47 protein-coding genes and 1 pseudogene (1 of these 48 cut by a window edge) are annotated in these 57,671 nt (G+C 56.5%); 34 read left to right on the forward strand and 14 right to left on the reverse strand.

Annotation, left to right across the window (positions count from 1 at the left end; genetic code table 11):
• From NO900_RS13505 to NO900_RS13555, 11 genes are all read left to right on the forward strand, one after another.
• A protein-coding gene (locus tag NO900_RS13505; RefSeq protein WP_256409740.1) for an ABC transporter ATP-binding protein crosses the window boundary here: on the forward strand, positions 1-452 show its 3' portion. 679 nt of this gene lie to the left of the window's left edge; the window shows 452 of its 1,131 coding nt (coding positions 680-1,131); its start codon lies beyond the left edge, outside the window; its stop codon occupies positions 450-452.
• Positions 449-1,504, forward strand: coding sequence for an ABC transporter ATP-binding protein (locus tag NO900_RS13510; RefSeq protein WP_256409741.1), 1,056 nt, complete (start codon positions 449-451; stop codon positions 1,502-1,504). Before NO900_RS13505 ends, NO900_RS13510 begins: the two co-directional genes overlap by 4 nt.
• Positions 1,505-1,506: 2 nt before the next feature.
• Positions 1,507-1,893, forward strand: a complete 387-nt coding sequence (locus tag NO900_RS13515; RefSeq protein WP_256409742.1) for a hypothetical protein — start codon at positions 1,507-1,509, stop codon at positions 1,891-1,893.
• The gene (locus tag NO900_RS13520; RefSeq protein ID WP_256409743.1) at positions 1,890-2,978 is read left to right on the forward strand and encodes an S-methyl thiohydantoin desulfurase family protein; all 1,089 of its coding nucleotides are present in this window, start codon (positions 1,890-1,892) and stop codon (positions 2,976-2,978) included. Before NO900_RS13515 ends, NO900_RS13520 begins: the two co-directional genes overlap by 4 nt.
• Before the next feature lie 2 nt (positions 2,979-2,980).
• The gene (locus tag NO900_RS13525; RefSeq protein ID WP_256409744.1) at positions 2,981-3,898 is read left to right on the forward strand and encodes a DUF1177 domain-containing protein; all 918 of its coding nucleotides are present in this window, start codon (positions 2,981-2,983) and stop codon (positions 3,896-3,898) included.
• Positions 3,895-4,554: an AroM family protein gene (locus tag NO900_RS13530; protein WP_256409745.1), complete on the forward strand. Its 660-nt coding sequence runs from the start codon at positions 3,895-3,897 to the stop codon at positions 4,552-4,554. Before NO900_RS13525 ends, NO900_RS13530 begins: the two co-directional genes overlap by 4 nt.
• On the forward strand, positions 4,554-5,501 hold the full coding sequence (locus NO900_RS13535; protein ID WP_256409746.1) for an aminopeptidase: 948 nt from the start codon (positions 4,554-4,556) through the stop codon (positions 5,499-5,501). Before NO900_RS13530 ends, NO900_RS13535 begins: the two co-directional genes overlap by 1 nt.
• 18 nt (positions 5,502-5,519) lie before the next feature.
• Positions 5,520-6,395, forward strand: a complete 876-nt coding sequence (locus NO900_RS13540) for a nitroreductase family protein (RefSeq protein ID WP_256409747.1) — start codon at positions 5,520-5,522, stop codon at positions 6,393-6,395.
• Positions 6,392-7,075, forward strand: coding sequence for an aspartate/glutamate racemase family protein (locus tag NO900_RS13545; protein WP_256409748.1), 684 nt, complete (start codon positions 6,392-6,394; stop codon positions 7,073-7,075). Before NO900_RS13540 ends, NO900_RS13545 begins: the two co-directional genes overlap by 4 nt.
• A complete protein-coding gene (locus tag NO900_RS13550) occupies positions 7,072-8,139 on the forward strand; it encodes a succinylglutamate desuccinylase/aspartoacylase family protein (RefSeq protein ID WP_256409749.1) in 1,068 nt (355 codons plus the stop codon). The genes NO900_RS13545 and NO900_RS13550 overlap by 4 nt, the downstream gene beginning before the upstream one ends.
• Positions 8,140-8,280: 141 nt before the next feature.
• Positions 8,281-8,823, forward strand: coding sequence for an Lrp/AsnC family transcriptional regulator (locus NO900_RS13555; protein WP_256409750.1), 543 nt, complete (start codon positions 8,281-8,283; stop codon positions 8,821-8,823).
• A 503-nt stretch (positions 8,824-9,326) separates the two neighbouring features.
• Here the strand turns inward: NO900_RS13555 and NO900_RS13560 are convergent.
• Complete coding sequence (locus tag NO900_RS13560) at positions 9,327-9,464, reverse strand: hypothetical protein (protein ID WP_256409751.1); 138 nt, start codon at positions 9,462-9,464, stop codon at positions 9,327-9,329.
• 343 nt (positions 9,465-9,807) lie between these two features.
• Between NO900_RS13560 and NO900_RS13565 the strand changes: the two genes are divergently transcribed.
• Positions 9,808-10,272: a hypothetical protein gene (locus NO900_RS13565; protein WP_256409752.1), complete on the forward strand. Its 465-nt coding sequence runs from the start codon at positions 9,808-9,810 to the stop codon at positions 10,270-10,272.
• A 5-nt stretch (positions 10,273-10,277) separates the two neighbouring features.
• On the opposite strand, the gene NO900_RS13570 is transcribed toward NO900_RS13565, so the two are convergent.
• From NO900_RS13570 to NO900_RS13580, 3 genes and pseudogenes are all read right to left on the reverse strand, one after another.
• The gene (locus NO900_RS13570) at positions 10,278-11,492 is read right to left on the reverse strand and encodes a hypothetical protein (protein WP_256409753.1); all 1,215 of its coding nucleotides are present in this window, start codon (positions 11,490-11,492) and stop codon (positions 10,278-10,280) included.
• A 580-nt stretch (positions 11,493-12,072) separates the two neighbouring features.
• Positions 12,073-12,819 (reverse strand): hypothetical protein, encoded by a 747-nt coding sequence (locus NO900_RS13575; RefSeq protein WP_256409755.1) that lies wholly within the window; start codon positions 12,817-12,819, stop codon positions 12,073-12,075.
• Positions 12,816-16,967, reverse strand: a pseudogene (locus NO900_RS13580) (Eco57I restriction-modification methylase domain-containing protein). The gene NO900_RS13575 and the pseudogene NO900_RS13580 overlap by 4 nt, the downstream one beginning before the upstream one ends.
• A 158-nt stretch (positions 16,968-17,125) precedes the next feature.
• On the opposite strand from NO900_RS13580, the gene NO900_RS13590 reads away from it, so the two are divergent.
• Both NO900_RS13590 and NO900_RS13595 read left to right on the forward strand, forming a co-directional pair.
• Complete coding sequence (locus NO900_RS13590; protein ID WP_256409758.1) at positions 17,126-17,938, forward strand: uracil-DNA glycosylase family protein; 813 nt, start codon at positions 17,126-17,128, stop codon at positions 17,936-17,938.
• A 1,254-nt stretch (positions 17,939-19,192) separates the two neighbouring features.
• Positions 19,193-20,995: a sensor histidine kinase gene (locus tag NO900_RS13595; RefSeq protein WP_256409759.1), complete on the forward strand. Its 1,803-nt coding sequence runs from the start codon at positions 19,193-19,195 to the stop codon at positions 20,993-20,995.
• 127 nt (positions 20,996-21,122) lie between these two features.
• On the opposite strand, the gene NO900_RS17700 is transcribed toward NO900_RS13595, so the two are convergent.
• Both NO900_RS17700 and NO900_RS13600 read right to left on the reverse strand, forming a co-directional pair.
• Complete coding sequence (locus NO900_RS17700; RefSeq protein WP_465261794.1) at positions 21,123-21,290, reverse strand: DUF7987 family protein; 168 nt, start codon at positions 21,288-21,290, stop codon at positions 21,123-21,125.
• 360 nt (positions 21,291-21,650) lie between these two features.
• Positions 21,651-21,857 (reverse strand): hypothetical protein, encoded by a 207-nt coding sequence (locus NO900_RS13600; RefSeq protein WP_256409760.1) that lies wholly within the window; start codon positions 21,855-21,857, stop codon positions 21,651-21,653.
• 169 nt (positions 21,858-22,026) lie between these two features.
• On the opposite strand from NO900_RS13600, the gene NO900_RS17705 reads away from it, so the two are divergent.
• The 5 genes from NO900_RS17705 (at position 22,027) to NO900_RS13620 (ending at position 30,563) form a co-directional block, all read left to right on the forward strand.
• Entirely contained in the window at positions 22,027-22,356 is a 330-nt protein-coding gene (locus NO900_RS17705; protein WP_465261795.1) for a DUF8153 family protein, read from the forward strand.
• Between the two features lie 933 nt (positions 22,357-23,289).
• Positions 23,290-25,875 (forward strand): PD-(D/E)XK nuclease family protein, encoded by a 2,586-nt coding sequence (locus NO900_RS13605; protein ID WP_256409761.1) that lies wholly within the window; start codon positions 23,290-23,292, stop codon positions 25,873-25,875.
• On the forward strand, positions 25,872-28,721 hold the full coding sequence (locus NO900_RS13610) for a UvrD-helicase domain-containing protein (protein WP_256409762.1): 2,850 nt from the start codon (positions 25,872-25,874) through the stop codon (positions 28,719-28,721). Before NO900_RS13605 ends, NO900_RS13610 begins: the two co-directional genes overlap by 4 nt.
• A 115-nt stretch (positions 28,722-28,836) precedes the next feature.
• Positions 28,837-30,267 carry a lamin tail domain-containing protein gene (locus tag NO900_RS13615; RefSeq protein WP_256409763.1) on the forward strand — a complete coding sequence of 477 codons (1,431 nt, stop codon included), beginning with the start codon at positions 28,837-28,839 and terminating at the stop codon, positions 30,265-30,267.
• Positions 30,264-30,563: a DUF3006 family protein gene (locus tag NO900_RS13620; protein ID WP_256409764.1), complete on the forward strand. Its 300-nt coding sequence runs from the start codon at positions 30,264-30,266 to the stop codon at positions 30,561-30,563. The genes NO900_RS13615 and NO900_RS13620 overlap by 4 nt, the downstream gene beginning before the upstream one ends.
• A 1-nt stretch (position 30,564) precedes the next feature.
• On the opposite strand, the gene NO900_RS13625 is transcribed toward NO900_RS13620, so the two are convergent.
• On the reverse strand, positions 30,565-31,449 hold the full coding sequence (locus NO900_RS13625; protein WP_256409765.1) for a hypothetical protein: 885 nt from the start codon (positions 31,447-31,449) through the stop codon (positions 30,565-30,567).
• A gap of 264 nt (positions 31,450-31,713) precedes the next feature.
• On the opposite strand from NO900_RS13625, the gene NO900_RS13630 reads away from it, so the two are divergent.
• From NO900_RS13630 to NO900_RS13670, 9 genes are all read left to right on the forward strand, one after another.
• Positions 31,714-31,866: a DUF7837 family putative zinc-binding protein gene (locus NO900_RS13630; RefSeq protein WP_256409766.1), complete on the forward strand. Its 153-nt coding sequence runs from the start codon at positions 31,714-31,716 to the stop codon at positions 31,864-31,866.
• A 214-nt stretch (positions 31,867-32,080) separates the two neighbouring features.
• Positions 32,081-33,325 (forward strand): RNA-guided endonuclease InsQ/TnpB family protein, encoded by a 1,245-nt coding sequence (locus NO900_RS13635; protein WP_256409767.1) that lies wholly within the window; start codon positions 32,081-32,083, stop codon positions 33,323-33,325.
• A gap of 113 nt (positions 33,326-33,438) precedes the next feature.
• Entirely contained in the window at positions 33,439-33,783 is a 345-nt protein-coding gene (locus tag NO900_RS13640) for a TRAM domain-containing protein (RefSeq protein WP_256409840.1), read from the forward strand.
• Positions 33,784-33,854: 71 nt separating this feature from the next.
• Positions 33,855-34,136, forward strand: a complete 282-nt coding sequence (locus NO900_RS13645) for a helix-turn-helix transcriptional regulator (protein ID WP_256409768.1) — start codon at positions 33,855-33,857, stop codon at positions 34,134-34,136.
• Between the two features lie 524 nt (positions 34,137-34,660).
• Entirely contained in the window at positions 34,661-35,479 is an 819-nt protein-coding gene (locus NO900_RS13650) for a ParA family protein (RefSeq protein WP_256409769.1), read from the forward strand.
• A complete protein-coding gene (locus NO900_RS13655) occupies positions 35,476-35,877 on the forward strand; it encodes a DUF8160 family protein (RefSeq protein WP_256409770.1) in 402 nt (133 codons plus the stop codon). Before NO900_RS13650 ends, NO900_RS13655 begins: the two co-directional genes overlap by 4 nt.
• A 106-nt stretch (positions 35,878-35,983) precedes the next feature.
• Positions 35,984-36,352: a UPF0175 family protein gene (locus NO900_RS13660; protein ID WP_256409771.1), complete on the forward strand. Its 369-nt coding sequence runs from the start codon at positions 35,984-35,986 to the stop codon at positions 36,350-36,352.
• Complete coding sequence (locus NO900_RS13665) at positions 36,349-36,855, forward strand: PIN domain-containing protein (RefSeq protein ID WP_256409772.1); 507 nt, start codon at positions 36,349-36,351, stop codon at positions 36,853-36,855. Before NO900_RS13660 ends, NO900_RS13665 begins: the two co-directional genes overlap by 4 nt.
• A gap of 296 nt (positions 36,856-37,151) precedes the next feature.
• The gene (locus tag NO900_RS13670; protein WP_256409773.1) at positions 37,152-37,637 is read left to right on the forward strand and encodes an Lrp/AsnC family transcriptional regulator; all 486 of its coding nucleotides are present in this window, start codon (positions 37,152-37,154) and stop codon (positions 37,635-37,637) included.
• Here the strand turns inward: NO900_RS13670 and NO900_RS13675 are convergent.
• The gene (locus tag NO900_RS13675) at positions 37,634-38,650 is read right to left on the reverse strand and encodes an amidohydrolase family protein (RefSeq protein ID WP_256409774.1); all 1,017 of its coding nucleotides are present in this window, start codon (positions 38,648-38,650) and stop codon (positions 37,634-37,636) included. The two genes, NO900_RS13670 and NO900_RS13675, sit on opposite strands and share 4 nt — an antisense overlap.
• Positions 38,651-38,797: 147 nt before the next feature.
• Between NO900_RS13675 and NO900_RS13680 the strand changes: the two genes are divergently transcribed.
• The 5 genes from NO900_RS13680 to NO900_RS13700 all read left to right on the forward strand — a co-directional run bounded on the left by NO900_RS13680 (position 38,798) and on the right by NO900_RS13700 (position 48,424).
• On the forward strand, positions 38,798-39,478 hold the full coding sequence (locus tag NO900_RS13680; protein ID WP_256409775.1) for a carbonic anhydrase: 681 nt from the start codon (positions 38,798-38,800) through the stop codon (positions 39,476-39,478).
• Between the two features lie 189 nt (positions 39,479-39,667).
• Positions 39,668-41,155, forward strand: a complete 1,488-nt coding sequence (locus NO900_RS13685) for a proton-conducting transporter transmembrane domain-containing protein (RefSeq protein ID WP_256409776.1) — start codon at positions 39,668-39,670, stop codon at positions 41,153-41,155.
• Positions 41,145-43,550 (forward strand): DUF2309 domain-containing protein, encoded by a 2,406-nt coding sequence (locus tag NO900_RS13690; protein ID WP_256409777.1) that lies wholly within the window; start codon positions 41,145-41,147, stop codon positions 43,548-43,550. The genes NO900_RS13685 and NO900_RS13690 overlap by 11 nt, the downstream gene beginning before the upstream one ends.
• A 412-nt stretch (positions 43,551-43,962) precedes the next feature.
• Entirely contained in the window at positions 43,963-47,307 is a 3,345-nt protein-coding gene (locus NO900_RS13695; protein ID WP_256409778.1) for a PAS domain-containing protein, read from the forward strand.
• A gap of 217 nt (positions 47,308-47,524) precedes the next feature.
• A complete protein-coding gene (locus NO900_RS13700) occupies positions 47,525-48,424 on the forward strand; it encodes a DUF7504 family protein (RefSeq protein WP_256409779.1) in 900 nt (299 codons plus the stop codon).
• 133 nt (positions 48,425-48,557) lie between these two features.
• Here NO900_RS13700 and NO900_RS13705 read toward each other — a convergent pair whose 3' ends face one another.
• The 6 genes from NO900_RS13705 to NO900_RS13725 all read right to left on the reverse strand — a co-directional run bounded on the left by NO900_RS13705 (position 48,558) and on the right by NO900_RS13725 (position 56,127).
• Positions 48,558-51,221, reverse strand: a complete 2,664-nt coding sequence (locus NO900_RS13705) for a sensor histidine kinase (protein WP_256409780.1) — start codon at positions 51,219-51,221, stop codon at positions 48,558-48,560.
• 382 nt (positions 51,222-51,603) lie between these two features.
• The gene (locus tag NO900_RS13710; RefSeq protein ID WP_173228524.1) at positions 51,604-52,149 is read right to left on the reverse strand and encodes a HalOD1 output domain-containing protein; all 546 of its coding nucleotides are present in this window, start codon (positions 52,147-52,149) and stop codon (positions 51,604-51,606) included.
• Between the two features lie 450 nt (positions 52,150-52,599).
• Positions 52,600-53,634: a transcription initiation factor IIB gene (locus tag NO900_RS13715; protein WP_256409781.1), complete on the reverse strand. Its 1,035-nt coding sequence runs from the start codon at positions 53,632-53,634 to the stop codon at positions 52,600-52,602.
• 446 nt (positions 53,635-54,080) lie between these two features.
• Entirely contained in the window at positions 54,081-54,221 is a 141-nt protein-coding gene (locus NO900_RS17625; protein ID WP_425492674.1) for a DUF7563 family protein, read from the reverse strand.
• Positions 54,222-54,225: 4 nt separating this feature from the next.
• Entirely contained in the window at positions 54,226-55,656 is a 1,431-nt protein-coding gene (gene sufB, locus NO900_RS13720) for a Fe-S cluster assembly protein SufB (protein ID WP_256409782.1), read from the reverse strand.
• A 174-nt stretch (positions 55,657-55,830) separates the two neighbouring features.
• A complete protein-coding gene (locus NO900_RS13725; RefSeq protein ID WP_256409783.1) occupies positions 55,831-56,127 on the reverse strand; it encodes a DUF8152 family protein in 297 nt (98 codons plus the stop codon).
• Between the two features lie 182 nt (positions 56,128-56,309).
• Here NO900_RS13725 and NO900_RS13730 point away from each other — a divergent pair, with 182 nt between their 5' ends.
• Positions 56,310-57,107 (forward strand): sulfite exporter TauE/SafE family protein, encoded by a 798-nt coding sequence (locus NO900_RS13730; RefSeq protein ID WP_256409784.1) that lies wholly within the window; start codon positions 56,310-56,312, stop codon positions 57,105-57,107.
• The last annotated feature ends 564 nt before the right edge of the window (positions 57,108-57,671 follow it).

The raw sequence follows: 57,671 nt of genomic DNA on the forward strand, positions 1-57,671 counted from the left end.
CTCACGACCTCGGCGTCGCTCGTGAGGTGAGCGAATTCATCAATGTTATGTATGCTGGCGAGATCATCGAGCAGGCTCCGACAGCCGAACTGTTCGCCGATCCGGAGCACCCCTACACTCGAGGGTTACTCGAGAGTATACCGACACTCTCGAGTGGGATCGGTGGAGGTATTGAAGGTCACCTTCCAGATTACACGGATCCGCCGGCAGCCTGCCGATTCGCGGAGCGATGTCCCCACGCTGAGTCTAAGTGCAGCGAGGTAGTGCCATATCCGCGGAAGACAGCCGATGACCACACGGTTGCCTGTCACCTCTTTGACGGGGAGGCCGCCCACGACCGCCATCAGAAGCTTGCTCAGGAGAGGGTCGACATTGGATCGCCCCCTTGGCGGGAGGGCTCGGAGACTGAGACTGGGTCCGACGTAGTGGCTGATGGAGGGGCTAGCAAATGAGTCTCACTGACAACGCCGACGAGATAGTAACCCGAGGGGCTCGCAAAGAAGCAGACTCCATGGTCCAAGTCGAGGGACTGAAGAAGCACTTCCCTATCCATGAAGGGATCCTACGGAAGAGGGCTGGGGAAGTCCGAGCGGTCGACGGAGTGAGCTTCTCGATCGGTGAGGGGCAGACCTTCGGACTGGTTGGAGAGTCTGGGTCAGGGAAGACGACTATGGGCCGGGCGATGCTGCGGCTGACTGAACCCACGGCGGGTACTGTCAGGATTGATGGTCAGAACGTCGTCGATCTTTCCGAGGACGAACTCAAGCGGTTCCGACAGAACATGCAAATCGTCCACCAAGATCCCACGTCGAGTCTTAATCCTCGCCACCGTGTGAAGACGATTATCGAGGCACCATTGAAGATCCATGACTACGGTGATGCTAAAGAGCGCATCGAGCGCATCGAGGAGCTGCTGGACATGGTCGACCTACCGCGGGAATACATGTACCGCCACCCTGGGCAGCTCTCAGGCGGACAGAAACAGCGGGTCGGTATTGCCCGAGCAGTAGCACTGAATCCGAAGTTCGTCGTGCTAGACGAGCCAACAAGTGCGCTCGACGTGAGCGTGCAGGCCCGCATCGTCAACATACTCCAGCGAATCCAAAAAGAGTATGGGATCACCTATCTGTTCATCACTCACGACCTTTCGCTGTTGCGCAACGTCGCCGACCGCATCGGAGTGATGTACCTAGGCCGGCTTGTTGAGGTCGGTGATGTTCAGTCCGTCTTCAGGACGCCAGAACATCCCTACAGCCGGGCGCTGTTATCGGCCATATCGACGGTGAGTGATGCCGACAAGCAAGCCAAGCCTGAACAACAGAAACTTGAGGGCGAGATCCCGGACCCTCGGGAGAAGCCCAGCGGCTGTGCCTTCCGCTCGCGGTGCCCCCGTGCGTTCGATGCCTGCTCAGGTGAAGAACCCTCGATGTACGAACTGGGAGACGACCAGGAAGCACGGTGCTACCTGCACGATGACCGCTACCGGGAAGAGCCCGATTGGTGACCATGTCTGAGGATTCCTCTCGAATCAAGACACTTCGACGGGCTCGCCAGCGGCAACCCTGGACAGTCGAGCTGCTTATTGAATCGGCGGCTGATCCGATGAAATTCAAGGAACGTACACCGGCCTGTGCAGCCTGTCCGCAGCCCTGCGAGGCCGACGAGGTGTGTGCGACGGCAGTAGGAAAGGCAGGTAACCTCTTCGAGTCGATGGGCCGCGACCAGGCGTATTACTTGGTGGAGAACGGCATGAAGCGATTGCGAACACGAGACGACGCCACGCTCCGGACCGTTGAGCGTGAGCGGCCAAACACGTTCCTAGCGCTTGATAACGAGCGCATCGGCGAGACGGCATCGAAAAACAAGCAACCGACAAAATCCAACGACAAATGAACGACAATAATCACACAGAGATCACCGATGAGTGGGTTGAACACGTAGCGGTCGGCGGGGCGATCCTCGGCGGCGGGGGCGGTGGCTCGCTCGATGAAGGTATCGAGTTCGGCGAATTGGCGGTCGAGTATGGCAGCCCGACACTACGTCCAATATCCGAATTGGACCCCTCCGAGGTAGTTTTGACTGTCAGCGGTGTCGGCGCCCCAGCGGCGACTGACAGCCACGTCAAGCCGGCTGACTACGTGCAGGCTGTCGAGTTGGTGATGAACCGGATCGCCGAGCGTGGTCGATCAGTCGGCGCGCTAATGACCAACGAAATGGGTGGGTTCGCTAGCGTCAACGGATTGCTGCAGTCGGCCGTGACTGGGCTCCCACTAGTGGATGCGGCGTGTAACGGCCGCGCACATCCAACAGGGCCAATGGGGTCGATCGGACTGTCAAGCGACGAGACTGTGTTACAGGCCGGTGTCGGGGGCGAGCCCGACACTGGACGGCGCCACGAACTGGTCGTGGAGGCCCACCTTTCGTCCGCAGCGGACACAATCCGTCAAATAGCTGAGGCGGCCGGAGGCCTAGTTGCGGTCGCGCGTAATCCCGTCCCGGCGGAGTACGCCGAGTCTAATGCTGCGCTCTCGGTGTACGACCAGGCAAAAACGCTCGGTCAGGCAGTTCAGACAGCACGTGACGGCGAGACCGCCGCTGCAGAGGTAGCGTCACTGCTGGACGGCGAAGTAGCAATCACTGGGACCGTTGACTCACGGGAACTGGAGACAGCTGGCGGATTCGACATCGGGACTGTCGTCGTCGACGACCACGAGCTCACATTCTGGAACGAGTATATGACCTTCAGCCGTGATGGTGAGCGGCTCGCAACGTTCCCCGACCTGATCACAACGCTGGACACAGACACCGGCGAGCCGATATCGACTGCCGAAATTGCAGAAGGCCAGTCAGTCACAGTTGTACTGGCGCCGGCATCGTCGCTGGCACTCGGCGCTGGAATGGACGACCCTGGGTTGTTCGAACCCGTCGAAGAGGCTGTCGGGCAACCGGTCGTCGAACACGCGTTCCCGGAGGTGTAACCATGTTTGAGCGAATACAGCGCGCCTACGATGTGCTTGACCACCCCGATGCGGACGGCGAGGCCGTCTGCTCGGAATTAAAAGGGACCGGTGTCGATGTGGATGTGACGACCATCGAGGGCAAAGAAGGAACAACTGACTTCGTAAAAATAGTTGTCCCGGGTGAGGATCCAGACGCAAACACGCTCGGTGTCATCGGGAGGCTGGGTGGCGCGGGAGCCCGTCCCGAGGAGATCGGAATGGTATCGGACGCCGACGGTGCGATCGTCGCGCTTGCGACGGCGTTTCAGCTCGCGGAGATGCATGCCCGCGGTGATGTGCTTGCAGGTGACGTACGCATCGCGACCCACGTCTGTCCGGATGCTCCAACCCAGGCTCACGATCCGGTTCCGTTCATGGGGAGCCCCGTAGATATGGCCACAATGAATGAACACGAGGTTGATGGCGAAATGGATGCGGTGCTATCAGTCGACGCCACGAAAGGTAACCGGGTCCACTGCGAACGCGGGTTCGCGCTAACTCCGACAATTAAACAAGGGTGGATCCTCCGTCCGAGCGAGACTCTTCTCGACGCCCAAGAGCGGGTTACGGGTGAGCCCCCGAGGACGCTCACGCTGACGGCCCAAGATATCACACCCTATGGGAATGATGTCCACCATATCAACAGCATCCTCCAGCCTGCAACCGCAACAGACGCGCCAGTGGTGGGCGTTGCCACGACAAGCGTGAATCCAGTTCCCGGTTCTGGCACCGGAGCAAACTATCTCCCTGAGATCGCCGAAGCCACCGGATTCGTCGTCGAGACGGCGAAAGACTTCACGCGCGGACGTGCCTCATTCTACGATGAGGCAGAGTTCGACCGCCTGAAGTCGCTATACGGCTCAATGGACCATCTTCAGACAATGGGTGAGAGCCGATGACAAAGCTTGGACTGCTCACTATTGGCCAGGCGCCTCGGGATGACATCACTCCCGACATCAAGGCCCAACTCCCCGAGCACGTCGAGGTTATCGAAGCGGGCGCGCTTGACCGGTTCGACTCCGCTAAAGAGATCGAGGAGGCGGCAGGAGCCCACGATGGCGAGCCGGTATTTGTCACGAAACTCCGAGACGGCTCGTCGGTCACCATCGACCGGGCTGCAACAATCGGATTGATGCAAGAGCGGATTCAGGAGCTCGCGGCGGATGTCTCCACTATCGGGGTCCTCTGTACGGGAGCATTCCCTACATTCAACGTTGACGTCCCGGTACTGGAGCCCAGCAAGCTGCTACACGCCTGGACGTCTGGCATCGTCGATGACGGTACGGTCGGCGTACTCGTGCCCGAGCCCGAACAAGTACTCCAGACCCGCAAGAAGTGGGCGGAATTTGACCTGGTCACCGCTTCCGGGTCGCCTTACGTTGATGAGGATGAGGTCAGTCCCGCTGCCGAGGCGCTAGGAACCGATGTCGATCTCGTCGTGATGGACTGTATGGGATACACTCCTGAAATGAAGGATCAGGTCCGGACGACGACTGGTGCGGGGGTCTTACTCGGCCGGTCAGTACTCTGGAAGACTTCCACGGAGGTGCTGTGATGGCGGACCTTCGAGCAGTCGCACGGCGAGTTCTCTCAGAGAATATGGGAGCTGTTGCTGATGAGTCGTTGGTGGTCGTGACTGACACCGACAAGCGAGAGATTGGACGAGCACTATTCGAAGCCGGCGCTGACCTTGATCTCGAAGTCGGAATTATTGAGACGCCGCCGATGGAACGTAGCGGGATGGAACCCCCGGCGTTCGTCGCCGCGGCCATGCGGGAGGCCGATATTGTAGTGGCACCAACGAGCGCGTCACTAACTCATACGCGTGCTCGAGAGGCTGCGACGGAGACAGGCGCTCGCGTCGCCACAATGCCGGGCATCACCGAGCGTATGTTCGGCGAGGGTGCAATTACCGCCGACTATGATGAGGTCGAGCGGCTGACAGCCGCGCTCGCCGACCGGCTGACTGCAGCTGATGAAGCCCGTATCGAGACCGGTAAAGAGGTACTGAAAATGTCGTTGACTGACCGCAAGGGAATTCCCAGTGACGGTCTGATCCGCAAACCGGGTGAGTCAGGAAATCTCCCCTCCGGTGAAGGGTATATTGCCCCAGTTGAGGATACTGCAGAGGGCGCTATCGCGTTTGACGGCGGCCTCGTCGGTGTCGGTGCGCTCGACGAACCTGTTATTGTCCGGATTGAGTCGGGATCGGTTACATCTGTTGAGGGGCCGTCGGCCGAACAGTTTCTTGAGGCAACCGCCGGAGACGACTGCGCTCGCCAGGTCGGCGAACTCGGTCTCGGGACGAACCCAGCTGCGGAGATCATCGGGACTGTCCTTGAGGATGAAAAAGTCTATGGGACATGTCACGTAGCATTCGGGGACAACCACGGGTTTGGAGGGACGATCGAGTGTGATTCCCATGTCGACGGGATTGCACTAGAACCCGACGTTTACCTCGACGACGAACTCGTTGTTACCGGTGGTGAGGTGGTTGTGTGACCGACTGTGAGGTAACAGATGACCGATAGCGATAGTGACAGTAGATACACTGACCGCCCAGCGCTACACGGAGAGGAATCACAGGTGACAGACCTGACGCGGTGGCTTGCAGGGCGGGCGACAGTCCGTGATTTTGACCCTAGTGCAGAGATTCCAGACGAGGAGGTCCGCGAAATGGTTGACGCCGGGCGGAAGGCCCCAACCAGCGGGACGGTACAGATGTACAGCTTCGTGTGGATCCGCGAGCAATCACTGCGTGAGCGCATCCATGAGTTGTGCGACCGCGGAAGCAAGCAGATTGAGGAAGCGAGCCACTTCCTGCTGGTATGCATTGACCTGCGGCGGGTCCGGCTGCTGTTGGAACACCGTGACCGCGAGTTCCGCATCGTACCTGGGATGGGGATGCTTGAGGGAGCAATCGACGCCTCACTGGCGGCGATGACAACGATGACAGCCGCCGAGAGCCAAGGATACGGAATCTGTCCAATCGGGAACATCCTGAATGGTCTCCCCCAAGCTGCGGCAGCTGTCGACCTCCCGTCGGGTGTCCTCCCAATCTACGGGCTCTGTATTGGCGTCCCAGCCCACGGTGAGGCCAAAGAGAACGCCCCGCGGCTCCCGCTCGAGGCAGTTCTTCACGAGGGAGAGTATCAAGATCCTCCACCAGAACTACTTGAAGCCTCCCACGACGCGATGGACGAAATGTACGGTGACAGTGTCTACGGAGACTCCGATCGAGAGTGGTACGGGACTCTCGAGCGCTACTGGGGGCCTGACGGTTTCATGAATCGTCGCGAAGAGACGTTGTTTGCCGCCCTGCGCCAGCAGGGCTTCTTCGCGGCCCGCGGCATAGACGAACCGGCAGAAAAGAACGAAGATACTGCAGATACATGACCAAACAAAATCAAATCGAGATGGGTGTCCTCCGCGTGCTGACGCTGGAGGACCCTGAAGACGTATCGCTACATGGACGCGTGATCGAACAGCAGTTCCCCCATATCTCGACGACATCACGGTGTATTCCTGACCATCCGGAAGGGATTCCGTCTGTCGAGGCTGAAGAGGAGGCGCTACCATACATCAAGGGACTAGGACGGGAAATGGCGACTGACGTCGACGTGCTAACGATCAGCTGCGCGCTCGACCCTGCAGTGTCAACACTCGATAATGAGGTGGACGTGCCAGTTGTCGGTGCGGGCGCCAGCGTTGCGGCGATTGCGATTGCCCGGGGTGAAACTGTCGGGACGCTCGGCCTTGAGAGCGGGACACCTCCGATAGTTCGCAATCTACTGGGTGACCGTTTAGGGGCCACCGAGACTGTTGAAGGCGCGGAAACAACCAACTATCTCACGACCAAGGAAGGGCAGACAGAGATCCGGACAGCGATTAAGCGGCTAGCCGACGCCGGTTGCGACGTAGTCGCGCCCAGCTGCACCGGGCTGACGACCTCAGGCGTGCTGGGTGACATCGGGTCGTCCTTCGAAATTCCAGTTGTCGACCCCGTACTCGCGATGGCTGCGGTCGGTACCACGACGGTGCTGCCAATCACGACAGCCTCGGAGGTAGAAGCATGAGCGATGCCGTCAAGGTCGGCGACGTCAGCGCGGAACCAGGGACCCGCGAGCAGGGGTACATCGAAGGTGTCGAGCTAACGACTGGCGACAGTATCAACATCCCTGTGGTTGTTCTTAATGGTTCCAAAGAGGGACCGACTGCGCTCTTGTTCTCGACCCAGCACGGCAAGGAACTCCAGGGAACAGCTGTCACTCACGAAATGATCCACGAGCGGCTCTCGCCAGACGAGGTAGCAGGTACGGTGATCGCCATCCCCGTTGCTAACCCGCTGGCATTTATGCATGCGACCTACCGGTCGTGGATCGACAATCGAGATGTCGGCTATGTCAACGTCGAGAATACAGAAGGTAACACCACTGAACGCCTCGCTAGCGCTATCTGGGAGAACGCTTGGAGTAAGGCCGATATCGTCGTGAACTATCACTGTAACGACCACCCAGATTCACTGTATTTCCAGATCATCGAGCCGACCGAAGAGACGGAGGCTGACGTTGAGCGGGCTGCCGAGGCGTTCGGTATCACGACGGTTCGAAAGGACAATATTGTCGAATCTGGTCCCGGACCGATTGGTGCTGACCGTGTCCCGACATTAAGTAATAAAGGTGCAGCAGAGGGCATCCCCGAGCTCATGGTGGAGTTCATCAACGGCCGGTATCTTGACGAGACGAGCCTCCGGGTTGGGGTGGATGGCACCCTCAATGTGCTGCGGGAGTTTGACCTCCTAGAAGGGGAACCCTCGGAAGGCCCTCAAGAGGATATCACGCTGGTTCCGTGTCAGTACACTGGTGGCCATGGTGTCAATCGTGCCCACGGAATGGTCCGCAATGACAGCGGCGGAATCCTTTATCCGCGCCAACCGACGGGAGAGTTTGTCGCCGAAGGAGAGACCGTCGCCGACATCGTTGATCTCCACGGTAACCACGTGGAGTCAGTCAAAATGCCTGTTGACGGCTACCTCTGGGCGTACGCCGGCTCCCAACAGTTCGCCACGTCAGGTGGAATGCAGACCATCGAATCTGGCGGAAAAGTTGTTTACGCGTTTACACACGAGGAGAATGTGTAGCCGTACCACTCATAGAACATACAGCCGACAGATCATTAGTGTCTGGCAGAAAGCCAGTAGAACAATCAGTGTCTAAGACGGAGTAACTTTTTGTCAAGTTGCTGTAAGAAAGCTATTAATTGAGGCTAAAGAATACAAGGTATGGATATTGAAATGCCGGAACCAAAGGAGTGGATTGAGGACCCCCAAGTCGTCGAACTGCTGGAAGAGACGATGGATCACAAGGATTATTTGATTTTTCGTGAGCTGAATGAGGACGGCCGGCTATCGGACACAGAGCTGGCTGAGCGAGTTGGTCTCTCTCGGACTGCTGCACGACGGCGGCGGAAAAACCTCCAAGATGATGGGATCCTCGAGATCTTCGCATTGCTTGTATTCAAGAAGGCTGACTATACCTACGCGGAAGTTCACATCTCCTACTCGACGGATGTCAGCCAAAGGCAGATAGAAGAGTTCATTAAGGGCTTTCTCAACGATGGTCTTGTCTACGAGGTGGCCGAAGTGGTCGGCGAACATGATCTTATGATCCGTGTCTGGGAATCCTCGCTTAATGAGCTCAACGCTCATGTACGGGAATATCTCCAGAACAATGATGTTGTCGACTCTTATACACTTGTCCCAATTACAAACTCCTACAAGATGTTCCACCGAGATTTCTACTCGAACGGTGTCGACGACGAATAACACAATATCGGTGACGCACCATACCGCGTTGGGTCGAGAATAAGTGTGAAGTGGTTACTGATGTGATTTGGGAAATAATTGGTACAAATATCGGCGTAAACGAACACTATTGACCGGTTCGCTCTGTTGGAATTGGAAACAACCTTGTCCGGAGTTCGCGCTCTGTATTTAGCATAGCCTCTCCAAACTATCAGCATCTGAGGATATCAACAGAGCTGCCACGGTCGATGTTGGCTGTGACGAGTGTTCTAGAGGTATCGATAAAGAGCAAGACAGCTGATCACCTGCCGATATCGGGTGGCTATAGTAGCTGCTCAACACCGTCGTAATTCCTCATGTAACTCTTGCTTCCCGGTGTTATCTATATGTCACATAAGGAGTTGATATCGGACGTCGTGCGAACGAAACCGAAAACGCCCGTTGCGGGTTTGTCGTGCTACCGAGTGGGAGGAATTAGCGCAATAATCACGACCACAGATGCTACTCGATAGTTGCTTCTTCCATTATCTCAATCTCCTCGTCAGTGAGTCCGTACAACTCGTAGCGATCTCGTCGATCAGGTCGTCTATCTTTGTGATCTTCTTGTCAAACTCCTCGGCAAGCTCGACCGTCTGGAGGTAGTTCTCTATGTTGCCGGCCACGTCGTCGACATCGGAAACTTGCCCGCCTTCAGCCGGTCGACGAGCGAATTCATCTAAGTTGCCGTCTCGCGGACGTTCACGAATCCGGTAGCTTCGTCAGCGAAACCATGATCGCACTGCTCGTCGCCGCCGCCTCCGGTTATCAGGTGCTTCGGTAAGTGGAAGATAGGTATTCGTAGACCGTGTTTTGGTGGTCAGTTAGTAAAACCCGCTCTCCAAGGTCTCTAATGGATATAATTCGGGTATTGTATCTATCTTCTTTATACCTCCCTTCTGCGAACAAGAAACAGTTACCGTTGCGGTCGGGATTTACGTTCTTCCCCTGAGAGACGTTTATCAAGCCATGAGCGGGCAACTCGATACCGATCCGGCGGTCGCCAGACGAGAGCCACATGAGGAACCCGTCACCAATTACGATTCGAAGAGCGTGATACTACGGGCCGAACGCCACGATCGGATCAGAGTCGAGAACACCGTAACGAATATCTCGCCGGGTCAGTCGATTCCCGACGATCTAACGGTGGTGAAGCGGACGTCGACGTATTTCGGCCCGAAATTAGTCATGGAATCGGCGGGTTCGAACTATCTACTCACGGCACCGGGGCCCGACTCACAGCTGGTCCTCTGGCACACGAGCGAAGGCCCTGACGGATTCAGAAACGAGTGGGCAAAGTTGGCCGAAGTAACTGTGGCGTTCGAAGAGGACCAACCACAGTACGATCTCTGTCCCGTCTGTGGCGAGCTGATGAAAACGCTTGAACACGAGCGCGAAGCCGCCTTCGGCTCGTGTCTGGACACCGACTCCTAAACCGCTTAGAAGTCGTCGAGACCGGACTGTTCCAAGCCCGAATCGAAGTCGCCTCGGATCCGTTGGAACGAAGCCGTGGTCGACGGCGTCACGCCCTTTTTCTCAGCGAGGTATTCCACCAGATTGCCGTCCTCGATTTCGGGGTGGAGTTCGCCGGCTGCTAGGGCCTTTTGTTCGGCGTTGACGACCTTCTGAAGCCGGTTCAGTGTGTTCTTCGGAGACCGTCGACAGCGCTCAACCACGTGTTCGGCATCGAGCGACGAATCTTCGGGGAACACTTCGGAGAGTTCGTCAAGCGGAATGTCGCGGTAGATCCACCCGTCTTTATCGAACAGTTTGAACGTGATCGTGTCCTCACCGGATTTGGCTTCGGCGTCCTCATATGCCGACGGAGGCATCCGAGGACTCACGTGTGAGCCGCCGATGATGTCGAGGCCCATTCCCAGACCGGCGAAGTCCGCCGCCGGGCGACCTCCAAGACTGTCGTCCCGATCGCCCGGATCAAGGTTGATCCCGTAGAAGAGGACGCTCTCCTCGATGCCCCTTCGTGCGATCGAGTTCATCATCGGACGGACGATGTCGACCTTCGCGTTCGCAGTGATCCGCGTCCGGTCGAAGTTGAGGCAGAACGCACGCACCTGCTCTCGCCCGTACACATCCATCAACTCCGTCGTGTATTCGTGGCCGAGGATCGGAACAACGCCCATCACGGGCATTTTCGGAGCGGCTCGGTCGGCCACGTCCAAGAACGTCTTGACGCTCTCGAGATAGGACCGGAAGGCCGGATCTGAAACCCCGTTTTCGGAGTCGACAGTCCGAGCCAACTCCGGCATCAGAGGCACCGTCATCACATCGGAGAAGGAGGCGATAACATCGCACAGGTACTCGGCTTCGCTCTCCGAGATCGGCGTGGTCAGATCGTAAGAGATGAACGCGATCGTCAGTTCATCTTCTCGTGTCTTGTTGTAACCTCTCTGGAGACTCTTGACGATCGCGTCTTCACCTCCTCGAAGGGCCTGCGTGAGGGTCTGCCCGTTGACCGAGCGGTGAAGCTCGTTCACACCCCGAGCGTTCTCCTGAACGGACTCGTGTTCGCGGGTCTTTTTGATGTCGATAGCAACCGTGGGAGTGTCGACGGTTACCTCTCCAACCTCTACTCGGCGTAGAGGGGCGAGGATGTCGTCGCCGAACGACTCCGTTTTGACTTTGATCTGGCTCACTTATCGAGGCGAGTGAGTTCCACGGAGGTGCGTTCCCAGATCACCTGATGGAATCGTGGCCCTACTTAACGGCTGTCGGAACGTGTTCATTTTCGCCGGCCTACTGAACACTAAGTGTCGTCCGATCCACCTCTCGGACGCGAAGCGGGTAGGACAGCAGGCGCGACAGAGAGTCGTGGCCGGTGGTGCGGCCGTGACCGACTCAGCGCCACACGTTCTTTCGTGATACATTACGTGTGTAATTCTGGACACGTGCGGGATATGGATAAGGGTTCGGGGGCCGGAGTGAAAGTGAACTAAACAGCGCCAACATCGATTCTTTCTCCCGATTTCGAGTTGGTGAGACGGGGTGTTGAGACTCCATTTCGGAAGTTACAGACACCCGGATATCACACAGGCTGCTCGACGACCTTGATCTACTCGTCGAGTTCTTCCGGCGCGCTCGACCGTCCGGAGGTAGTTCTCTAGGTCGCCGGCCACGTCGTCGACGTCGGGCAACTCGATCGCCTTCAGCCGGTCAACCCGCGAGTTTGTTTTTGTTACCGCCTCACGGAAGTTCGCGAAGCTGATCTTGTCTTGGTCAGTTTTCCCCGAACACCGATTTGACGTATTTCGGTAGGTTGGTCGCAGCGAAGGCGGGCACAAACTCCTCGGCTAAGAGTTCACGCTCGTCTGACGCTCCCGACGAGAAGTCCCCCTCAATTACATCTCTACGGCTCGCGACCTTTCTGATGACAGGGGATATATCGATCTTGGGATTGTGACTCATCGCTTCGCCCGTATGAATGTCTTTCATCCACAGTGTCCATCGGAATCCGTCAGTTCCGATTCCCACTAGGTACCGCTGCTTGGTATCGCGAAGGTACTTACAGAACGCGTCCTCTTCCAGATACTCTCGAATATCCTCACTCGCGTGTGTTTTCGCACCAGTCATTCGCTCCCGGTTTACCGCCTTCGCCTCAACGATACACACGATAGCCGGGTCGATGTTTTTCAGTAGATAGTCGGGCTGTTTCGGCTCGACTTTCCGATACGTTATTGGCTGGCGGATGAAGTGCGGCCCAGTTCCGTCGTATTCCGCTGAGGAGGAACTTAGGTATCCAAGTCCGTGGAGAACGGGTCCAATGAGATACTGCTCTGTGAAGACTTCTGGTGCCTGTTCAACGCGTGCTCCTGAGAACTTCTTCGGACTACGAAAGAGTTCACTGAGCTGCCCAGCCTCTCCGAGCTCTCGGAACTTCTGTGGGAACACCTCTAACTGTCTCCTGACCTTCCCCGCGATCTCGTCGTCCTCGGTTAGGGAGGCCAGAGACTGGTTTTCGCTCACTCTTTTACAGCCTCCTCAACGATCTCGATCTCCTCGTCGGTGAGTCCGTATAGTTCGTACACAATCTCGTCGATAAGCTCGTCCGTCTGCTCGATCTTCGCATCGAGCTCCTCGGTGCGCTCCTTCGTCTGTAGGTAGTTCTCCAAGTCGTCGGCCACGTCGTTGACGTCGGGCAGTTCGATCGCCTTCAGTCGGTCTATCAGCGAGTTCGTCTTCGTCGCCGTCTCGCGGAAGTTCGCGAAGCCCCCCGCCTCGTCGACGGCGACCGGAACAAAGTGCTCGATCAGGTCCGCCTCCCGCTCCGTGAGGTCCGTGATCCGGAACGCCGGCAGGGACTCCGTCTCCGTGTAGCCCCACTGGTCCGTCTCGTGCGCGTCCTCGTCGTCGGGCTTGTAGCGAGCGGTTGCCTCTATGAGAACGGTGTTGGGGGACTCGCGATCGACGCGGGCGGTGCCGATGCGGAGGTTCTCGAGATCTTCGCTTGTTTTCGATACTGCGGTTCTACTGGAACTATTTGTTGGTTGAATTAGACCGTAGTCTTGGATGCTCTTGTTGAACTCAGGGGATCCTAGATGTTGAATCAAATCTGTATTCAGGTCTCTCCTGTTCCGCTTATACGATTTTATTAGTTGTGCCAGCGCTGACAGTTTCACATACGGATGAGACGACTCCTCAATATCGCGAATACTTGAGATAGAGTGCTCTTCATTTACAATATCATCCTCATCTAGTTTTTTGACGGGTAGTTGGCGAATATCTTCAGGATAAACATCAGTATATGATCCCTGGAGAGTACCCGTTGCTAAGAATTTAGAGAAATAATATCCGACGACTGATGAGTTGGCTAGCGCATTAAGAAACCGCACGTTGTACTGTTCCGCATATTCGTACTGTTCGTGATCTGATGGCCCCCTGTGAGATTCCATCTCTTCTGACCATGGGACCGCATGTGCAGCCCTCTGTGCAGTATAATATGAATCATAGTCATAACATGAAACAAGACGGTTATTAGAATCACTAATCCTCCGGAAGATCACCTTTCTATTCTCAAATAATTCTGGGTATTTCGGGCGATGGAAGTGCTGTCTTTTTGAGTCGTAGTCGATGTACTTCCCATCCCACTGAAGAGAATATCGCTGAATGTTTTTACCTTCCAGATACGGCTTAAATCCCGGCCCTTCCTGAGTATCAGACAGTATATCTTCTTTGTTAAAGTCTAATTCACTATCTGCTGCACTATGCGCGACAATTCCCGGATTGACACAACATATCGAGCCTAATGAGGTAGAAATATTATCCAACTTATCTTTTAGCTCCATGTCTTCTGGGGAGATATCTAGTCTAAATGAAGTATTGTTGTAGGTCAAGAAGATCTCTTGATCAATATTGAACTCACTATTGAATACTGGCTGATTGTATCGAACGATTTCAGTAGTACCAGTCGAGGGTTCTTTACAAGCTACGTAAATAACACATTGACGGTCAACCGACTTGAAGACAGAATATTCTCCAAAGTCAACGAGTGCGTGAATATTTGTTTCTCTGACCAAGTGATTCCGGATATCTCTTGCGTATTTTTCTGTTTTGACAGAGCTGGGAAGAATATATGAATGATATCCCCCATGCCGCGTCAATTCTAGAGCCTTGTAACTAAATATCACATACAGATCCCAATGGCCTACCGTGGGCTCCGGATATAGCTCCTCATACGTTCTTGGCGTAATTGGACTATTCTCGGTCAATTCCCAGTTCGAAACATACGGCGGATTTCCGACAACCGCGTCAAACCCGGCCTCTGCCATCTTCTCGCCTTCCGAATCGAAGAACACCTCGGGGAACTCCAGTTCCCAGTGGAAGAAGTCCTGTTCGTCTGCCGTTGCCTGTGCCGCCGTGAACCAGTCTTCCTCGCGAATCTCGGCCCAATCGTCCTCGTCCTCGATCGCACCGGCCATCTGCTCGTACGAGCCCTCAGGCACGTCACAGCCGAACTCCTCGGCGGTGTGGACGTTCGCCAGCTCGAAGAGGCGCGTGTAGAGGGGGTCGTCGCGGATCTCGTCGTACAGCTCCTCCATCGACTTCACATCCTCCAGCGTCTCGTTGTCGTACGCGAGCAGATCCGCCATCAACTCCATCACGTGTTCGAGCGTGTCTTGCCGGACGCGCGCAAACGCCTGCGTCAGCGTGAGCTGGCCACTATCATCATCGTCGCCGCCGTCCTCGGAGAGCACCTCCGTGATGTCGCTGCCGACGAGCGAGTTGCCCGTCTTCAGGTGGTGATCGAGAAACGCCAATGGCTGGTCTGCCGCCAACGTTTCCAGCCACATCGACAGCTTCGACAACTCGACCGCCATCCCGTTCAGATCGACCCCGTAGATGCACTCTTTCGAAATCTCTCGTCGGATATACTGCTCGTCGTACGACTGGATCTCCTGCTCGCGAACGACCTCCATCACCTGCTCGGTGAGGTAGCCGGTTGCCTTCGTCAGGAAGTGGCCTGAGCCCATCGCGGGATCGAGGATTGTGAGGTCCTTCACCTCCTGCCAGAACTCCGCGAAGTACTCTCTATCACTCGGTTCGAGCCCCTGCTCGCGGAGCTTCTCGTCGATCTCGTCGATCAGCGGATCCACCGTCTCCTCAACGATGTAGGTGACCACGTAGTCCGGCGTGTAGTACGCCCCTGTCGCCTTACGCTCGCCTTCGTCGTTGACGACGTATAGCCCACCTTCCTCGACGATCTCGACCGCTTCTGCGGCCGTGACCTCGGAGGCGGGCTTCCACACCTGTCCGCCGTCCTCTGAGACTGCTGCAACGCCCTCCGCGTCCGCGATCCGGAACTCGTGTTCGAGCAGCCCCTCGTAGATCGAGCCAAGGTGTCGCGTGTCCAGATCGGCGTAGTCCGCCGGCACGTGCTCGCCCTCGTCGTTCTCGGTCGTCGACAGCCAGTAGATGACCTCGGCGATGTACGGGTCCTTCACCTCGTACTCATTAAGGAATGCGTGGTCCTCGCGACTGAACAGTCCCCCATTGTACGGCGGAATGTCGAGCGAGTCCTCGCCTTCGTCGATCAGCTCGAACAGCTCTGAGAGCCGCCCCCAAATGGACGATGAGAACCGGCTGTACTCCTCGGTGAACGCCTCGCCAGACTCCACGTCCATATCCTCGACGTCGTCGAGAATCTCCTCACGCTTCGATTCGAGGCTGAAGTACTCGTGGTACTCCTCGCTCGCGTCCGGGTCATCAGGGTCGATCAGGCCACGCGACTCCGCGTACAGCACGAACATCAGCCGATAGAGGAGAACCAGCGACTGCTCTTTCAGTTCGTCGCGATTGATGTCGCCGTCGTCGCCCACGTCGAGGTCGTTCGACTCGACGAATCCCTTCCCGAGCACTCGCAGTGCCCGGAATACGTTGTCCTGAAGATCTTCGCCAAGTTCCTGTGCAGCTGTCTCCGATTCGGTCCAGACGTCGTCGAGGAACGAACTCCCTGCGTGCTCGACGAACGCCTCTGGTCGGAAGAACGCGAAAAAGTACTTGAACGCCTCCAGATCCCCGCTCTCTAGAATCTCCGGCAGATCGACTTCGTAGTAGGTCTGTGTCTCTTAGTCTTTGGTCCCGTAGAGCCGCCATTTCTTTCCGTCGGTGAGCACACCCCACTTCAGATCGCTCGGCGTCCGTTCGAGGTAGTACTTGATCTGATGTGAGGCGTCACGGTAGGAGCGCTGCTCGGCGAATCGTTGCTCGAAGTCTGCGTCCCACTGTTTGGCTTCGAGGATCGCCGACGCCCGTGAGAACAGCCCTTCATGATCGCCGTCGCGGGCGCGCTTCGCCCCCTCTCGACGCACATCGTCGTTCTCGAAGAGCAGCCGGTCAACGTAGCCCCCGCCGTCCGGGAGCGTCACCTCGGAACTCGTACCATGCCCGAGGATGTCGACCACCTCGGCGATCCACGTGTCGATCAGTTCGTCTTCGTTGTAGGAGGGTAAGAGGGCGCCCTCCTTGTTCCAGAGATCACGGATCTGCTCGAAGGCTTTCTCGGCTTCCTCGTCACAGTCCCACGCGTCTAAATCTCCGACGCGCTCGTCGAGATAGTAGCCAGAGAAGAGGTTGGAGTTCCGGTAGGGACCACTCCCGAGCGTCGCTTGGCTCATTGAATATCAAACCCACACGTCAGCGCGATTAAATAGATGACGGAGCGATTACCAACGCTGGATCGTTCTGATGGAGAGCGAAGGTGATGGTATTCAGATCGTTTACGACTCAGTTCACCCGAAGTATCAATTAGTCCGCTAGAGACCATTCGATACAAATGGACGAAACGACCGCTCGTAAACTCCTCTCGGAGATCGACGAGCCAACGGAGCCGACGCTCCGAGAGCTACAGCAGACGGCCACCCGTAGCGTCGAGACGGTCTTCTCGGACGCTGGTTTTCCTACCCGAGAGGAGGTCAGCCGGCGGCTCTCATACACGTTCTACTACGACTGGGAGACTGACGATCCGGACATCGTCCTCCTCGTTCAGGATCCCGGGAACCTCCACGAACGTCACCTGTCAGAATTGCGTCCGCAGAACCCACTCGCCGGCGAATGTTCGGCTCGCGATCAGATCGGCGTCTACCGCGAGTTTGTCAAGAGCTGGCTGACCGGGCGGAACGCCGACTTCTCGGAGCGTTTTTTCGAGACGCTCGCCCGCCACGATCTCATTTCGCTCCCGAACGGCTGGCACCAGTACGTCGACTCCGGACAGTTCTATCGAGACTTCTACCTCGGCGACGTCGTGAAGTACCGCGTCGACGGTTTCGGAGTTGCCGCCGAGCGCGCCTCGTATCAACACCTCCTCAAGCAAGAACTCCGAGCGTTGGATCCGGATCTTGTGATCACCTTTGGGGGAAACGCGTGGCCGGCACTCCGACGCTCGACTGCACCCGAACCCGTCGTGGATACCGACGCCGACCCGGAGAGCATTATGTCCATCCATGGGACACTCCACCGAATCTCCGATCCGGTCGACACCCACGTACTCCCACTGGCTCACATGAGTGGACAGGTCTGGTGGCGGTTCCCACCCGACGAGTACATCTCGCGACTCAGCGAGGCGCTTGAACTTCTCGAACGCCAGTAGCGAAAACGACGGAGCGTGACACGCATCGTCTCGATATGAGATAGCAACTCTACAGATTGTGGGCAGTCACGAGTTTGGGCGGATTACATGTCGAGATAGGGGCCGCAAACCCGAAACGTGGTACTACGCCCGATCGTCCGACAATCAACACGGCTATCGCTCCCAAATCGGCGGCTATCGTACCCATTCGTCAGCTGTGGAGAGGCTCTTGTTTCATTTAGTGAAATGGGTGTCGGCTTAGTAATATTGTGACAGATTGGCGTGCAGGATGGAGTGTGCGTCTCTTACACGGGACACCACCCGTTTTCGAGTGAGCAGATTGCTCAGTACAGCACACACGTAACGCAAATGTCTGTGGCGGTGTAGCCGTTTAGTATGGAGCAGTACAGAACCCTCACGTACCCTGATTGGGGTCTAATAGGTGTCATTACCGTCGTCGCAGTGCTGTGGCAGCTTTCCATCGGTAATTCGTTCACGTCAAGAGCCACCAGCGCAGTGCTGGCTGGCGGACTCAGTCTCGCAATCAGTATGCGCTTGGCTCGGTGGTATCGCAAGCGATGACCACGCAACCACACTGAGCAGCTAATTCATCGGGATCGGTGCGAAATCGACGATGGGCGACGTGCTGACCACACCCTCTGTATCGGCCACGCTCTTATTGACAGCTATCGGGTAGTTTGTTGATTCCGTGCTGAATAGAGAGCGCAAGTGTGGTACGAACCGAGCCTGCTCTCCGGGAGGGAACGATCGGTCAGTATAGTACATCAAGATATTAGTCAAATCGGATACGACAAGTCTGCTGGAATGAATTATCAGGATACCCTAAAATATATCATATCTCTATTTGTTCTAGTTATCGGTGTAATAATCCTTACTAACCCGGTATTAGGCTACTCACAGTTACTTCCGGGGAATATATTTGAATTGATATTTGGAGGGCTTCTCTTAGCTAGCGGCCTGTTGCTATACCAAGTTGGGACTAGCACGGAGTGAAACTGTGCACGTCTATTGATTGGCTAATTCACCCGACTGACGTGAAAGCAACGACGACCAACTGCTGACTTCAACCTCTGTATCCAGCACGCGGTTATTGTCAGTTTCTGAGGACTTCAATAGAGCCGGGGTGTTGTGTTCTATTAAACTACTGAGATAATTCATAACACTCTGAGAATTTTAGCAGGGTCAAACAGAACTGTCTCGTGTCGTTTCAATACCGCAAACTATCTACTGTACCGCTCTCAGTGTAGAGTGCCGATGTGGATTGGGCTTATACACCTCACGCTCGGTATTACTCTGTTTCTCCTGACTGGAGAAACAGCCAGACGGTCTGATGGAGTGGGGTCACGAAGCTTTCTTGCCACGACAGCGGGACTGGGACTGTGGGCCGTCACGGGTGGTATCTATTACCTCATCGTAGAATTTTATGGAATGCGGTCGCCCGACGGCATCATCAGATTCGCTGTACTGGAGTCGGTGTCACCGGTGGTCGAAGTTGGTTTCTATGTATCGATGATCCTCGACTCAGCGTTGCAGACGCTGGTTCCGTGGGCATACGCTCTGTTTGTTTTGGTGTATACGACCCGAACGGACCGTAGCGAGCAGCGGTTACTCTTCGTACTTGCGTTGTTTGCTCTATTGTACGCCGCCGGAACCGCATACGTTACACTGATATCGCTGGCACCTTCAGTCCTGCCGGCCGGCCTTCGCGCGGCAGTGTCAGACGCGTTCGTCACTTTCTTGCAGTTTGCTGTGACTGTCTCGCTATTCGTAACGGGGGCGCTGGTATTGCTCGCTCTCGGGCAATTGTGGCGGACTCTGTATCAGTACGAGTTCGTCTCAAAACGATTGACATTGTCCGTTGCAGTTATCGTTCCGCCGGTATGGCTCGCCGAGGGCTTCCTTGTAGGAGTAACTGAGACCCCAGTGTTGAGGGCGGCTGTCCCCGTTCCATTCCTCGGGCTCTCAGTTGTTGGCGTATGGCTTGCCGTCACTCAACTCGGGTTGTTCGATGAGTTGCCAGCGGCCTCAGCGGTCGCTCGTCGGGACATCGTTGCGGGGATGGCCGACGCTGCAATCGCTGTTACGGACGAACAGCGTGTCGTCGATTGGAATGGTGCTGCAGTGTCGCTGTTCGATCAGAAGTACGAGACGGTCGTTGGGGACTCACTCACGACGGCAATGCCGGACACGTTCGATATCGAAGCGTTACTCACGGGCGAGCAAAGGACGTGTCAGCTACCACAGAGCGATCGGCTCTTGGAGGCATCAGCGGGTCAAATCACCGACGGGGATGGCCGCGTATTGGGCCACACGCTGACGTTTCGCGATATCACGGCCCGTCGACGAAACGCCCGTCGCGCAGAAGTGCTTAATCGCGTTCTCCGGCACAACCTTCGGAACAAGGTCGACGTGACGACGGCGCATCTACAACAACTGAACGACGAGGATTGTTCTGAGAACCCCAGTGAGACGGTGGCAGCGGTTCGCGAACACTTGTCGGATTTGCGCAACCTCGGGACGACTGCCCGTGAAATCGAGTCGGTGCTACAGGCAGACCAATGTGGTAAAGAACACCCTGTTGAGGAACTCACTCATCGGGCTATCGAGGCTGTCCCGCAAGCACACTGTGTAACCGAGCAGCAGACGTGTGATCCTGAACCAGCGTCTATCCCCGTTGTCACGGACATTCCATCAGTGATGACGAGCGCGAATCAAGAGATACTCATTCCGGTTATCCGTGAACTGGTGTCAAACGCGGTTGAACATGGTGGGAGCACTCCGGACCCATGTGTGACGGTGCGAGCGGTTGAAACCGCCCAAACCAACCAACCCGAGGAGTGGCGGATCGAGGTCACCGATACCGGACCGGGAATCAACGAGCACGAAATGAGGGTGTTTGAGCAGGCCAAAGAGACAAAACTGCACCACGGTAGCGGCTTGGGACTTTGGCTGGTCTGGTGGGGTGTTGATCGACTCGGTGGTGAAGTATGGTTCGACGTAGACGGCGGAACAACGGTCACTCTCGCGCTTCCGGTGTCGCTGTTTGAGTGTGATTGACCGTCCGCGATTCGTAATAGATGTGTACCGGCTTATCTAACATATTGAATGCTAAAGGTTGTAATCATATACTTAGGTAGTGTATATAACAGTTCGCGCTGTAGCTTGAGAAGTTTCGATTTCTTGATTAGCTGTCGAGGTACTTGTTGATGAGCAGAGGTGCGACAACACCCACTAACATCAGAAGAGCGTGCCTCATTTTGTCAGAAATTTTAGTAAAACGGCCCGCGGCTGCGTAGAGAATCAGTCCCGCAAACAAAGAGACCACTCGTATTTTGTTTTCTCGTTGAACCATACTCAACTTTGGAGCAGACTACACAAAAATCTGAATGATTTCTTCAATAAAGCAATGAGTGCCCTACTCATACGTCCACCGTACGGGAGACCCCACAGCAGTAGCTTGAGACTGAATATATTAAGATGCTGTACAGACCCTCTAAGTCTTGCACTAGCCGACCCCCCAGCTCCTGAGTACGCTCTTCTGTAGGAGATTGTTGATTCAGTTCTTTTGAAACTGGTGGGGATGAGTAATGACCGGCGGACCGTTCAGATAGCTAATTCTCATCTCGGTCGCTTGATGCCAAAATCGCAAGACAACACTTCATCAACAATGTGCTATACATGAGTGTATGTTGAATATAATGTGAAGTTTCAATTATTGGAACCACGAGATTACTGAGCCAGCCAAGAGGAACAGACCGACAGTGATCAACGCTCCACCTGCCCACAGCGACTCGTCGATCATGAGCACGCCGGCTGCTGTCGCCACGGCCCCGATCACAAATGCAAGGATCTTCCATACGCTATTTGGAATGAATTCGACGACAGCATCAAGAAGCAACCCAAGAATTTCATCTATCATGGTTCGGTAGTGTATAGTGGGTGAGTGTATTTCTGACTAAGAAGTTGGGCACTATCTCAGAATGAGCAAACAGAGCCTGCGGTTAGCTGCTACCAGAATATATTCACTCCGCGCTCACGGAAATGCTAGTGTCGATGCTATCTTATTCTCACCGGCTGTAGATTGCGATATGCGTCCCGCCCTCCGATATGCGGTTTCGATAGGTGTTGGACTGGCTGTATCGATTCCGGTCGGGGAGTTGGCTTCGGGAGACTGGCTTATCACGATCTCGCTGATACCGCTCTATGCAACTACAACATCGATGGGTATCGCGCATCGCGAGCGGTGGATGCAATCCAATGATGATTCTCCGTCAAGATTGGGGGCCGCTGTTGGCGGGGTTGGCGCACTCACCGGGGGCGCACTTATCCGGACGTCGATACCAGCCGCTACCGCTGGATTCGGGTTGCTATTGCTCGGTATGGCGGCAGCCATCGCAATGGTTGATAAACGTGGATGATTCTCATTAGTGGCAATCACACTCATCGGGAGTCACGGGACATACCAAGGTGAACTGATACGGGATCATTGATTCCCCTTCGACCGAGTACCGAAGCAATTATATAACGGAGCGATTTCCGGGGACGCTCTTAGATTGTGACCCTACGGCTAACGCTCTCTATCGAAGCTTGACGCCCGGATCAACAGCGGAGAAATAGAAGTTGAGGAGCTACTGTCACGAATCAAAGACCGGATCGAGAAGACAAATTTCGAGACAACTGACCTCTCTTTCCGCTGATTTCGCTAATGTCGCTACCGCCATCACTAGTTTAGACTCGCATGTTGCTATATCACCAATAATGGAAAAGTTAAGTAAATACGGGGCTATGATCTGAGCGCGAAGGTGTAAGCAACGGCCGGGAACCCGGATTACTTCACAGTCGGCACATTTGAAACAGACAGACCACACTGTGCTTGACCACCACACCGACCAAATGAACGAGCCGCTCTTCTGTATGAGATTGTTGATCCAGTTCTTTCAAAAGTGGTGAGAGTGAGAAATGATCGGCAGACCGTTCAGACAGCTGATTCTCATCTCGGTCGCTTAATGCCAAAATCGCAAGACGGCACTACATCAACAATTTGCGATACATGAGCGCCTGAGTATATACTACTGCTTTAGTACCCCTCTATGTGGGACAGCCGATCTTAAAGAGCGTCGAAAAGGTAGCCCTTTTCGAATAATTCGCAAACCTCCGCTATTTATATACAACCTCGACTGGACCAAAACTCGGTCGAATGAGCCCAATCAACGGCTCTCAAAGGGGCCAGATTGTTAGTGATCACTATCAGTTCGGGGAGTGATCTTGATATGAAAACCGAGGGAATCGCAGACACGGAGAGTGAATAACATCTAACAAAGATTTAACCGATATCCCCGATTCAACGTGATGTGCCATTTCCCCGCGCAAAATCGCCACGTCAACTCTACGACGAAGTCAATTCATACGACCGAGTGATTACCCCTGACGGACCGCTCGCGAGCGCCCTCAACCGCCAGCTTGATCGGTCACACCTCGGTCCGTTTGCGATCCCCCCACGTCGCCTTGCAGTCGGTCGCCGGCAAGAATCTGAGGACCGACTCGCGTTTCTCGGCATGATCGCCAATGAAGATATTTCGTGGAAACGGTGCGCCTACGCAGTTGGGAATATCCTCCAGTGTTGGGAACACCAAGGATCCCACGAGGCTATCTTCGAGTACGACGCCTACGTCGACGAGGCTACCCAACGAGCTGTTGAGCGAATCGGTGACCTTGAGACGGCCTCGATGAAGCTCACAACCGACACTATCGATTCAGATCTCGATGTGGTTGTCGTCGAGCCGGAGATGCTCACGCAACTCGAACGAGCGTATCTGCCTACTGAGTACGATACGGTCAGTCTCTTTGCCGACACAGAGTTTGAGCTGCCCCCGTTTCGCATCCATGAGTCACCAACAGCGATCATCGAAACAGTGGTGAATGCGGTCACCGAGACAAACGCCGAAAACGTCGGGATCGTCCTCGATCAGGAAAGTGAGTACTCGCCGCTCATTGAGTCCGCACTCGAGGCAGCCGACATCCCATTTTTCGGCGGACCGGGCTTTACTGATCGCAGCGAACACCGCTTGTTCCTTCATCTCCTCCGGACTGCCCACCGAGGAACTGACACTCGGATCAGCGAAATTCGGTCGCTACTGACAGCCTTTGACTGTGATGTGGCCGACCGTGAGGCAGACAAGCGGCTCCACGAACTCGATGATGATGACCTTTCGTGGCTGATCGACTTCTGTCACGAGATCCAGGAGTACACGTTTTCGGACGCGCTCTCGGTATTCGAACACCGCACCGACGACACGCTTGAGGCCTTTCGAACGGAGCTAGATGAGCTTGGTATCGCCGACGAGCCCGTCACGGAGGCACGCCTCGACGAGCTGTCGTTCTATCTACAGACGTATGAGGTCCCTGTCGACCGGGATAACGAAGGCGTTCTGCTCGCCGACGCGAAGTCGGCATCATACGTTGGCCGTGAGGTCGTCTTCTATCTCGGTCTCGATGATCGATGGACACACTCGGCACCACGTCGTCCGTGGGTTGATCAGGATGCTCAGTTCACGCGGAATCTCAAGAGCTTCCAGTTGCTGTTACAGAGCGGGAGCCAGCAACACTATCTCGTTCAGGATGCGACCGGCGGATCGCCGGTTACCCCGTGTCTGTACTTCGAAGAACTCCTCGAGCAAGAGTACGATCGTTTCTCAGAGCTGCCGTCTACCACCCATCAACTCCGATCTGAACCACATGACGGGGCTGTATTCAACACAGAGTCAGTTGACGTGTCTCCTGACCCAGTCGAGACGATCAGTAAGTCGAGTCTCAACACCTACGTGAACTCCCCCCGAGACTACTACTTCAGCCGGATCGTCGACGGTCCAGCAAAAGAGTATCTCACTGAAGGCAACCTGTTCCATGACTTTGCGGAGTTCTACGTCACCCATCCTGCGGTCGTCGACGACGCGGCGTTGACAGACGTCGTTGACCTCATGCTTGATGAAGTCCGTCCGCTGATCCGCTCCGTTGATGAACAGACTCGCCGCACTGAGTACCGTGTTAGCCTCGAAACAATCGTCTCGTACCTCGACGACAACCCTCCGACAGACGGAGCGTTCCTTACACCCTCCAGCAGTACTGAGAACGCTATTGCCGACTACTTCGGGTACGATATCGAGTCGCCGGTAACTGAACGCCGGTTTGTTGATGAGGATCTTGGTGTCAACGGAATGATCGATCTTGTCCAGTCGCAAACCGAGCTGCTGGATTACAAAAGTGGGAGTAAGAACGACGCCAATTCGATCGTCCAAGACGCCGCGATCGACAACCCATCCGACGAGCCTGACTTTCAGGCGTTGCTGTATCTCACCTACTGGCGTTCACAAACCCCGGATAAGCAGCTCTCATTCACGTTCTTTTACGTCACTGAACTCGTTGACGACGCCATCGCCGGTGACGTCGATCTCGACGACGCGCTGACGACGGTGACCTACTATCCATACTCTCTCACAGAACACGTCCGAACAGAGGAGTTCTTCGAGTACCTTCGTGAGGAGGGGGCTAACGACTGCCAGAAGACCCTCTCGAAGATCGACTATCAGACATACGCTGCTCTCTTCGATGCCGCACCACTCGCTGAGACAGCTGACAGCGACGAACTCATTGAGTCAGAGTTTGGCCGGACGATGATTGAACGACTAAGATCAGAGATTGGTGAATTCGTCTACGTAACGACGGGGAGCAAACAGGTTATGCGGGAAATCGCCCGGCAACAGAAGGGTGCGTTCTTTGAGCCGGATCTGGATGCGTTTGAGTCGTTCGTTGAGGAGCGATTGACAGAGCTCAACCGACGTCGCACGGGTGACGAGCCGTTTCCCATCGAGGGACTTGCCGGCGAGCCGAATTACCGGCGGGTCGACAATCGGGATCTGCTCTTAGAGGGAGACCAATGAGCGATGTCGAACCGAATCCGGAACAGCGCGAACTCATTAACGCGATCGAGGGCCTGTACCTCGTCGATGCGGGCGCTGGCACTGGGAAGACCTTCACCGTCACCCGCCGATACGCGAATATCGTCGCACAGGATGGGGTTGATCCGTCCGATGTCCTGTTGGTCACGTTCACCAATAACGCCGCCGAGGAGATGCGCGACCGGATTGTGCGGAACAGCGAGTACGGAATGCGGGAGCTCTCAAACGCCCCCATTCAGACGTTCCACTCGTTAGCACACGATATCCTTGATGAACACGGCCATGATGCGCCGACATATCTCGGCGTGGAGGAGACGATCACCGGCTCGACGCGGATCATCGAAGACGACATCATCGAACAGGCGCTGTTTCGAGAGTTCATCGGCCAGTTCATCGACTCGCACCCCGAGTACACCGAGTTCTTCACAGCGATCTCAGAAACGACAGAACTGCTCGATCTCATCAAAGAGCTGTCTGCGAAGGGTGTCTTTCCCACCGCAACCGGCTGGTACCGCGACGGTGAGTCACACCTCGACGGTGATTTTGCGGCGTTCGAGACGCTGTTCGCCGAGATAAACGAACCCCGAAATGGTGGTAGCAGGCAGTCGAAGCTCCGCCAGAAGCTTAACGACTACGGGAAGGAGAAAACCTACCTCCCGGACGCCCCTGAACAATGGGAGCTTCGAGGAGACGGCAAGCAGATCCCAGCGGCTGTCGCAGAACGCGTCTTCGAGGAGGATCGAACGGCACTCAAGCAGTTCGTTCATGACGTGTATCACGCCTACCTCGAGTTTGCGCTGCGACGGAATTACCTGAACTTCGGGTTCCTGCAGCTGTTTGCGTTCGTGCTTCTGTGTGAAGACCACGACCTCCGAGAGCGGCTCGGATACGAGTACGTGATGGTCGATGAGTTTCAGGACTCGAGTGAGATCCAGTTCAAGCTGATGCTTCTTCTCGCCGGCACCGACAATATCTGTGTGGTTGGTGATTGGAAGCAGAGTATCTACAGCTTCCAATACGCCGACGTCGACAACATCCGTGAGTTCGATGATCGGCTCCACCGGTTCGTCGATGAACTCAACCGAGACGCAGAGCGAGTCACCTTCTCGCCGACGAAGGCTGCCGGCAAACGGTTGACGCGAAACTATCGGTCGACACAGTCTATCTTGGAGTTCTCAACACATGCGCTGACAGCGCGTGCGACGAAAAGCGAATCACTGGATACTGAAGCTATCTCTGAGACAGTCACGCCGTTGGAGGCTGATACGGACCGTGATGATAGTCGTATCGAGGCGCTCACGAGCGAGGACGAACACGAGGCGATCCTCGCGAAAATCGACGCCATCGTCGACAATGACGACTACGCCGTTGAGGGTGATGACGGCGAGTACCGCGCGCCGAACTACGGCGATGTCGCCGTCTTGACCCGGACTCGCGACTTCGGCCGGGACCTACTCGACACGGCGAACGCGTACGACCTCCCGATGGCGTATGAAGGTGGGATTGAGGTGTTCCGAACGGACGCCGCAAAGCTCCTGTTAGCGTGGCTTCGGATCCTCGAACGCAACGCCGATCGGGGCTGGGCGCTCGTCTTAGCGGAAGCCGGGTATACGATCGACGAGGTGAACGCGATCCTCGACGGTGACGCGTACCCTGACGCGATGGTTACCTTCCGCGAAGAGCTCCGAGAGATGGAGACATTCGGCGGTGTCGCCCGTCGCGTGTTCGATCGATACGATCGGAGCGGCCCAACTGCGGACGTCGTTCTCGACACGGTCCAGTCCGTCTATGGGACGACAACGTTCACCCGTGGAGAACTGATTCAGTTCATCGAAGCGGCGATCGACGATGGCAGTACCCACGAGGTTGACGCTGGTGCGGGGACGAATGCGGTGACTGTTCAGACGATCCACGCGACAAAGGGCCTCGAATACCCGATCGTCATCCTTGCGAATATGAACAGAAACAAGTTCCCGTCGACCGGCGGCAGTGGGAGCGATATTGCGTATACCGATCCGGTCGGACTCCGACAGCGGAAGGTGTACTCTGAAGAGGCTCACGATGTGCCACACGTCTACGACAATTGGCAGACAGACGTTCTCAACAAGTGTCTCCCGCCGAACTACGATGAGGAACGCCGCCTCCTCTACGTGGCTATTACGCGCGCTGAGAGCCACGTCATTTTGACCGGCGGTGAGGATCCGAACGTGTTCCTCGATGAACTTCCCGTTGACATCGAATCTGTGGATCCAGTTCTGTCGGCCTTCGGCCCGATAGAGGACGAACATTCACCGTTTACGGTTGATATTCCGGAGCCAGATGGGCCGGCACGCTACTCTCCGCATACATTCATTGACGACGCGGTATTCGAAGGGGACACCGGTGGTCGAGGGATGGAGTTTGGGTCTGATGTCCACGAGTTCGCAGAGCGGTATGTGCTCGACGAGGCTGTCGACACCGACGGCAACCCTGATAAAGAGAATGTGCGGGACCTCCTAGAGTCACTTGACGGCGAGAAGCAAGCCGAAATCGACGCGTTCCTTCCGTTGATTGTGGACGACACGGAGGTGACGATCGGTGGGATCATCGACTTGCTCCATATCACGCCTGATCAGGTCGATATCATCGACTACAAAACTGATCTCACCACCCACGCCGAAGACGAATACAAGAAACAGCTCAGCATATACTACCACGTCGTTGCCGACCAATATCCGGATCGGTCGGTCTCTGCTTCAATCTTCTACACCCATGATGGTAACCGGCGCAGGATCACCCAGCTCAGCAAATCAGAACTCAAAGATCTGGTCCGAACACACCGAACGTAACTCCGGCTCCTCTTTATCGATGCCAACTTACGCCTGACGTTCAGCAGCTCACTACCAGCTAGGCCACTCCGTCGGAGTCGCGTAGCTTTACACTCTACCGACGTCGACTGTGTCCATGGACTCGCCAGAAAAGCTCACTACTCTTCTCGTCATCGCCGGGATGGTTCTCCTCGCCGGTTGTGCCGGCGGAATCTCTGGTGACCCGGCTCCTGTTGATCCGGAACCAGCCAACGGGGCCTCTCCTGTCACAACCAACGGGAGTGTTGAGGTCCACTACATCAACGTCGGTCAATCGGTCAGCACGCTCATCACGAGCCCAAATGGTGAGACAATGCTCGTTGATACGGGCCACTACAACGACGACGGCGAGTACGTCCTAGCGTATCTCCAACGCCATGATATCTCGCGAATCGATCATCTCGTCACATCGCATAGTGACGCAGATCACATCGGTGGCAACGCCGCGATCATCGAGTACTACGAAACAGAAGCCGACGGGATTGGCGCGGTGTACGACCCCGGGATCGCGTCAAGCACACAAACCTACGCTGAGTATCTCGACGCGATCGAAGCACACGACGTGACGCTGTACGAAACGCGTGAGGGTGACACGATCGACTTTGGCGATGTCGATGTCAATGTCCTCGGCCCACCGGATCCGTACCTCGAAAACGAAGATCGCAACGAGAACAGCATCGTCCTCAAGCTCACCTACGGCGAAACGAGCTTCCTGTTTTCAGGCGATGCCGAAGACGATCAGGAAGCATACCTCGTCGACGAATACGGACCAGAGCTGGACTCGACAATTCTGAAAGCCGGCCACCACGGCTCTGCGAGCTCGTCAAGTGGAGCGTTTCTTGATGCGGTCGATCCGCAAGCAGTCGTTATCTCGAGCGCGTATGATTCCCAGTACGGACATCCCCACGAGGAGGTCCTCCAACGACTCGCTGAGCGATCACTCCCAGCGTATTGGACCGCAACACACGGCAACATCATCTTGACCAGTAACGGACAGAACGTTACTGTCCAAACCCAACGAGACGCCCCGACTGATCCGAGTACGATCCGTGAGGGCGATCCGATCGACGTTGGAGCGCCTGACGCTGTTAGTGACCGGGCCCGCATTGAGAGCGATGGGACAACCAGTATCTACACTGGTAGCAACGACACTCCCGATGACACGGACAGCGAGACGGATGAGACGACAGCTGAAGCCGCCCTGACAGTCGCTGAAATCCACGCGGACGCGGCTGGTGATGACCGAGACAACCTCAATGACGAATACGTCGTCTTTGAGAACACCGGTAACGAGACGCTCGATCTCTCTGGCTGGACAATCGAAGACGAAGCAGGTCAGAGGTACACTATTCCTGAGGGATTTGAGCTTGCTGCCGGTGAATCAGTGACACTTCATACAGGCAGTGGTACGAGTACAACTACTGAATTGTACTGGGGTTCTGGGTCGCCGATTTGGAACAACGACGGGGATACCGTGATCGTCAGTACTCCTAACGGGGAGCGTGTCCTAGAGGAGACATATTCATGACTGATCTAGTTGATCTGGACAACGGCGAATACACAGCTGTGGTGGACTCACTCGAAGATGGATTCGCTACCGTGTTTTTCGAACGAGACGGCGAGGAGGTAGAGAATGCTGTCCTAGAAGCTGATCGACTCCCTGAGGACGGGCACCACGCCGATGCGATCCTCACAGTCACCGTTGTCGACGGCGACTTGGAGACAGTACAGTACGAACCCGAACAGACCACGAAGCGAAAAGACGCAGCCCAGAATCGGTTTGATCAGCTCTCGAAACGGCCACCGCCGGAAGACGATTCGTAGATCACTCAGTTGATGTCCCCAAGCGGTTACCCGGTTTCTTAGCCGATCGGTGGCCGATGTACTCCGCGATGAGCCCGAGTACAGTAACGATCATGCCGGTCGCAAACCCTGTACCATGAGCGATTACGCTGACAAATCGCCCCGTTTCATCCAGTTGGACTTGGAATAGCTGCGAAAGGAGTACGACCACTACTACACAGGCAACTACGATAGGCAGGAGTCCATCACGCTGTGACCAAGCCCATGCCCGCCACGTCGGAATTTTAGCCCTGTTTCTGACAATCCCGATTCCGATCGCGAAGGCTGCAATCGTACAAAGGATGACAGCTACAGATGGAGACAGCACAGCAGACGTTATTGCGAGCGCGGAGAGCGCTCCGAGGACAATTGTTCCCGTCGTCACGACGCCGGCGGCATAGCCATACCTCTCGGTCACTGTACGTGCGAGTGAGACGTACAGCAATCCACCGAACGCACTCACGACCCCGGAAAACCCGCGTGCCGTCGACGCGTCTGCAACAAGATTCCACTGCAGTTTCAACAGCCAGTAATCTGCGAGTTTTGTCACTAGCGGCGCGAGCACGAGACACCCGACTACAGCGAACCAGAACGGACGTCGACGCTCCCACGTTGTAGTGAGTGCGTACGCCGATGCCATCACGATCACGTACCACGTTACGCTAGACGCTAGATGTGAAACGCTATCGTGGAGGATCGCCGCAGTCCAGGCCGAGACAACAGTAGGCTCGCCGTATGTGAACAGGAACTGCGATCGGAGAGGGTTGGGGAGGAAGAGATGAACGGCAACGAGAACACCAGCAACCCCTGAGAGTGTGGCAATCTCCACTGTTTGGGTTGGTGTTAGAGATCCCTGTCGTCGAGACATTCACGCTGGGTTGTCCAAGAGCGAATAAAAAGGGACAGATCGGTCCACTCGCGAGGAGTTCGAATCTTTGAAAGTTGGGTGGCGATCGAGCACAATCTTAACCAACAGAGTAGAGAAAGAGCGCATGTTGGTTAATCAGACTAGTAGCCTACATCCACTGGAAACCTAGTGTGTTTGGCCCGCAAAGCCGCCAAAGGCTTAGGTTCAAGACCAGCAGATATCCATTTGGAAGGAACACTGTCACACGCTCCTTCCACCCCTTCCATGAACGCTGACGAATCGCCCCTCGGTCGGTGTCCGAAATGTGGTGAGGACATATCCGAAGCGTGGATTCTCGTTGAGTACGAGAAGGACGACGGCACAAAGGGCGTGTGGACCGAGTGTCCGGCGTGTGAGGACGTTGTAGCCCCGGAGTAGAGAGACAGCAGAATAATGTGTGGTTCGTCGCGTATGCGGTGTACGGTCTACAAATGGAGATTTCAGCATAATTCAAGGTGGAGCCTCCGACCTCAGGGAGCGAGTGTAGCGAGCGAGTAGGTCGGAGAGGAAACCGACAACCGACGACACAACCGCACGACAGTAGCTACCCGACTCCCAATCATATTAGTACCGTCAAGTATTAGTCTGAAATATGGAGGTGCGTCGAACCGCGCCGGTCAAACTCATCGTTCCTGATGAGCGGTACGGCGACCTCCACGAATCCGCGCGACAGTTCCTTCACTGCGCAAATCGTGCTGCCGAGTTCTGTTGGGACGACCGTTCCTACACGAACTGCGTCACGGTGAACTCAACTGCGCGAGACGCACTCTACGTGGAGCTGCGGGAAGAAACTGAACTCACAGCGAACCTCGTTCAAGAAGCCATCCGACGCGCCGTCCAAGCGACGAAAGGGTGCGTCGAACGGTGGAAACAGGGCAAGCGTGTGAGCCAGCCGGAGTTCACGTCGTGGAGTATGCTCTATGACAAGCGGAGTGCGACGTTCTATCGGAACAAAGTTTCACTCTCAACCGTCAATGGGCGGGTTGAGTGCGAGTTTGAACTTCCAGCGGACAGCCCAACGCCCTACGAACAGTACGTTCTCTCGGACAAGTATGAATTCCGGGCGAGCACACTCCAATACGACAAGGCGACTGACGAGTTCTACTTCCACATAACAACCCGGAAGGACGATGATGACGAGTCCGAGGTTTCGGAAGATACCGGGCACCAAACAGTCCTCGGTATCGACCTCGGGGTTAACAGTCTCGCCGTCTCCTCAACGGGACGCTTCTGGCAAGGTGACGACTACGACCACTGGTGCCGCGAGTTTGAGAAGCGGCGTGGTGAGCTACAACAGCGCGGCACGCAGGCCGCTCACAACGCGTTGCTTCGCCTCGGAAAGCGCGAAGAAGCATGGCGAAAACAGTACATCCACACGGTTGCCAACGAGATCGTCGAGGAAGCCGTCGAACACGACTGTGACGTAATCGTGTTCGAGGAGTTAACGGGCATCCGTGAGCGACTTCCACAGGCGAAGTGGCACCACGTCTGGGCGTTCCGACGCCTCGCCGAGTATGTCGATTACAAAGCGCCAGAACAAGACGTCTCCGTGGAGCAGGTCGAGCCGAACCACACGTCCCAACGTTGTTCTCGGACGGACTGTGGGTTCACACATGAAGACAACCGCCACGGAGAACACTTTGAGTGCCAGAAATGCGGTTACGAGGTCAACGCGGACTACAATGCAGCGAAGAATATCGGGGTTCGATACGCCCGGAAACAGAGACACAGCCTCCGTTCCTCGCCCACGTCGGGGAGCGGAGACGCACCAGTAGACGTGCGTGTGAATGGTGGGACGTTGAACGGCAAGAGTCACCAGCCCATTGCTGGCGACTGATTGCTGGGAGTCCACATCAAAGCCCTACTCTCAACGAGCGAACCCCGTATGGGGCGAGCGAAGTAGGGTGGGGTAGTTTACGGAAAGTCGAAGAGCGCAACGGGTCGTATGTCATTGAGGTACCGGAGCAAGAGCTCCACCTGGGCGACCTAGAGGCGGACGAAACGTACCGTGTCGCTGTGTTGCCGTCACCCACCACCAGCGAGCCCACCACTACTGACACCGATCCACAGCCCCAGCAAACGTCACAGACGCCCCCTGTCGAGGAAGGAGAACAACGCACTGTCGAAATCGAAGATATTGGTGACCAGGGCGACGGCATCACCCGTGTTGAGCGCGGATTCGTCGTTATTGTTCCCGATACCAAACAGAGTGAGCGTGTCACTATCGAGATCACTGATGTCCGCGAGAATGTCGCCTTCGCGGAAGTTGTTGATCGCATTAGCTACTACGAGTAGTCTGGAGCGTTCATTAGAATTATACTTCGAAGATCAGTAGTATTTCAAAACTCGAATACGTAAGAGAGGGTATGTATGATCTCACAGGCTTTCAGCGCGACTTGCTGTACGTAATCTCCGGGCTTGATGATCCACATGGACTCGCAATCAAAGACGAGCTCGAGGATTATTACGAAAAAGAGATCCATCATGGGCGGCTCTATCCGAATCTCGACACGCTTGTTGAGAAGGGACTTGTCGAAAAAAGTCAGCGCGATCGACGAACTAACGAGTACACCACCACTCGTCGAGGCACCAGAGAAATCGAGGCGCGAGCCGAATGGGAGGCTAAGTACATTGACCACGACGGGTGAACCGTCGCGATTGAGAATGCCCTAGCGTCGCCGCTTCATACTCTTGATGGCAAGGATAGTCTGTGCTGCCGTGTCGTCGGGCAACTCATACATCAGGAAGTTACCAATAATCCGATGAAAGTTAAAAGTCGTACTCGACTGCCCATGAAGCACGATCTCTCTTCATCCCGGAGGTAGTCCTGATCCCTGGTGAAAACGCCCGAAACGACAATAACGAATTCAACGAGCGAAACGAACAGAATGAGAAAAACGAATGTAATGGGCGCATTCTGGAGAACGAATTGGTGTGGAGAAACTGGCTGCCCCATCTTCGATGAACAGAACGACAAACGAAACGAACAAAACGATCGAAACGAATGAAACGAATAAAATGAATGGGTTGATGAAAACGAGTGAATATGCTTCAACGAGTGTAACGAACACTTAGTTTTAATATCGTGGTAATCCTCCCGCCGAGTGAAACACCCTCACCGAACACACTGAATAAAACGAACGAAACGAACACAACGAGAGAAACGAAGATAATGGCCGATACCAATACCGCACGAATCACGGTGGCGAATCAGAAGGGAGGCGCTGGGAAGACAACCGACGTTATTCACACAGGCGGCGCACTCGCCGCCCGAGGCCACGATGTCCTCCTGGTCGATATCGACTACCACGGGGGACTCACCTGCTCGCTTGGCTACAACGATCTGTACTACGATACCGACCGTACAACGCTGTTCGACGTTCTTGATTTCGACCAGATGGAATCGGTAAACGATCTCATCGTCGAGCACGAGGAGTTTGATATCCTCCCCGCAAGCGAGAAGCTCGCAAACAACAAGAACATCCAGACGCTGCTTGAGGCGCCAAAGAGTCGAGAACGACTGGAGATGACGCTCGACGAGCTCGATAAGAACTACGACTATATCCTCGTTGACACGCCGCCATCCCTGAACGTACTCACCGACAACGCCCTGGTCGCGACCGGCAACGTCGTCATTCCCGTCATTCCCGAGAAGCTCAACGCCAACAGCCTCCAAATTTTCGCGAAGCAGCTGAGCTCGCTCGAACAGGCGTACGGCGATATCAATCGGCTCGCGATTGTCTGTAATCGTGTCGAGCAGAATAGCGAGCACCGAGACACTATTGAGGAGATCAAGGTGGCATATTCGCTTCCACTCTTCGAAATTCCGAAGCGTACCGACCTCTCACAGTCTATCGGCGACGGCGTCTCTGTCTTCGGCTTCGGCAAGGAGAACCAACGCGTCGAGGATGCGCGTAACCTGTTCAACGAAATCGCCGACCTGTTCGATGAGACATTCGAAAAGACCGCGCCTGAGGGGGTGAAAGCATGACCGACGGCTGGGGTGATGCATCCGGCATCGAAGGTAACTACGAAGAAGAGGACGATGAGGTTGATTCGGCCGAAACGAGTGAGGCGGATGAGGAGGTAGAACCCAGCTCCGCACCTGAAACGACTGAATCAACCTCAACGAGTGAAACGAACAAAACGAGTAAAACGAACATCAAAGACGAGTGGAACGGGCGGACGATCTACATCCCCGACGATGTCCTCAACGAGATGGAGGATACTTACCTCGAGTCTCAGCTGAAGCTTCGCAAGGCGGGCCAAACTGAGTTTAAGAAGAATCGTCACTTCTACCCGTTACTCGTCCAGTTCGGTGCTGAGGCGCTCTCTGAGGCAGATGCTGAGGAAATCCAGGCCCGGCTTTCGGAACTCGGTGAGCGGTGACCTCGCATAGAGTAGCCCTGACAGAAGTTGAGACTGATAGTCCCAATGCATGTGGCATTCTGGCGTAGTTCATAAATAGTATGAAGACGTAGATTGGGATAGAACGATGGCACGAATTACCGGCTCCTACCCGGATGACCTCGACCTCCTCATCGAGGGTGCTGTCGAGGCTGGTGTGTTCGGGGGCAAGAGTGATGCGTTGCGAGAGTTCGTGCGTGAATATTTCGAGGACCACGAGAACGAACGTATTGCAGCTGCGGTGGCCCTCTACGAACGCGAACGGATCACTCTCGGTGATGCTGCGAGACTCGCCGATGTCGACCGCTGGACGATGCGTGACATTCTCCGCGAGCACGGTGTTGAACTTCGCCTCGGGCTTGTTGATGAAGACGACGCAGCCGACGAGGTAGAGGCAGCACGCGAACTCGACTTCGATGATGAGGACTCGGCCGATGAGGAGCCACGTGCTAAATGACAGGCAACGATCTCCCAGCGAACCCGAGCGTCTTGAACACGACTGTCCTCTCGAATTTTGCGTACATCGATCAACTGTGGGTAGTTGCTGACCTCTCTGGAATCTGTACGGTACCAGTCGTTCGTGAGGAGCTCGGACACGGCATTGATAACCACCCATATCTCCAGGGAGCACTGGATACGCTTGATAACGAAATCCCTGTCGCGACGATTTCGGATACTGTCGCAAACAGAGAAGCCGTTGCTGGTGGGCATCTCGATCCCGGGGAAGCACAGGCGTTCGCTCTCGCCGACGCACACGACGGTCGACTGCTGACAGACGACGGAGATGCACGATCGTTTGCGAAAGACCAAGGGGTGACCGTTGTCGGGTCGGTTGGGGTTCTGGTGGCTGCAATCGATGCTGGAAAGATCGATGAAGCCACTGCTGAAGAATGGCTGTCGATATGGATCGATGAGATCAGCTACTACGTCCCGTATCCAACGATCTCGGAGTATCGATGACGGGCTTTTCAGAGTTCGAAACCCCGATTCGAAACAGTTTCTGATCGCGCCTTCAGCCGAATCATACATCATAGCCCTGTTAAACACAGAGTAGTTTCGACTCCTGGCGGCGCGAGGGAAGTTGAGACTGATCTTTTCAATACATACACATTCACTCGACCAACTCCCTCACGATAGCACAGTATCTTATTGTATGATAGAACCTGTTGAGAGTGCCGGGGGAAGCGAGTGGAGAGTTCTATTGCATACTCATGCAACGTACAAAGGTAAAGTGGCCTTGTCACGGATCTACTGATATGACTGGCGAGGAAATCGATGATGTCGATAAAGCGATCCTATATGCACTTCAAGAAGACGCCCGAAACATGTCATCTGGAGACATTGCGGAACGGACCAGTACCTCCGATAGTACTGTCCGCAAGCGCATTCAACGTCTCGAATCTGATGGCATAATTAAAGGATACAGCGCCAGCGTCGATTATCAGAAATCAGGCTATCCGCTCCGAATGCTGCTTTACTGTACCGCTTCGATCCCTGAACGTGGTGAACTCGTTCCCGATATTCTGGATATTGATGGAGTGGTATCAGTTCAGGAGTTGGTCACTGGTGAAGAGAACCTCCTTGTTACTGCAGTCGGCGAGACGGACAGCGATATTACACCGGTTGCACAGGAGCTTCTCGATATGGGGCTCACCGTTGCCGATGAAGTCCTTGTTCGGAGTCACGAGACGACGCCCTTCGGAAAATTCAATTCCAAGACTCAGAGGGGAGACGACTCCTAGACGAGAACACGTTTGACGTCTACCTCGGTCGCGCGACGAACGACAGCCTGTACTATATCAACAGAACCCGTCAGGTTGTCCGAGTCTCCATCGAGGACGAGGAGTGCTGCGCGCCGACCGGGGGCAATGACACCACAGTCGAGTCCGATGATTTCGGCACCGGCCGTCGTCGCCATCCGTAACACTTCTCGAGCGGTCACGTTGAACCGCTTTACCGTGTACGCCATCTCCCGAAACATCGACGGGGGATTCAGCATAACGTTGTCAGTCCCGAGTGCGACTGTCGTGTGGTCGAGTAATTCCCGTACTGGAGGGGTTCCAACGTTGAGAACGGTGTTTGCACGCGGACAGACCGCCACCGGGACTGACTGCTCTGTAACTCGCTGCAGGTGGTCCTCTTCTGCGTGCACCATATGGACGAGGAGGTCTGGCTCCAAATCGAGTGCCGGATGGATGTCTGTCGCGTCGGGTTCGCCAGCGTGGATTGCAAAGGGCACCGCGCGTTTCCGGCTGGCAGCACGCTGTTCGGTGAAGTCGCCGTCATTCGCCCCGGAGGCGCCGTACCCATCGGCAACATCGAGGACGGACTGCTTTCCGCTCCCGAAGATGAACGGGTCGAGGGAAACGGACGCTGCCGCCTCACGGAGCGCGCGTGCCCCGGCAATACCGGATTCTCGGAAGTCTAAACAGGCAACTGTCCCCGTTCGCTCCATAAATCGGAGCGTCCGGCGCATCGCTGATACCAAGTCGGAACGGTCAGCAGCCGCCAATTGTCGGTGTTTCAGACTGTCAGGCGGTGCCACTGCTTCGTCGAGCGATAACCCGACAGCGGCTTCCTTCGCGACGGAGTCACCAAGATGCGTATGAGCGTTGACAAACGCCGGCAGTATGATATCGGTCGATGTTGTTTCCATCTTTTCAAAACACTCGATCTGACCATCTTCGATAACAACACGACCCCGAATCGGCTTGAACGAACGGCCGACGAGGACAGTTCCAGAGAGTGCTTCCATGCTAATACCGCCCGGCCGATAACAATATGATTTTTTGTATGAACATAACGAACGATTTGGTAAAGTAATGCCAATTCAAAAAGCAGAATGGTCGAAGAAGGCCGACGTTGACAGTAATGGGTCGGAGCAGAGGTGTCATAGCGCGGTATGAACGCAAATAAGCTCGACTCCGTCATCGAGTCAGTCGAAGACTGGGCCGGGTCTCGAAGCGGCATGGGACACGAACCTGACGCGCAGACGGCACTCGCCATCTCGTGCTTAATGAGCAGTTGCAAGCTCAGTGAACCGCTATGGCCGGTTGACGCTACTTGGAACGTCGTTAGCGTTGAGACTCTCGGAAATCAGACACAGGAACGTTACGAGGGGAAAACGGTTCCAGACAGCACTATCGAACACCTCAGAACCCAGCATGACATCAAAGCAGTCCTCGTTGTGGGACACACGAGTTGTGAGGTTCTCGGAGACGCCTATGAGCGATGGATTGCTCCCGACACAGAGTCACCTGTCGGGATCAAAGCCCGGTTGGAGCCGCTCCGCTCGCTCGTCGGAAAGGGATTCGAGCAGGGAGTCTTAACGGAATCGTTGTCGCTTCAGACGGTACAGTACCGACTCACTGAATACAATGTTCGCCAACAGGTCCAATTTCTCCAGCAGGCCTTCCCCTCGTCGGTGACGATTGCTGGCTACGTGCATGATCAGGACGGTGTGTATAATTCGTTCCCGGACAGGCGGTATCTGGTTGCCTTAGACGGTGTGACAGACCCGACCACAATTCGGGCTCGTCTCCCTGACGATGCGTCGATACGTGTCGCAAGCCTCCTGACCTGACCCACATTACTGGGTATCTCTGCACACCGCTGGAAATTATAATGTTCTATTATGGCCTTATTTTGAACAGTTTGTGAATACAAATAGCTTTAACAAACAGTCTGTTCATAGGAGGTTGCAGGGACGACCAGATGCGGACCCGGCAGGATCGTCTCGGGTGCCGCAATAAGTCGTACGATGGGCTGAACGATGTCAGGACACAGTTCGAAACCGATGGTCGGACCGCTCCCGGACACGACGGCGAATTCGCCGCTCGTGCCTGGTGCACTAACATGGCTCGTGTGGTCGCTGTTCGTCACAAGTATCGTCGTCCTCATCGTCAAAATCAGGTTTGGTGCCGTGTGGGAAATACCCGGATTGGTTGCCATCGACGGCTTGACTGTGCTGATGTGGGTAGTGGTTACCTTCTTCAGCGGTATCGTTCACAGCTACTCGCGCCGCTACATGGCAGGGAGCACCTACAAAACGAGATTCTTCATCGGTACGTTCGGATTCACGGTAACCGTGATGGCACTCGTTGCGGCCGATCACGTCGCACTGTTCGGGTTCCTATGGGTGGCGATGGGTCTAGTGATGGCCGAGCTCATCGGCATCAATGGGGGCTGGAAGCAGGCACAAGCTGCTGCAATGGTCGCTCGCAAGTACTTTCTTGCTAGTAGTGTACTTCTTGGGATCGCACTAACGGCGCTGTGGTGGACGACCGGCTTGACGACGGTCTCCGGAATCGGCGCAGCCGCCGACACGCTCGGTGGTTCGGTGTGGCTCGTCGCAGCCGGTGCGCTCGTGCTCGCGGCAATGATCCAGTCTGCCCTTATCCCGTTCCACAGCTGGCTGCTCTCCTCGATGACCGCACCGACGCCGGCGTCTGCGCTGATGCACGCCGGGTTCGTCAACGCGGGCGGTATCCTGCTGACCCGCTTCGCCCCGGTTATTACGGTCGACTCCACGCTCATGCTCGCTGTGGTCGCCATCGGTGCGGCGAGTGCTGGCGGTGGGAAGCTCCTGAAGTCGGTCCAAACGGATATCAAAGGCAAACTCGGCTGCTCGACAGTCGGTCAGATGGGCTTTATGATCATGCAGGCCGGTCTCGGTTTCTTCGGGGCTGCGATCACCCATCTCATTCTACACGGATTCTATAAGGCCTATCAGTTCCTCAGTTCGGGTGAACAGGTCGAACACACGACTCCGAGCGAGACCACCGAACACACAATCGGTCGGATGACGAGTGCCGTCGGCTTCGTCGTGGCGTTGCTGACCGGTCTCGCCGGTGGCATGGTGTTCACGGTGCTGACAGGAAAGGGAGCAAGCGTCGACAGCGGCCTCTTGTTGACCTTCTTCGTCGTTTTTACCACGCTTCACGCGGCCCGCAGCGCAGTTGAGCACACCTCACTTCCGACGCTCGCCCGCTACGGTGCCGTCCCGCTGGTGTTTTTCCCGGCCATCGTTATCTACGCCGTTGTCTATGAGGGGGTCTCGAACCTCCTGTCTGTCAGCACGGCAACGACCGAACTGACCCTGCTCCACGGGGTCATCGCTGTCGGTTTCGTCGGCATCTACATCGCTATTGAGAGCGGGGTACATGAACACAGCCAACGGCTCTACGTGGCACTGCTGAACGCCACCCAACCGTCATCGAACACTCTACTGACTTCCACGGAGGAGTACAATGAATACTGAATCCACTATCCGCGACAATATCGACGAAGCAGCGACTACCGTCGGCTCCCTCTGGCCTATTCACTCGTTTGTGACGGCGAACCCTCTCTCAGGGTTTGAAGGCCAGCCGTTTGGAGAGGCTGTCGAACAGGCCGCTGCTCTGTTGGGTGGCCGTGGCTACCCTAGCGCCGAGACATTCAGGGCGGCGCTAGAACGCGGTCAGATCGACCGGGAACTCCTTGAGGGGGAGCTCGCTGAAGCAGGCTACGAGGACGACCCAGCGACGTTACTCGACCGTATGGCCGACGCGGCCGACGTCGAGAATAGCGACGCGGACACCATCACGGACCACGTCGACAAGGTACTGACCAAGTGGTTGTCAGCCTTCCTCGATGAAGAAAGTGCCCACTGGTCGATGCCGAACCGGGAGGCAGGGTTCTACACCGCCTTCCGTGGAATGACCGAATACGACAGCGAAATTCCCGACGAGGGGGTTGTCGCCGACTTGCCCGAAGCGCCAATCGAGGCCATTGAGGTGGTCCTGAAGTCGTACCCTGAGAGCCAGTGGGTACCCATCCTCGAGAAACAGCTGGCTGCACTCCCGGGGTGGACCGGGTTCATCAAGCAGCGCGCCGAAAACGAGGGTGTATGGCAGTCGACGTACCCGATTTCGCTAGAAGGATACCTTGCAGCGCGTCTGGCGCTACTGGACGCCATCGACGCCAACATCGAGCCCTCGAACGATGTGGGCAAGGCGCATCCAGCGGATGACCTCGCTCAGGCGTTCCTGCGCGCGTGGGAAGCGACTTACCGCGAAGATCTCATCGGGACCGTCGCGGCCCAAAGTCAGTCAATGGACGACAGCGACACCTCAGGCCGCCCGGACGCTCAGTTGGTTTTCTGTATCGACACCCGCTCGGAGGTTATCCGTCGTCATATGGAGTCAACGGGTAACTACGAAACCTACGGATACGCTGGCTTCTTTGGCATCCCGATGGAGTATCAGGGCTACGATGCCGACGTGTCGGTCGATGCCTGTCCACCGATTCTGGACCCGCAGCACCGCATCACCGAAATTCCCACCGACAGGGACACCCAGACACGCCACGATCGCTGGGCAGGCATCCGCGAGGCCGCCGACGAAGCCATCGAAATGCTGGAGGCTAACGCCGCCACAGCCTACGGATACGTCGAGACTGCTGGGAGCGGCTACGGGCTCTCACTCGCGGCCCGGACGCTCGTTCCAACGCGTATTCACGACCTGATTGACGCCGCCGCGGAGTTGGTGCCCGACGATCACGAGTTCTGTGAACCGCTGGTCCACTACCAGTACACCTACTCCGGCAACCTGCCGGTGGGGATGACCACCGAGGAGAAAGTCGAATACGCCGCCACTGCCTTCGAGTTGATGGGGTTCGAGAAATTCAGTCGCCTCGTCGTCTTCGCGGGGCACGCCAGCGAGACCACAAACAACCCCTACGACTCAAGTCTGGACTGCGGTGCCTGTGCGGGCAACCCCGGCGGCCCGAGTGCCTACGTTCTCGCGAAGATTTGTAACGACGACGCCGTCAAGACTGAACTTCGCGACCGCGGGTTCGACATCCCCGAGGATACGGTTTTCATAGCCGGTCAGCACAACACGACGACGGACGAAGTGGACCTGTTCGCGGACGACGTACCCGAAAGTCACGCGGACGACCTCAACAAGTTGCGCGCGGATCTTGCGACTGCTCGCGACCACGCGACGGCTGAGCGTGTCGAGGCGATGGGGGCCGACGGTTCGACCGGCATCACCGAAACGGAACGCCGTGCCGCCGACTGGGCCGAGACGCGTCCAGAGTGGGGGTTAGCCGGGAACGCCGGATTCGTGATCGGCCCCCGCGAGTTGACCAGCGGCTGTGATTTCGACGGGCGTGCATTCCTCCACTCGTACGACTGGTCGACCGACTCCGACGGAGACGCGTTAGAGGCCATCTTAACTGGCCCAATGGTCGTCACCCAGTGGATCAACACCCAGTACTACTTCTCTACGGTCGACAACGCCGTCTACGGCAGCGGGTCGAAGGTGACCCAGAATCCAGTCGGCAACGTCGGTGTCTATCAGGGCAACGGTGGCGACCTGATGGCTGGGCTCCCGCTCCAGTCGCTGATGATCGCAGACGACGAACCGTACCACCAACCACTCCGTCTCTCGACGGTCGTCCACGCGCCGGTTGAGCGGGTCACCGATATCTTGGCCGACCATGAAGAACTGACCGAGATTCTGGACAACAACTGGCTCTCACTAACAGTCGTCGATCCGACTCAGGATCACCGCATCTTCCACTACGAGGAATCCTTGGAGTGGATGCCAATGTCAGAACAGACCGAAGCACATCCAGAGATACCGAACACTAAGGCTATCGCAGACGACTAGCCGCTCTAGAACCCGTACTGGACGGGAATCAGTGGGTTGACTTGATTCTTTTCTGGACCCAAGAATCCAATCTCTTTCGAAAGAAATCTGAACCAGTTTCGGCCACCAGATTCGATTAAAACCACGGATCACAACCCCGCTAAACCCACTGTAGTCTCATCTACCCATAACCTCGGAGGATATATTTGATGTGTGCCTTCTATTCAACAGATGTTGTGCTGTTCAAAACCCGGAGTAAGAGTCAGTACTGGTTCTCAACTCATTTATTAACGATTTTAATAGATATTTATTTGTCAATAATGAATACATCAATCTACTACCTGTGAAACCCACTCTTAGGCTGTAAAATCCAGTTATGGGCAATCACGGCGATACTCTCAAATTGGTCCAGAATAGTGAATTATATAACAAGATGAGTCCGGAACCCACGTCTCCCGACTACGGAGCCGACGCGTTCCTCGCGCGGCTGGCGATAGAAGGTCCAGCACCGATCCTCGCCGCAGAGGCCGCCACCGGAACCGTCGTGGCGGTAAACGAGGCTGCGACCGAGCTGTTCGGTCGCAACCGCTCTTCGCTTATCGGGATGCACCAGACCGAACTTCACCCTCCAGAGACTGAGACGCGCCATCAAGAAGGGTTTCAGGCAGTCCAAGACGGGCGGGAGAAACACGTCCGCGCCGACGCGGAGGAGCCGGTAACGATTCTGCGCGCCGACGGGTCGACAGTGCCCGTCGACGTGAGGTCAACGACGTTTACACACGCGGGCACCGAGTACGTCCTCGGAATCTTCCAAGACGCCAGCGAACGCATAGAGGACTTGGCTCGGCTCGAACAGCAGGCGGCCGCGATGGACCTGACGACCTCCGGTATTGCGTTATTAAACGGTGACGGTGAGTACACGTACCTCAACGACGCCCACGTCACGATGTTCGGGTACGACGACGCCGAGGAGCTGCTCGGCGGGACCTGGCGGCAGATATACGCGGACGACGTCATCGAGCGAATCGAAACCGAGGTTCTCCCGGTCGTCGAGGAGACGGGGTCGTGGGACGGAGAGTTGGTCGGCGTCAAACGGGACGGCACGCCGATTACACAGCGCGTGTCCCTCGCACAGCTTCCCGACGGGGGAATCACCTGCGTTAATCTCGATCTCACCGAACAAGAACGCCGACTCCGTCGCCTTGAGGAGACACGTTCGCTTGCCGAAGAGCTGATGACTGCAGACAATTACGAGGAAGTGATTGATACTGCCATCGAGGGAGTGACGGAGATTATTGATCGGCCGTTCTCTGGGTATTGGGCACACGAACCTGCTGGAACGGATACAGCGAATCCGACTGGAACTGCGGAGACCGCGACCGACGTGCTCGTTCCGGTGTCTGTCTCCAGTAGCGGAGCGTCGCTTGTCGAGGAGGTACCGCAATTCCGCCCTGGTGAATCGCTTGCGTGGGAGGCGTTCGATGCTGGGACGCCGGCATACTATCCGAATGTCGCCGCGGAGGTGGGCGTTCACAACCGGGAGACGCCAATCGGTACCGAATTTATTGTCCCTATCGACGACGATGGTGTGTTTCTCGTCGGGTCGCCGGAAACGGACAATCTCGCCGAGGACGAACGCGAGCTCATTTTGATCGTCACACAGTACCTCCAGACGGCGATCGAACTCGTCGCGCAGCGACGTCAACTACGTACTGCGCGCGACCGCATAGAGTCAGAACGCAATCAGCTCGAACGTGTCATGAATACAGTCCCGCAGCTGATATTCGCGAAGAACACCGACGGCGAATTCTTGCTCGCGAACGAAGCGGTCGCTGACGCGTACGGTACCACCGTCTCGGACATGATCGGTTCGACTGATGCCGACTACACGGCCGAGCCCGACGAGGTGGACGCATTCACCGACGACGATAGACGGGTGATTGAGACCGGCGAGCCGCTCCATCGCACCGAGGAGACGCTGACCGACGCCGCGGGCAACGAGCGGATCTTAGAAACGTGGAAAATACCATTCAAGCTGGCCGACAGCGATGAGGACGCGGTACTCGGCGTTGCCAACGACATCACCGATCTTACCGATGTGCGTGACGAACTCGACCGGCAGCGCCGGTTGACGAACCTCTACGCCGTGAGCAACCGTGTATTCAAAGCAACGGATCCGGAAGACGCGTTTGACGCGTGCGTCGAGGCGGTTGCCGAAGTGGTGACGGCTGACGAACTCGCGATATACGACCGCAATACGTCAAAAGGGGAGTTGGTGCGGCTTGCGACTGCGGGAGACAACACCGAATCACGTAGCCGACAGCGAATTCACCCGGGCGAGACGGACCTCTGGCGAGCGTTCACCGAGTCCGACACGTGCTGGCTCCCGGCCGACGCCGTTATCGAGGCGGACGACGCAGCCGAGAAGCAGGCACTCGTCACACAGCTCGGTGAGACGAGTCTGTTGAGCGTAGTCGTCGACAAACGGGACGAGACGTTGGAATCGTTCATTCGGGCGGTGAGCCAGCAGGTCTCGGCAGCACTCACACAACTTCGCCAGGAGACATCGATAGCGGGGCTCTCAAATGATGTCGCCAGGACCCAGCGGCAAGCGGACCGCTACCAGAACCTGTGGGAGGGGATGGTTGACACAGTTGAAGCGATCGTGACTGCGGAGACATCGGCGGCAGTGCGTGAGGCGGTTGTCGGCTTCGGCAATCGTGTGGCGGAGTACGCGTTCGTTGGCACGTATGATCCGGTCACAGAGCGAATTGACCCGGTCGAAGTGTCCGAGGCAGGTGGACCGTCGAAGCTGTACGAAAACGACGGGCAGGCGTTTCCCGCGATTACCGCTGCCTCACAAAACGAACCACAGCGTGTCGTCGATGGACAAGAGACTGGGGGAAGTCACGGCGAGTGGCTTAATCGACTGCTCCATTTCGGCTACCGAGAATCGCTCGCGGTTCCGGTGAGCCACTACGGGACCGTCTATGCCGTCGCCGAGTTCATCAGTACAGACGCCGAGCGCTTCGCCGAACCAGAACGCCAAGCGGTTGGTGCGGTTGCGGACGCCGCCGGAATGCGACTGTCAACGCTTGAGTCTGCGAACGCGTCGAACGCACCGATCGCCTTCGATCTTGAGTGTCGGGACCCGTCGCCGCTCTTTCCGGGCCTCTCGACGTCCGGGACGATTGTCGTCGAACACGTCGCGCTAACGGGCAGAGAAAACTTTCACCTAACCGGCCGCGTCGACGGCTACACCGAGACCGCGTTTCGTGATTACGTCGCGGCGACGCCGGGTATCGAACTCGACAGTATTGACTCGATCGGTAGCAACGCCCACGAGATTGCCGTGCGGATGAGAGATACACCGGGCCGGTCGCTGGGCTCGGTTCGCGACGTCCTCATGCGGACAGACACACAACTGAGCAGTGTCCGTTCCCGCCCGAACGCTGACGTGTTGGAGTTCTGGACCAGGGACCCGGGGGTGATCGGTCGGGTCCGCGAGGAGTTGTCTACCGTCTCCGGTTCGTGTCAGCTCGTCTCGAAGCGCCATCTGTCCGGGTCATCCGGTAGACGCGACGGGTCGGCCGGGAGTACAGAGTTGACGAGAAGACAGCGGGAGATCGCCGAGACAGCGCTCCAAGAAGGATACTATGATGATCCGCGTGGTATCAACGGTGCCGATCTCGCCGACCGGTTCGACGTGTCCTCGTCGACGCTCCACCAGCATCTGCGCGCCGCGGAGTCGAAGATCATCCGCGGCTTCTTCGAGTGACGAACGGTTGTGGACTACTACTAAGACACGGATATATTTGGTATCTATTCTGCCTGCCACATATCTTCGGGCGTAGAAATAGTATTGATACTGAAAGAATAGAACGCATGAGTTCGGGATGGAATGACGCGCCGCGAATCTCGATGGAGGGTCCTCTATACCCGATACCGCCGCGAGCGGGTGAGACCGAGTGAGTGCCCAGCCGTCTGAGTTGACGATGATGGTGTACGAGTATCTGAACCGGCCCACTGAACCCGCCGCGACTGCGACGAGTGAAGACCGTTCGTCATGGGTCGACTCTTCCGTCTACGTCGACGACTACGGGAACAAGCTAGTTGACCGGCTTCTCGCAGCCGAAAGGCATCCCGGTGAGGCCTTCGAAGCCGTTCTACACCCGTCTCCAGAGACGATCGCACCGGCTTTCATCGCCGATGTTGCGGTCCAACACGACGACATTGTTGGATTCGCCGCGCCGAGCTCCCAGTTGTACGATGACCTGTTTTACGCCATGTACGCGGCGATGACCGAGACGGGCGCGGTGTTGACGACGAAGTACCCACACCATGAGGTTCGCTCGCGGCTCTCGACGATGGACCCTCTCGTCATCGATTCTACCCCTGGTGCCGAGACCGACGGCGGTGTTGACGTCGCGACTACCGACGCCGGACCGGTTCGGTGCGGTGACCTCACTTCACTTGGGGTCGCCGCCGAACGTGCGACGACGCAGCTCGCGACAGGTGATCGAACGGGAACATTCGCGATCGCGACGTTGACCCAACTGCTGGCGCATCATGACTCGACTGCACTCGATAGGTTCCTCCACGAACTGGTCGGTCAGTGGCGAAATCAGGGCGTCGGCGGGCTCATCCACCTGCCACCAGCGAGGGACATCGACAGTTCCAGCTGGTTTGGGTCGGCACACTTCGATTACGTTATTGAGATGCGAACCGACGACGGCCAGATTGAGGCGCGAGTGTGTGGGAAGCGAGATGTTGCCCCCACATGGCAGGTGGTTGGCTCGTCGCCGTGCTCGGATAGTGAAGCGGCGGCCCAAGCAGTGGACCGACAGCCTTCCGGAATAGTCGATGAAGACGGCGGCGAGTCTATCCCGGAGTGAATACGGTACTGTTACCCGACGAGTCCGTGTCACAACCCGGCCTCGGTTGCTGGGTTTCGGATCGCTGCCCCTCGTTGTGAGACGGGGCTTTGCCGACCCTTCCACACGCCTCGCAGTTTGTACGGTATGCCCCCTAGGACATCTGCCCGGGTACGGCTAAACCCAGATTACGGTTTGCTGACGACGTCGGAACGCGAAGCACAACTTCGGTACCTGTGTCGGTCACGTCGACATCGATCTCCCCGCCGAGTACCGAGACTAACATCCGAATCAGCCAGATCCCGAGCTCAGAACCGTGCTGTAACGGCGTCTCTTCGCCGGTGACGAGTACCTCCCGCTCTATATCTGGCATGCCAGGCCCGTCGTCGGCCACGACGATCTGGAGCCAGCCGTTGTCGACCTGTCTCACCGATACGTTGACGTACGGGTCTTCTCGGTCTCCTGCGGCCACCGCGTTCTTTATCACCTCGGTAACTGGGTGTGTGAGCCATCGTGAGACTGTCTCGTCGGTCGCGTCGACAGAGACAGCGATCGTTGCGTCCGAGTGGTCATCTCGTACCGCCGTTGCGGCCGTTTCAGTGACCTCAGCGATGTTAACGCTCGACTCGTCGTGTGGTATCTCCCGTATCGCGCGATCGATCACCTGCATTTTGTTCGTAAGTCGTTCCCATCCGTCGAATATACGCGTCAGTCGGCGGAGATGATCTTGACGACAGTCAGCGTCCGGTTCCTCGGCGAGCATCGTTGTCCATCCCACGAGCTTGTTTAAATCGTTGCGGACGTTGTGTCGGACGACCCGCTGGAACACCTGTAAATGCTGTCGCTGTCGCGTCTTCACGGTGATATCCTTCCCCTCAACGGCGATCAGCGTGATTTCACCAGCGGCGTTACGAATCGGCTTGAACGATACGTCGATGCGTGCGAGACCATCTGGACCCTGTAGTTCTCCTTCGGTCTGGACGAGTTCACCGTCACCCGCGCGGTTGACCGCCTCACAAACCGTGAGTCTGTGGTTCGGATCAAGGTTCAGCCACGGGAATTTGTCGATTGGTTCATCAACTATAGTCGACCGATCCACACCGATGCGTGTAACCAGCGTATCGTTCACGTCAGTCACGATTTTATTGGGGCGGACTAACGCGGTAAACTGGTGCGGGCTGTTAAACACTGCCTCCAGTCGCCGAGTGTACTTCTCGCGTTCAGAGATATCGATGAACAGCACATCGGTACCTACGACTTCGTCGCTGACGGTGCGCGGGATCGCCCGTAACAGACACGGGACCGTGTCGCCGTCCGTCGTCACGAGCGTGCGTTCCGCAACGGTGAGATCGCCGCTAAGCGCGCGTTCGTAGCCGTCTGTTTGGAGCGAATTGGCCGAGGTATCGTCGTAAAACTCACTGAGCGGCTGTCCAACCACCGCTTCGCGCTCGTACCCCAGCGCGTCGGAAAACGACCGGTCACAGGCCTCAATGACTGCTTCGCCGCCAACGGCCCGAGTTTGAACGAACAGCAGCGGGCCCTGATCAAACAGTTTCGACGCCCATTTCACACGCTCGGAGCGCTTCGTCGCGTCTCGCCCCATCGCCAGCACACTGGCAGAGCCATCACCCGCATCACTCACAACGGTGTGTAGATCTATCCACGTGACTTCGCTGTCATCCGTCCCGATTCGTATCGTCTCAGCAGCCGGGTCACCGGTCTCGATCGGGCGCCGCAGGGCGTCAGCGGCACGTTCGTGGTCCTCCGGATAAACTATTGCTTGCCATTCGTCTATCGTCGTCGGGCTCGCTCCGACCGTCTCTCGTAAAGTGGCGTCCAACGTGACTGTGTTGGTACTGAAGTCCCACTCACCGATGCCCGTCTCCGTCCCGCTGAGGACGAGCTCCAGCCGCTCAGTCTGGTCTCTGAGCTCTCTGATCCGCCGTCGTTGCTCGGTGATATCGTGTTGAACCCCGATGTAGTTTGTCACGATTCCGTTTGCGTCTCGAACCGGCGTCACGGAGAGCTTCGCCCAGTACGGTTCACCCTCCGCGGTGTAGTTTCTCAGCTTAGTCGTTATTGGTCGCTCGGTTTCGATCGCCGTACGGATGCGCTTTGTCGTCTCCGAATCTGATCCGGGGCCCTGGAGGAATCTCGGGTTTCGGCCGAGAGCCTCTGACCGCTCGTATCCGGTTAGCTGTACAAACTCCTCGTTGACGTACACCAACGGGTTCCCCGGTTGGGTCGGGTCCGTAATCTGGATGCTGGTCCCTGCTTCGTCCAGCGCCCGCTCTTTTAATGCGAGTTCATGTTCCCGTGCTTCACGATCGCTCACGTCACGCACCGTACAGACCATTCGGGATGGGGTGACCATCGTCAGGGACAGCTCCGCCGGGAACGTCGTTCCATCTGGCCGACTTCCCGTTACTCGCCCCTGCCAGTGACCATCGCGTTCGAGCGCGTCGAAAGCTTCCTTCTCGATCCGTGCCGCTTCATCCGCAGCGTATAGCTCCCGCCAACTTCGACCGAGTAGCTCCTGTTTGCTGTCGAATCCGTACATATCGACGTGCGTCTGGTCGATATAGGCGTACGCCTCGTCGTCAAGGATGGCGACGCCATCGGCGGCGTCCTCGATCGCCTGTTGAAACGCACCGAGGCGAATGTCCGAGGCGATCTCGCCTGTCGGGTCACGGGTCTGGGAGCTAATACGGTCGAGTGCCGCGGCGAGTAACTCTGCTGCTCGCTCGAGAACATCACGGACAGCGGCCTCGTCCAACGCGGTCGCGAGATCGTGGTGATCCCAGCCAACCGATAGCACACGCTCGGAATCGATCGGAACGAAAAGTTCCTGACGCGGAAGCCAGCGGTTATCATCCGGTGCGATTGGTCCGGCCACCCCGTCAGTTCGAACCGGCGCATCAGCCGTGAAACATCGCTTGATTAGAGACGCGTCTGGTGAAGGGATTCGATCCGACCGACCCGTATGGCGTTCGGAACCGAACAACGGTGGGGACGGCTGTTCCGGCGATTGGCCATTCTCAAGGTTGCTACCATGCTCGTTGCGGCTTCGCCACACGGTAATCGCTGTGTCCCCCAGTGTGGTACGGACCGCAGTCAGTGTCCGATCAATAGCGCCACCTACTGTCTCTTCCCGGTTGAGATCGATGCCGAGGTTGAACAGTGCGTCATCGGTCATCTCGTCACAACTGGTCATCTGTCTGTGTTGCCAGCGATTCAGTCGAAGACGACTGCGCGGTGAGGTCGTCAATCGATGTCTGAATGGCCCAGAGTTGCTCCACCACTGCCCAGAGCGGATCGCCGAGTTCAGTATCCGAAGCGTTGCTAGCGGCGGTCCAGACGTATTCTTCGGCCTCGGCAAACGCCGCTGCCGCCGCTTCGAGAGCCGCTTCGGTCGATTGCTGTGCGCGTGCGTCGGCTGACAGTCTATGGTGTGCTGGCCGTGTGGGGAACGCGTCTGCGTCGACGACCTCGATCCATCCGTCATGTGTCACAGTCACGAATACATCGTCGTATCGAAACGAAAGGGTCCCCTCTTCAATACGCGTTGTTGAACTATCCGGACCACCAAACAGGAGGTTGATTGTGTCGGCGTCGATATATCTGTCGAGACGCCGGAGATTTTTGGCATCTGTATTTTTAAACTCGGAGACAGCAGTGAATACAGCGTCGAGTGCTGACCGAGTAGTCGTCGGATCAAACCGAGTAACTGACGAGTCCGAGTTCATAGGTCTGTCAATATACATAAATAGTGGATCAATATATTTCGTCTCGCGGACCACTCCGCCTCTCATGGCCTATACCGTATATGTACGTGTGCGCGACTCTCGACAGACATCCGCTGGTACACTTCATAAGACAACCGCGATTATCGAATCAGTCACAGATCGACTGGCTTAGAGCGAAAACCCGCGTGACTCGATGGTCCCTTCGAGCCACGCGTTTTGCCTCTGACAGATTCCCCACTTCGTCGATAGCGTCAACCTAGTCTAGAGGTCGACAGGTTTCAGTCAGTCGAAGAAAAGTTATTTTCTTTGGCGGAACAGTCCGGCATCGAACAAAAGAATCGGATATTTGTGGGTAAGAGGCTGTGCTGAATCGCCATACAGCAGCAAGCTTGTATGTGGGTTAGCCAGATACGCCTCTGAGTTCGGTGGCAGCGTTGTCATTCACTGTGTCTACTCATCCTCGGTATCTGTTGCGGCCAAAATCTCAGGATACCGGTTCCGTATCGTCATCTCGCTCACGTCCGTAGCATCAGCGATATCCGTCTGTCGGAGCGACTCATCGCATCGCTTAGCGGCCGCGTACAATGCCCCAGCGGCGATGCCTACCGGATGTTTCCCGCTGTGAACGCCGTTTTCAACCGCTATTCCGGCGAGACGTCGTGCCTCTCGCTCTGTCGCGTCCGTACACTCCACGTCCGACGCGATCCGTCCGATGAACGAACGGGGGTCTGTCGGGGCGATTTCTAACCCGAGTTCACGTGAGACGTGTCGATATGCCCGCTCAACGCGAATTTGTTCGACGCGGCTCACTGCCGAGACCTCGTCGGTAGAGCGCGGGACACCGTCCATGCGACTCGCCGCGTATAGCGCCGCAGTGGCGACGCTTTCAACGGCTCGACCCGTAACGAGTCCGTCCGTAAGTGCGCGACGATAGATGACGCCTGCTGTCTCTCGGGTGCTGTCCGGCGCACCAAGCGCGGAAGCCATGCGGTTGATCTCACCGAGTGCATGCATGAGATTCCTATCCGCAGATGAGCGCCGTCGGAAGCGCTCATCCCACCGTCGGAGGCGACGCATCTGTTGTCGCTGTTCTCCTGACAGCGCGTTCCCCTTCGCATCTGTGTTTTGCCACCCAATCATCGTCGACAACCCCTTATCGTGTAAGAGGTTCGTGCTTGCTGGTCCGACGCGGGAGTCCTCATCGCCGGTGTCGTTCGGCGTGTACAGTTTGATGTTCGTATCAAGCGTCGCGTCTGAAACGACGAGTCCACAGTCGTCACAGACCGCATCAACCTCATCATCGGCTCGACGAAGTCGCCCGTGACACTCCGGACACGTAGTCTGACTGTGCCGTTCGTCCCCATTCTCCACCGAAACTGCGTCGGTAACAGACTGTCCGTCGCCAGTTTCGCTCGATGAGGGCGCATCAGTACCGTTTTTGCGGGAAACTGTGTCCGGTCGCTCTTCGTTAGTGCGCTCGTTCATCAAGTCGAATCACCTCTCGTGACCGGGGCAGAACAGACGCGTTCGACTGTGTGTCTGGCCAGTACTGTTCATTATGTGCTCTGAGCCGGCGTTGAGTCGCTGATCCTGATACCATGCGCGGTAACTCTCGTAGCAACCGCAGATGGAACTGACCACACTGTCTCGGTGGGTACTGTCACTCCATCGATCGCGAGACAGACGAGTTTCCCTCGTCCCCGCCGCGCCGCAACAACAAATTCAAACCGACGTGATCGGTCGTCAATCGCTGTCACGTGGATCGTTGAGAGCCCGTTCACACACTCCCACGTTGTCGTGTCGACGACCCTGAGGTCGCCTGCGGGAGTGACAGCAGTTGAGTCACAGGCTGGACAGGACCCCTCGTGTGGGCTTGTCCCAAGATACCCGTAATCGGTGTCACACGCAAAGCAGTGTTCCATGGTCAGAGACTAGTACCGATCCACGATCGTCTCTGCGATATGTGCCCGACCGGAACATGCTGGACAGGCAACTACGTCACCACCGTCTAACCCGAACACGGTGACGAATCGCTGTGAGACGTGTCCGCCGCAGTGGGTGCATTCCGGCATCAAATTACCCCAGCGAACCCTCCATCTCGAGCTCGACGAGCCGGTTCAGCTCGACGGCGTACTCGATCGGCAGTTCCTCCGTGATGGGCTCGATGAAGCCCGAAACGATCATCTGCTTGGCGTCGTCGTCGTCGAGACCGCGCGACTGGAGGTAGAAGATGTCCTCGTCGCCGATCTTCCCGACGGTCGCCTCGTGGGCGACGTCGACCTTCGACTCGTTGATCTCCATGTACGGCATCGTGTCCGACGTCGACTCGTTGTCGAACATCAGCGCGTCGCACTCCACGGCGGTCGAGGAGTTCTCGGCGCCGTCGGCGATGTGGACGAGCCCGCGGTAGTTCGTGCGGCCGCCGTCCTTCGCGATCGACTTCGACTCGACGGTCGACTTCGTCTCCGGCGCGTTGTGGTACACCTTCGCGCCGGTGTCGATGTCCTGGCCCTCGCCCGCGAAGGCGATGGTGATGTGGTTGTCGGAGGCGCCGCGCCCCTTCAGGATCGTCGAGGGGTACAGCATGGTCGCCTTCGACCCCATCGACCCGGAGATCCACTCCATGCGCCCGCCCTTCTCGGCGATGGCGCGCTTCGTGTTCAGGTTGTACGTGTTCTTCGACCAGTTCTGCACCGTGGAGTACTGGACGTGCGCGTCCTCGCCGACGAACACCTCGACGCCGCCGGAGTGGAGGTTGAACTTCGAGTACTTCGGCGCGGAACAGCCCTCGATGTAGTGGACCTCGGAGCCCTCCTCGGCGATGATGAGCGTGTGCTCGAACTGGCCCATCCCCTCGGAGTTCATCCGGAAGTACGCCTGCACCGGCATGTCGACCGTGGTGTTCTCCGGGACGTAGACGAACGAGCCGCCCGACCAGATGGCGCCGTGAAGCGCGGCGAACTTGTTGTCGCTCGGCGGGACGCACTTCGTCATGAAGTGCTCGCGGACGAGCTCCTCGTGCTCCTGGACGGCCTCGTCCATGTTACAGAAGATGACGCCCTTCTCCTCCCAGCGCTCCTGCATGTTCTGGTAGACGACCTCCGACTCGTACTGGGCGCCGACGCCGGAGAGCGCATTCTTCTCGGCCTCCGGGATGCCCAGCTTGTCGAAGGTGTCCTTGATGTCGTCCGGGAGTTCCGTCCAGTCGTCGACGCCGGCACGGACGTCGACGTCGGGCCGGATGTAGGGAACGATCTCGTCGACGTCGACCTCACTCAGGTCCGGCTGGCCGGGCCAGTCGGTCGGCATCGGCATCTCTTGGAACTGTTCGAGCGCGCGCAGGCGGCACTCCAACATCCACTCCGGCTCGTCTTTGTCCTCCGAGATGACGCGGACTGTCTCCTCGGTGAGCCCCTTCTCGCTTTTGAAGGCGGATTTCTCCTCTTTCTTGAACTCGAAGCGGGCCTCGGTGTTCGTCTCCTTGAGGTCGTCTTGTTTTGAACTCATCAAAGTATTCTTCAGAGACTACGAATATAAGTGTGGTGCGCTGGAACACTCGTTGGTAACTTATACTAGTTTCTTTAACGAAAGTGAATAACTTTGTGTAGTTTAATTTGGTTTCTCTACCTAGTAGAATTTAATATGTGGCGAGAGGGCTATTGCGTATAAGCGGGATTGCTGTCACTCGTTAGCGAGAACGACTCGACAGCATTCAATCGCCGCTTCGATGTGGCGGTCGGCGACGGAATCGTCCGTTTCGTCAGCCGACTCAAGCAGTGTAGCAACTTGCCGAACCCGTTTCTGTCTGGTTTGCGTGTCAAGATCGTCACTAGTAGCATCGCGGGCGACGGCTTCAGCCTCCCCGAGCCATCGGTTCGTCGCTGGCGGTACTGGGCGATCTGCGGTCGCAGTTAGGTGAGTCGCCAGTGCGTCGACCGCAGCCCGCGGCTCGGTTGGGATGTCGATTTCGTCTGTCATTGTTGGTGTATTCGCATCCACTGTGAAGAATTGTTGCGCCAAGCTACACTCCAGATGCTTGCGAATGTCTCTAGCCTAGCACGACCTCTTTTTCGCCTATCGTAACACGTTGGCGGAATCTGTCCGGGCTTGTTCGAGAGACACACCAGACAACACAAGCCCATACACAACCGAGAGCGACTATGCTCGAGTCGCTCCTCCGGATTGACGTCGCACTCTTCGTTCTCATCGGCGTGCTGGGCGGCGCACACTGCATCGGGATGTGCGGTCCGCTTGTGACGATGTACTCGAAGCAGATGACGCCGCAGCCTGACGGCGGGACGGTGACAGCTAACGACGGGCGTGCCGGTCATCTCACGACCTACGAGGTTCGCCAACACTTCCTGTTCAACGTCGGCCGGGCGACGACGTACGCAATTTTTGGGGCCCTCTTTGGTGCGCTTGGGAGCGTCGTGTTCGTCACCGCTGACCAGCTGACACCGATCGCTGATCTCCTGCGGGGTGCTGTCGGTCTCGCGGTAGGGGGATTCATCGTGGCGACGGGCGTTCGGTACGTCATCGGGGGGAGTGGAGACGATATCCGAATACCCGGCGTACAGCGCGTCACGTCGTGGCTTGCGACGAGAGTTCACCGACACGTGAATAGCCCGAGTATTGTCGGCCTCGGCGCCGTCCACGCGCTTCTTCCCTGCCCGATGCTGTATCCCGCGTATCTGTTCGCCTTCGCGAGCGGATCCCCGACCACTGGGGCAATCGCTCTCGGCGCCCTCGGTATCGGGACGATCCCGGCCGTCTTCCTCTATGGAACGATTATCCAGTCGATCGACGTTGCCCACCGGCGTCGCGTCCATCGGTTGCTTGGCGTTGTGTTCGTTGTGCTGGGGTACGTGTTGTTCGCGCACGGACTGATGGCACTCGGTATACACCTCCCACACCCAATGTTCCCACATTATCAGCCTCTCGGTGGGATGGGACACTGACGCATTCGATAGATCTGTCGAATTAGTACCTAATCCAGTAGATTTCTCAGGGCAGAACACGGGATATCGAGGCGAAACCGTGACCTGAGACCGCGGCAGACCCAACAGACAGGTCTCCTAAGTTGATATACACCCGGAATCCAGACGGGGGTCTGTTGAGGATTTTAAAGACATTACACACCTCGTCTGGTCCTGTACCTCACGTACGGACTCTTTCCATATCACTTCGATATATCGAACAACTGGACAGGGGGGAGACCGTAATTTCAGACCACTCTCGTGTCGACTGGGAGATTCCGGGAGGAACTGACAAAAAGAGGCCAATACCGACCGAACTGGATACTTTATCGGATGCGACTGGGCTCACTTACGCCAACAAAATAGACGTGATTGGGGATATAGGGCCGGATTTAATGGGGGTTCTCTGAAACAGATGAATCCAAAGCATTTGCTAATAATCACGTCGGATCGACTATCGGGTCCAAGAGTAGCGATCGACCACTCGTCGATAAAATCCAAATGACAGAGATAGAGTAAGTAGACCACTTTATTGTTAACCGCCTC

The sequence above is a fragment of the Halorubrum rutilum genome, from assembly GCF_024494565.1.

Coding starts and splice junctions, on each gene's coding strand:
- NO900_RS13630 (WP_256409766.1), top strand. CDS start 31,714: ATGAACGCTGACGAATCGCCCCTCGGTCGGTGTCCGAAATGTGGTGAG.
- NO900_RS13650 (WP_256409769.1), top strand. CDS start 34,661: ATGGCCGATACCAATACCGCACGAATCACGGTGGCGAATCAGAAGGGA.
- NO900_RS13645 (WP_256409768.1), top strand. CDS start 33,855: ATGTATGATCTCACAGGCTTTCAGCGCGACTTGCTGTACGTAATCTCC.
- NO900_RS13670 (WP_256409773.1), top strand. CDS start 37,152: ATGACTGGCGAGGAAATCGATGATGTCGATAAAGCGATCCTATATGCA.
- NO900_RS13590 (WP_256409758.1), top strand. CDS start 17,126: ATGGACGAAACGACCGCTCGTAAACTCCTCTCGGAGATCGACGAGCCA.
- NO900_RS13730 (WP_256409784.1), top strand. CDS start 56,310: ATGCTCGAGTCGCTCCTCCGGATTGACGTCGCACTCTTCGTTCTCATC.
- NO900_RS13680 (WP_256409775.1), top strand. CDS start 38,798: ATGAACGCAAATAAGCTCGACTCCGTCATCGAGTCAGTCGAAGACTGG.
- NO900_RS13525 (WP_256409744.1), top strand. CDS start 2,981: ATGTTTGAGCGAATACAGCGCGCCTACGATGTGCTTGACCACCCCGAT.
- NO900_RS13600 (WP_256409760.1), bottom strand. CDS start 21,857: ATGATAGATGAAATTCTTGGGTTGCTTCTTGATGCTGTCGTCGAATTC.
- NO900_RS13695 (WP_256409778.1), top strand. CDS start 43,963: ATGAGTCCGGAACCCACGTCTCCCGACTACGGAGCCGACGCGTTCCTC.
- NO900_RS17705 (WP_465261795.1), top strand. CDS start 22,027: ATGCGTCCCGCCCTCCGATATGCGGTTTCGATAGGTGTTGGACTGGCT.
- NO900_RS13615 (WP_256409763.1), top strand. CDS start 28,837: ATGGACTCGCCAGAAAAGCTCACTACTCTTCTCGTCATCGCCGGGATG.
- NO900_RS13635 (WP_256409767.1), top strand. CDS start 32,081: ATGGAGGTGCGTCGAACCGCGCCGGTCAAACTCATCGTTCCTGATGAG.
- NO900_RS13620 (WP_256409764.1), top strand. CDS start 30,264: ATGACTGATCTAGTTGATCTGGACAACGGCGAATACACAGCTGTGGTG.
- NO900_RS13710 (WP_173228524.1), bottom strand. CDS start 52,149: ATGAACTCGGACTCGTCAGTTACTCGGTTTGATCCGACGACTACTCGG.
- NO900_RS13545 (WP_256409748.1), top strand. CDS start 6,392: ATGACCAAACAAAATCAAATCGAGATGGGTGTCCTCCGCGTGCTGACG.
- NO900_RS13550 (WP_256409749.1), top strand. CDS start 7,072: ATGAGCGATGCCGTCAAGGTCGGCGACGTCAGCGCGGAACCAGGGACC.
- NO900_RS13715 (WP_256409781.1), bottom strand. CDS start 53,634: ATGAACGAGCGCACTAACGAAGAGCGACCGGACACAGTTTCCCGCAAA.
- NO900_RS17625 (WP_425492674.1), bottom strand. CDS start 54,221: ATGCCGGAATGCACCCACTGCGGCGGACACGTCTCACAGCGATTCGTC.
- NO900_RS13555 (WP_256409750.1), top strand. CDS start 8,281: ATGGATATTGAAATGCCGGAACCAAAGGAGTGGATTGAGGACCCCCAA.
- NO900_RS13520 (WP_256409743.1), top strand. CDS start 1,890: ATGAACGACAATAATCACACAGAGATCACCGATGAGTGGGTTGAACAC.
- NO900_RS13665 (WP_256409772.1), top strand. CDS start 36,349: ATGACAGGCAACGATCTCCCAGCGAACCCGAGCGTCTTGAACACGACT.
- NO900_RS13675 (WP_256409774.1), bottom strand. CDS start 38,650: ATGGAAGCACTCTCTGGAACTGTCCTCGTCGGCCGTTCGTTCAAGCCG.
- NO900_RS17700 (WP_465261794.1), bottom strand. CDS start 21,290: ATGGTTCAACGAGAAAACAAAATACGAGTGGTCTCTTTGTTTGCGGGA.
- NO900_RS13655 (WP_256409770.1), top strand. CDS start 35,476: ATGACCGACGGCTGGGGTGATGCATCCGGCATCGAAGGTAACTACGAA.
- NO900_RS13700 (WP_256409779.1), top strand. CDS start 47,525: ATGATGGTGTACGAGTATCTGAACCGGCCCACTGAACCCGCCGCGACT.
- NO900_RS13625 (WP_256409765.1), bottom strand. CDS start 31,449: ATGTCTCGACGACAGGGATCTCTAACACCAACCCAAACAGTGGAGATT.
- NO900_RS13610 (WP_256409762.1), top strand. CDS start 25,872: ATGAGCGATGTCGAACCGAATCCGGAACAGCGCGAACTCATTAACGCG.
- NO900_RS13510 (WP_256409741.1), top strand. CDS start 449: ATGAGTCTCACTGACAACGCCGACGAGATAGTAACCCGAGGGGCTCGC.
- NO900_RS13690 (WP_256409777.1), top strand. CDS start 41,145: ATGAATACTGAATCCACTATCCGCGACAATATCGACGAAGCAGCGACT.
- sufB (WP_256409782.1), bottom strand. CDS start 55,656: ATGAGTTCAAAACAAGACGACCTCAAGGAGACGAACACCGAGGCCCGC.
- NO900_RS13660 (WP_256409771.1), top strand. CDS start 35,984: ATGGCACGAATTACCGGCTCCTACCCGGATGACCTCGACCTCCTCATC.
- NO900_RS13595 (WP_256409759.1), top strand. CDS start 19,193: ATGTGGATTGGGCTTATACACCTCACGCTCGGTATTACTCTGTTTCTC.
- NO900_RS13565 (WP_256409752.1), top strand. CDS start 9,808: ATGAGCGGGCAACTCGATACCGATCCGGCGGTCGCCAGACGAGAGCCA.
- NO900_RS13530 (WP_256409745.1), top strand. CDS start 3,895: ATGACAAAGCTTGGACTGCTCACTATTGGCCAGGCGCCTCGGGATGAC.
- NO900_RS13535 (WP_256409746.1), top strand. CDS start 4,554: ATGGCGGACCTTCGAGCAGTCGCACGGCGAGTTCTCTCAGAGAATATG.
- NO900_RS13725 (WP_256409783.1), bottom strand. CDS start 56,127: ATGACAGACGAAATCGACATCCCAACCGAGCCGCGGGCTGCGGTCGAC.
- NO900_RS13515 (WP_256409742.1), top strand. CDS start 1,507: ATGTCTGAGGATTCCTCTCGAATCAAGACACTTCGACGGGCTCGCCAG.
- NO900_RS13540 (WP_256409747.1), top strand. CDS start 5,520: ATGACCGATAGCGATAGTGACAGTAGATACACTGACCGCCCAGCGCTA.
- NO900_RS13685 (WP_256409776.1), top strand. CDS start 39,668: ATGTCAGGACACAGTTCGAAACCGATGGTCGGACCGCTCCCGGACACG.